The following is a 55,132-nucleotide window of genomic DNA, read 5'->3' as shown; positions in this document are numbered from 1 at the left end:
GGCGCGGGTGGGGGCGGCGAGCTTTTTGTCCGACGATGAGAAGCGGGAAGCGGTGGGATATTGAGGCCGCGAGCAAAGAGGCGTAGTTTGTAATACGGCGTATTACAAATGGAGGTTTTCATGGCCGACAAACCTGTCCTGTCCGATCCGATCACGTTGCGCGTGCCGATCGATATTCTCGAGGATATCGAAAAGATCGCCGAGGCAAGCGAACGCAGCCGCAGCTGGGTGATCGTGCGGGCGTTGAAGTATTACATGATCAACGAAGGAAGTGACATTCTTGATATCCGCAAGGGACTTGAAGATATCGAGGCAGGTCGTGTTCATGATGCCGAGGAGGTTTTTGCCGAGCTTGAGCGTCTCTCAAGAGACGACGCCGCGTGATGAAGATACAGCTTTCGGATCGCGCACTGGCATTTCTGAAGGCGGAACAGGCCTATCTGGCCAAGTTCGATAAGCGCACGGCACTAGCTGTGGTGCAGCAATTGCGCCGCTCCGTGAAACTGATTGGCGAGCACCCTCATATCGGTGCCGCCGTTGACGGTTTCGAGGGTGTACGACGGTTTGTGTCTGCGCCGTATCACGTGGATTATATCGAGAGCGACGGTATTCTTATAGTCGTCACCATTCGACATGGCCGGCAGGCGCCTCGGCAGGTCGATACAAATTATCCGCCCTTTGGCATTTGATTATTGGTGGTCAGACGGACCGCTGATGTCCTGGATGAAGATGTTCACTCAACCTCTCAGAGCGTGGACTCAATCTGCCAGAAGATCGTGCCAAGCGATTCTGATGACTCGCGAAAACGCCGGAAGTTAAAGTGGTTTCGAGGAGCGGAGCCGTGGATTCTGCAACCTTGATCGGGCGGATTTTCCGTCCCCGGTGCCGGTTCGGCGCCGTTATGGTCACACGTCTGCTGATCTTGCTTGACATGTGACAGGTCCTCACTCTCGCAGGGAATGGTTAACAATGACTGAACTCGGCACCGATCTGGGAGCCGGTATCGGAAACGATGCCGGCATGTGGGCCGCCAAGGTGGTGGGCGCGATTGCCGGTGCGGCGGTCTCGCTGATCTATCTCCTGCCCAAAAGCCGGCGCGAGGCATTAAGCCGTTTTGCGACCGGCGTCAGTTGCGGCCTGATCTTTGGCGGACCGGCGGGCATCTGGCTTTCCGAGCGGGCGGGGATTTCCGATGACGTTTCCACGACCGACCTGATGCTGGCAGGGTCTGCTGCGGCGAGCCTGTGCGCCTGGTGGGTGCTGGGGGCACTGTCGCGGCTGGCGGCGCGGTATGGCAGGAAATCGGGGTAGGCGTCAGCAGCTGCTGTCATTGCCCAAGGGGCCGGCATAGAACGCACCATTGGCATCGCCGCGCTTATCCGAGCGGCCGAGCGGTGCCGCGAGCCGTGGTTTTCGAAAAACGCCGGGTAGCCTGACGGCCGTATAGATGCAGCCGGCTAATATGGCCGAGCCGGATACGAAGCCGAGTGCGATCAGGAACAGCGTCTGCATGTCTTCCTCCCGCGCGGGGTTTGTCGGAGGAATTATAGCGTGGCTGTGGCCGCGGCTCAATTCGGGCTGGCTGGTCGCGCTCGTTTAGGGGGCCGTCATGACTTCCAGACTGCCGCCGTGGCCATGATAGGTTTCGGCGCTCAAAAGGTATTTTTGGCCGCATGCCGTACAGGCAAAGCGGTTCTCCACGATCTCGTGCCATGGGCCTTCGGCGTCGAGGGTGGAGAAGGCGGGCAGGGTGTAGGTGGCACTATAGGCCGGCAGGACGGTGAGCCGGCCTTGCGCCACGGCGGCCTGCAGCAGGAGGATTGCGCTTGTCAGATCCGCCGGTAGACGGATCGGGCGCGGCTGTGAAAAATCCTCGCAGGTGCTGCAGGTCATGAGGCGTTTCCCGATGCGATGGCACCTAGACATAACGGCTGAGATTGCCGGCACGCAAGGGATACATCTGTCCCGATCGGTGCGGTGAACAATCAGAAAATCGAGGAGAGTTTTCATGCACGCTTATCGCGGGCCGCGACCCCATGCGCGCAAATTCGCCAATCTGGAACTGGCGGGCATTACCGGCGACGGGGTGTTTTCCGGTTATGCCAGCGTGTTCGGTGAGGTCGATCTCGGCCGCGATACGATCGAGCGCGGGGCGTTTCGGCAGTCTTTGGTGGAGCGCGGGGCGGGGCAGGTGCGCATGCTTTACCAGCATGATCCTGCCGAGCCGATCGGCGCCTGGAAGACCATTCGCGAGGATGCGCGCGGGCTTTATGTCGAGGGTGTTTTGTCTCCCGGCGTGGCAAGGGCGCGCGAGGTGTTTTCGCTGATGAAAACGGGCGCTCTGGACGGTCTGTCGATCGGCTTTCGCAGTGTGAAGGCCCGCACTGATGCCAAAACCGGGGTGCGGCGCATTCTCGAAGCCGAGCTTTGGGAGATTTCCGTCGTGACCTTTCCGATGCTGCCTTCGGCTCGGGTATCCGATGTGAAACATGCGCGCTTCTTTCGGGACCGGGAAACCGAACTCGTCCGCCAGATGCGGCGGGCGGCGAAACTGATGTTTGCTTCAACTTTCAAGCCAACCTGAAAATCCAACCATTGGGGATGATCGAGATGACGGAACAGATGCGTGTGGCGCCTGAAGTGAAGGCCGTGCCGGATACGGTGACGGCGGCTTTCGAGGATTTCATGGAGGCGTTCGAAGCCTTCAAGGATGTGAACGACAAGCGGCTCGGCGAGATCGAGGAAAAGCTGTCCGCCGATGTGGTGACGCGGGACAAGATGGACCGCATCAACCGTGCCGTCGACGATAACAAGAAGTCGCTCGACCAGCTACTTTTGAAGAAGGCGCGGCCGGCACTTGGTTCTGGCCGTGATGTTGGACCTGAAGCGGCGGAGCACAAGGCGGCTTTCGATGCCTATATCCGCCGTGGCGACGAGCAGGGGCTGCGCGAGCTGGAAGCCAAGGCCTTTTCCGGTTCCGCCGGCGCGGATGGTGGCTATCTGGTGCCGCCGGAAACCGACAACGAGATCGGGCGGCGGGTTTCCGTTGTCTCGCCGATGCGTGCTCTTTCGACGGTGCGCATGGTTTCCGGGGCGGTGCTGAAAAAGCCGTTTGCGGCGGCGGGACTGGCGACCGGCTGGGTTTCAGAAACGGCGGCGCGGCCGCAGACCGACACGCCGCAGCTGTCCGAACTGACGTTTCCGACCATGGAACTTTACGCCATGCCGGCGGCAACGCAGGCGCTGCTGGATGACGCGGCGGTGGATATCGAGGCGTGGATTGCCGGCGAGGTGGATGTGGTGTTTGCAGAGCAGGAGGGAGACGCCTTTGTGCGCGGTGATGGCGTCAACAAACCGAAGGGCTTTCTGTCTTATCCGACCATCGCCGAGGAAGACTGGGCCTGGGGCAGTCTTGGCCATGTGGCGACCGGCGTGGCCGGAGCGTTCAAGGCGGCAAATCCCTCCGATACGCTGGTGGATGTGATCTATGCGCTGAAGGCGAAACACCGGCAGAATGCCACCTTCATGATGAATCGGCGCACGCAGGCCGAGGTTCGAAAGTTCAAGGATGCGGACGGCAATTACCTGTGGCGCCCGCCGGCATCTGCAGGCCAAGCGGCGTCGCTGATCGGTTTTCCCGTGGCGGAGGCGGAAGAGATGCCGGACATTGCCGCCAACGCGACGGCGATCGCGTTCGGGGATTTTCGTTCGGGTTATCTGGTGGTTGATCGGGCGGGGGTGCGGATCTTGCGCGATCCGTATTCGGCGAAACCGTATGTGCTGTTCTACACCACCAAACGCGTTGGCGGCGGCGTGCAGAACTTCGAGGCGATCAAGGTGGTGAAGTTCTCGGCCAATTGAGTTTGATAGGGCTCTCATTGTTCTCCGTCATCCCCGCCCTTGTGTCGGGGATCCTTCAGCGTCGTGTCCACGACGCTGAGGGACTTTTCAGACCTGCAAAGAGTCTCCCGCAGCGCAGACGCGCAGTGGCTGGGTTCCTGTGACAAGCACAGGAATGACGGGGCTTTTGCTTTTCCGACGAAAGCAAACCATGACCTATATTCTGACCACTCCGCCGACCGCGGAGCCGATCACGCTTGCCGAAACGAAAGCACATCTGCGTCTTGATGACGGCCATGAAGATGCGCTTCTGGCATCTCTCATCATCACCGCGCGTGAACATCTGGAGCGCGACACCGGCCTTTGCCTGATCGCGCAAACCTGGCGGCTGTGTCTCGATGCCTGGCCGCGCGACGGCATCTTGAAGATCGTCAAATATCCGGTGCAAGCCATTCAAAACGTGACCGTTTATGATCATGGCGGCGCGCCGGTTGAAGTGTCACTTGAAGAGCATCTGCTGGATGGCGAGGGACGGCCGGCGCGGCTTTGGCTGCGCGATCCGCCGACACCCGGGCAGGTGATGAACGGTATCGAGATCGTCTTTGTCGCCGGCTTCGGCGAGACTGCCGTCGAGGTGCCGGACGGGCTGAAAAGGGCGATGCTTCTGCATGTGGCGCACATGTTCGCCTTTCGGGGCGTGGTGGCACCGGAAGATCAGCCGGCCGGTATTCCGGACGGATATGAGCGGTTGATCGCTAGCTACCGGCTGCGGAGGCTCTGAAAAAATGCCGGTCACGTTTTTCGATCCCGGACAGATGACGGCGCGGCTGGATCTGGAAACGGCGGAGCCGCAGTCGGATGGGCAGGGTGGTGCGGTGCCGGTCTGGTCCGTTTTGTCGTCCATGTGGGCGCGGATCGAGCCGGTGTCATTCGTGGTTTCGGAGAAGGGCGCGGCGACGGAAACGGCTGTTGTGACGCACCGGATCTGGGTGCGTTTTCGCGACAGCATTCTGGGCGGACAGCGGTTTCGCAAGGGGGAGCGGCTGTTTGTCATCCGGGCGGTGCGCGACCCGGATGAGACGCGGCGTTACCTCGTCTGCCATTGCGAGGAGGAGGGGGCGTGATGGCGGCCAATGCTTTGGTGAAGGCGATGTTTGCGCGACTTTCGGGTGATGCCGGGCTGCAGGCGCTGGTGGGACCGGATGGTGTGCGGGATCGGATGGTGGCACGGGGAAAAATGCCGTGCATCGTGTTCGGCGAGATCGACAGCCGCGATGAGGACGGCGAGACGCTGCAGGTGCATCTGGTGACGCTGGAAGTGTGGTCACTGGCGGAAGGACGGCGTGAGGCGCAGGTGATTGCAGCGCGTGTGCGGGAACTTTTGCATGATGCGGCGCTGGCGTTGGAAGGTGCTGACCTGGTGAACCTCACGCATCGTGGCACGCACACAGGGCGTGAGACCAAGACAAAGTTTCAGCTGGCGGAGATGCGGTTCAGAGCCGTGACGGAGTGAGCGCGACTTTTGCCCGCACGCGCCGGACCAGCGAGATCAGCATGATGATGGCGGTGAGCGCGACGCCGGACAGTGCGATGGCGATGATGACCGCTGAGGTGATGCCGGTGCGGTCGATCAGTGCCGTAAAAATGACCGGTGCGAGCGCATTGGCGATGTTTTGCGGCATGGCGAGGCGGGTTGCCTGACGGCCGTATTCGCGCGGTGAAAACAGGGCGAGCGGCAGAAGCGCACGGGCGACCACGAGTATGCCGGAGCCAAAACCGTAAAGCGCGATGAAAAGCCAGAGCGTCGTGGTCGAGGCCGGTAGAAGGACGAGGCAGGCGAAGGCCGCAACCATGAGGCTGCAGCCGGTGACGGATGTGAGGAACGGATTACCGCGCTTGCCGAGCAGCATGTCGAAACCGCGTGCGGAAATGCCCAGCACGCCGCGTGCGGCGGCAAGTTGCAGGGCGAATTCGGGCGTGGCGCCGAACTGGTGCAGCACTTCCAGAAGCGACGGTGACATGCCGAATGTGACAAAGGAAGCGATGGATGCCGTGATCGCCATCAGCAGAAAGGCGTTTTTTCTGTCGTTTTCCGTCAGCGGAACCGGAGCGAGATCGGCGCTTTCGCCGGATTTTTCGAGAGCGACCGGTTTGGGCAGGCAGAACATATAAAGCGGCATGCAGACAAAGGCATGCAGGGCGGCTGCCATGAGGAGCGTGCTGCGCCAGCCGGCGAGATCCGACATGAGGCTGAGCAGGGGCCAGAAAATGGTGGCCGAGAGGCCGGTGAACAGCATGAGGATGGCAATGGTGCGCTTGCCGGCTGCCCCTTCGCGTTCAACGACGGCGGTAAAGGCTGGAGCGGACAGGACGAAGGCGCCGCCGAGGCCGAGAATGACCCAGGATGCGGCATAGGTGACCACATCGGCGGATGAGGCCAGCAGGCAGAGGCCAGCGGCGAAGAACAGCGAGCCGACTGCCATGACACGCGCGGCGCCGTGGCGATCGAGCAGTTTTCCGACGAGCGGGCTTGCAAGCGCGCTGACCATCATCATCACCGACAGGCCGGCATACACGACCTCGTTGGCAAGGCCGAGATCGGGCGCCAGCTTGCGGCCGAGCACACCGATGGATTCGAAGGTCGTGCCCCAGCCGATCAGCTGCGTGACGGCAAGGACGCCGATGGTCTGGGCCGAACGGGCGGAAAAGGGCATGGCGGGTGCGTGTCGGGTGAGGTGAAGGACGGGATTTTGACGCTACAGCATCACTTTGGAAATCGGAACCGGTTTTCGCAGAGCACGCTGCCGCGGATGCCCGGTATCAGCAGGCATTTCAATCGACGGGAAGCGCTCCGGTCGCGGCCAACAATTCGAACTCAAGAGCAAGGGAGTGCAGCATGGTGGCGCAGAAGGGCAAGGACCTGCTGTTGAAGCTGGAAGGCGGCAACGGGTTTCAGACTGTGGCGGGGCTGAGGAGCAAACGGCTGGCCTTCAATACCCAGACGGTCGATGTGACCGATGCGGAAAGTGCCGGGCGCTGGCGCGAACTGCTGGGCGGGGCAGGTGTGCAGCGCGCTTCGTTGACCGGTGCGGGGATTTTCAAGGATCAGGCGTCCGATGCGCTGGTGCGTTCGACGTATTTTGCCGGCGCCGTTGTGGCCTGGCAGGTTGTGATCCCGGATTTCGGCACGGTGAGCGGGCCGTTCCAGATCACTGCGCTGGAATATTCCGGCGAACATGATGGTGAGGTGCGGTTTGAACTGGCGCTGGAATCGGCCGGCAGCCTCGTTTTCGGGGCGCTGTGATGGAGACGCGGGTGATTGGGTATGCCAACCGGCGGCGAGGGGAAATAGAGGCGGTGCTGGATGGTCAGCGGCGCATTCTGTGCCTGACGCTGGGGGCGTTGGCCGAACTGGAAGCGGCGTTTTCCGTCGGTGACCTTTCCGGTCTGGCCGAACGATTTTCCTCGGGCCGGTTGAGGGCGGGCGACATGATCCGCCTGATCGGTGCCGGGCTGCGAGGTGGCGGCAACCTTCTGGCCGACGAGGACGTGGCGGCGATGAGCATCGACGGCGGCGTGGCTGGTTATGCGCGTATCGTTGGTGATCTGCTGGAGGCGACGTTTGGCGGGGTCGGTGCAGCGGAAACGGCAAATGGTGGTGAAAAGGCGGTGGCGGCAAACCCTTGAGGGCCGCAGCGGGCGGGCGCGTGCAGCCGTTTCCCTGGGAGGCGGTGATGCATGCCGGGCTTTGCCGGCTGCGGCTTGTGCCGGCAGTTTTCTGGGCGCTGACGCTGCGGGAGTTTTTCTGCGTTGCGGGTGGTTTTTCCGGCCGTGGTGCAAAGTTTTCAAGGGATCGGCTTGAAGGGATGATGGCGGCGTTTCCGGACGGGTGAGTGCGCCATCCCGAGCGCTGAGTTTGCAGCTTCGGCCCACCAAAACCAGCGGCATCGCATATGGAATGCAACGGGTGCCGCTTGCTCCAGATAATTTCGCCCTCAAGGGGGAGATTGTCTCAATTCCATATGTGACAGCGTTGCCATGGAAACGGCGAGAAGGGAGCAGGTCGCCTTCTCTTCAAGCCATCGCGCCGTTGCGGATTTTGACGTTGAGGGCAGAACTGAGGTTTCCATGGAAAACGGTGACGGCATAGTCGAGACGCTGAGCGGCGCGCAGGCGCTCTCCGATGTAATGGTCGATCTGGAGGGGCGCTCGCAGAGGTTTGGTGCTGCGCTGACCTCGGCGCTGCGATCCGCGACCGTCGGCGGGCGGGGGCTCGACGATGTCTTGAAGGGTTTGGGAAACCGGCTGACGGATATTGCGCTTTCGGCGGGTTTGAAGCCGCTGGAGGGCCTGTTGTCGGGAGCGATCGGCAATCTGATCGGTTCGGTGACTCCGTTTGCCGATGGTGGCGTGGTGCGTGCGCCAAGCTTTTTTCCGATGGGTGGCGGTGATCTGGGCCTGATGGGCGAGGCGGGGGCGGAGGCTATTCTGCCACTGAGGCGCGGGCCGGATGGATCGCTGGGCGTGGCGGCGGGTGGCGGCGGTCAGGCGGCGCAGATCGTGTTCAACGTAACGGCGACGGATGCTGCGAGCTTTCGCAAGAGCGAGGGCCAGATTTCGGCGATGCTGGCGCGCAGCGTGGCGCGCGGGCAGCGTGGCGTCTGAGACGGGCGTGGATTGGCCTCCTTGGCGGAACATTGGTCGATGCGGTGTGGCCGGTCTTCACAGGCGTGTCGGCATGGCTGTTCCGGCGTCCGTGACGGGCAATGCTGCGCGAAAATATCGGGGCTTTGGGAGTGATCTGTCATGAGCGGGTTTCATGAGGTGCGGTTTCCGTTGCGGCTGGCGCTGGGAGTGAGTGGTGGGCCGGTGCGCAAGACGGAGATCGTCAACCTGTCCAACGGGCGCGAGCAGCGTAATGGCCGCTGGCGCAATTCGCGGCGCAGCTATGATGCCGGATCGGGCGTGAAGTCGGTGGCCGATCTTTATGAGGTCCTGGCATTTTTCGAGGCGCGCGGCGGCCAGCTTTATGGTTTTCGGTTTCGTGACCCGGTGGATTTCAAATCCTGCGCACCGCTGGTGGCCGTGTCGGCGACCGATCAGGTGATTGGCTTGGGCGACGGGCTGCGCACGGTGTTTCAGCTGGTCAAAACCTATGCGGATGCCGGTGGTGGGTTCGAGCGGGTGATCGCCAAACCGGTGCCGGGATCGGTCGTGGTGGCCGTCGATGGTGCCCGGTTGGGCGAGGGCTGGCGCGTGGATGATGTCACCGGTGTTCTGACCTTTGCGGTGGCACCTGCGCCGGAAGCAGTCGTTGCGGCGGGGTATGAATTCGATGTGCCGGTGCGCTTCGATATCGACCGGATCGACGTCAGTCTCTCCGGTTTCGATGCCGGTCGCATTCCCACCATACCACTGACCGAGATACTGTCGTGAGAGGATGCCAGCATGAGAACGATACCGGCGGGACTGGCCGCTCATCTGAAGGGCGATGTCACCACCATCTGCCATTGCTGGCGGGTTTTTCGCCGTGATGGCGTGGTGCTGGGGTTCACCGACCATGACGGTGATCTGCTGGTGGATGGCGCGCATTTTCTGGCCTCGAGCGGGTTTTCTGCAAGCGAGGAAGAGGCCGAGGCTGGGCTTTCCGCCAGTGCCGGCATGGTGGCCGGCGGATTTTCGAGCGACGTGATTGCCGAGACTGATCTGGCGGCCGGCGTTTACGACGGAGCGCGGGTGGAATTGTTGGTCGTGAATTGGTGCGCGCCCGATCAGTTCATGCGGCTGAGCCTGCGCGAGATCGGCGAGGTGAGCCGGGCGGGAGGAGAGTTTACAGCCGAATTGCGCAGCCTGGCGCACCGGCTGGACCAGCCGCAGGGGCGGGTTTACGGGCGGCGTTGCGATGCCAGCCTGGGGGATGGTCGCTGCCGTGTGGATCTGGCCGCCTATCGGGGCCACGGCACGGTGCTTCTGGTGCGGGGCCGGTCGCGACTGGTGGTGGCCGGGCTGCAGGGTTTCGCGAGCGGCTTTTTCGCGCAAGGGGTGCTGCGCCTGGAGGCCGGTGGCGAGCTGGAAGCCGATGCGCATGTGCTGAACGCCGATGGCACGGCGGATCTGACGCTGTGGCTGCCGAGTGAACGCGACATTGCCGTCGGCCAGGTGTTCTCCGTGACGGCGGGCTGTGACAAGGCATTTGCCACCTGCAGGAAGAAATTCGGCAATCAGCTGAATTTTCAAGGGTTCCCGCATGTGCCGGGATCGGACTTCGCCTACTCCTTCGCAGACGGGGAGCGGCTGCATGACGGCAGCCCGATCTTTCCATGAGTGCGATTGGTGAGCGGGTTGTGCGACTGGCCGAGGCATGGATTGGCACGCCCTACCGCCATCAAGGCGCGACGCCGGGTGTCGGCTGCGATTGCATCGGGCTGATCCGCGGCGTTTGGCGGGGGCTTTATGGTGAGGAGCCGGAGGTGGTACCTCCCTATGCGGCCGACTGGGCCGAGCGCAGTGGCGACGATCGGCTGCTTGCTGCGGGGTTGCGATTGTTCGGACCGGCAGTGCCCTTGGCCGAGATGTCGCCGGGAGATGTGCTGCTGTTTCGCTGGCGGCCGGGTTGTGCGGCCAAGCACGCAGGCATCTTTTGCGGAGCGGATCGTTTTATCCATGCCTATGAGCAGGCGGCGGTGACGCGGTCGGTTCTGGTGCCCTCGTGGCGGCGGCGGATTGCGGCTGTGCACCGGTTTCGTGATGAGCGGAATGGTTGAGTTGGGTCGGCATTTCGTGTATGTGAAATGGAGTGGCGGGCGGTGTGTGACCACCGCCCGCCACAGACTTATCTTCGGATAATGACCCGGACGGTGGCTTGCCAGCTCGTCCGGGTCATCCGCAAGGTAAGCGTAACGCTAGTCGGCCAAAGCGTCATAGCACTACCTCCATGTTCGAGAGCAAGGCCCTTGCCTGGGCCGGTGTGGCCTGTCCTCACCGGCGCTCCGGCTGGCGCGGCGCATGCTGCTTCTGCCCCTGAACGGGGATAGGTTGTCACAATTTTTGCGTGTGTGAATTGAGCGCGCCACGGCTTGGTTGATCCCGCTTCGGCTGCTGCTGCGTGGTGGTGTCCTTGGTCTGAGGCTCACTGGCAAACCGTGTTGGCGGTGCTGCCGATACTCACGTTTTTCCGTCGAAATGTTTGAGGTTTTCTCTTGGCCACGATCCTGTTTCAGGCGGCGGGGGCCGCGCTTGGTGGTGTGTTCGGACCGATCGGGGCGATCATCGGGCGGGCTGCGGGTGCCTTGGCCGGAAGTGCGGTCGACCGGGCGCTGATCAATGGCAGCGGCAAGATTTCGGGTGCGCACCTGGCGACGGCGCGGATACCGGGGGCGGATGAAGGGACTGCGGTCAACCGGGTTTATGGCGCGGCAAGGGTGGGCGGCACTCTGATCTGGGCGACACGGTTCGAGGAAGAGGTGACGCGCGAGCGCACCGGCGGAAAGGCCGTGCGCGGGCCGACGGTGGAGACGTTTTCTTACTTTGGCAATCTGGCGGTGGGGATTTGCGAGGGGCCGATCGCCGGTGTGCGGCGGGTGTGGGCGGACGGCAAGGAACTGGATCTGACCGGCATAGAGATGCGGGTGCATGTCGGCTCCGAAGATCAACTGCCGGATCCGCTGATCGAGGCAAAGCAGGGCGAGGGCAAGGCGCCGGCCTATCGCGGACTGGCCTATGCGGTGTTCGAACATCTGCCGCTCGACATGTTTGGAAACCGGCTGCCGCTGCTGCAGTTCGAGGTGGTGCGGCCGGTGGGTGTGCTGGAGAGGCAAATTCGGGCGGTAACGATCATTCCCGGCGCGACCGAGCATGGGTATGCGACCGTTCAGGTGAAGGAAACCACAGGCGACGGCAGTGCGCGCATTCTCAACCGCAACACGCTGACGGCAACGACGGACTGGCAGGCTTCGATCGATGAGCTTGTTGCCGTGTGTCCGAACCTTGAGCGGGTAGCATTGGTTGTCTCGTGGTTCGGGACGGATCTGCGGGCGGGGGATTGCCGCATCCTGCCGGGGGTGGAGGTCAGGGCGCGCAGGGATGAGAGTTTGCGCTGGTCTGTTGCCGGTCTTTCGCGCGCGGATGCGCATCTGATCAGCCAAAATGGCGACGGACCGGCTTATGGCGGCACGCCGGGGGATGCCGATGTGCGCCAGGCGATCCTTGACCTCAGGGCGCGGGGCCTAAAAGTCTATCTCTATCCGTTCGTGATGATGGATGTGCCGCATGGCAACGGTTTGGCTGATCCGCATGGCGGCGCGGAACAGGCCGCTTATCCGTGGCGGGGGCGTATCACATGTCATCCGGCACCGGGGCAGCCGGGATCGCCGGACAGAAGTGTTTTGGCACGCGAGCACGTGGAGACATTCGCCAATGGTGCCGAGGGCTATCGGCGCATTCTTCTGCATTATGCCCATCTATGCGCCGATGCGGGTGGTGTCGACGGCTTGATCATCGGCTCGGAGCTGCGCGGCCTGACGCAGGTTCGCGATGAGGCGGGCGGCTTTCCTTTCGTGCGTGAACTTATGCGGTTGGCGGAGGATGTGCGGGCCGTGGTCGGGCCTGCGACGAAGCTGACCTATGGCGCCGACTGGAGCGAATATTTTGGCTACCATCCGCAGGACGGATCGGGGGATGTGTTCTTTCACCTCGATCCGCTGTGGGCGTCCGATGTCATCGACGCCATCGGCATCGACAATTACATGCCGCTGTCTGACTGGCGGGACGATGACCTTGGCGCGGACAATCCGGATGGGGCACGGCTGGCGGATGATGTGACGGCCCTGCGGGCGGCGATCACCGGCGGCGAAGGGTTTGACTGGTATTATGCAAGTGCGGCCGACCGGGCGGCGCGAAAGCGCTCGCCGATTGCCGATGGAATGGCGGGTAAACCGTGGACGTTCCGATACAAGGATCTGGCCGGTTGGTGGAGCAATCGGCATTTTAACCGGCTGGACGGGCGCGAAAGCGATGAGCCGACGGCGTGGGTGCCGGGCGCCAAGCCGATTTGGTTTACCGAGCTTGGCTGCGCGGCGATCGACAAGGGCGCCAATGAGCCCAACCTGTTTCTCGATCCAAAGTCCTCCGAAAGCAGGGCGCCGCATTATTCCAGCGGGGCGCGTTCCGACAGCATGCAGCGGCGATTCCTCGAAGCGCATCATGGCTGGTGGCAGGCGCCGGAGCGGGTGGCGGCCGGAATGATCGATCCCGGTCATGTTTTCGTCTGGAGTTGGGATGCGCGGCCGTTTCCGGCATTTCCGGGCGACCTGTCCGTCTGGAGCGATGGTGGCAACTGGCGCAGTGGTCATTGGCTGAATGGGCGGCTGGGGGCGACAACGCTGGCCGATACGATCGCGGCGATCCTGACCGAGCACGGTTTCGACGATTTCGACGTGTCGGAGGTGAGCGGAGACCTGACCGGTTATGTTCAGGGCGAACTGGCTTCGGCGCGGACGCTGATCGAACCCTTGCTGCTGGCATTTCGCGTCGATGTGGTCGAGGATAACGGACGTCTAAGATTTCGCTCAAGGGGGCGGATCAGTCTCCTGGCCACGCAGATCGATGTTTTGGCCGATCTCGATCAGCCGCTCTGGTCTGAAACGCGCGGGCATGACAGCGATTTTGCAGCGGAAGCGATCCTGACATCGTTCAACCCGGTGCTGGATTACGAACAGGCAAGCGCACGCTCGCGGCGGGTGACGGCGGAGAGCCAGCGGATCTTGCGCTGTGACCTGCCGGCGGTTCTGGCGGAAGAGACGGCGCAATCGGCGGCGGAAGATCTTTTACGGGATAACCGACTGGCACGGCGCAGCATTTCTTTCGCGCTTTCACCGGTGGAACTGGCTGTGGAAACCGGCGATGCCGTGCGTCTCGCCGGTGGGCCGGATGGCGTGTTTCTGGTCGAACGCATCGAGGATGGCGCGGTGCGGCGCATAGAGGCGCGGCGGTTCGCGTCGGCGGCTGCAACCGCCGTTTTGCCTCAGGAGGGCGGTGGGCGGCCTGTTGCCGGGCAGCCGTCGGCGTCCTTTGCGCCGGTGGTGCATTTTCTCGACCTGCCGCGTTTCGAGCCGGGCGAGGCGCGGAGTTTTGCGCGGGTGGCGGCATTCTGCCGACCCTGGAGGCGTATGGCCGTCTCGTCTTCCGCCTCCAGTGAAGGATTTCGGATACGCACCCTCGTTGAGCGGCCGGCGCGGATAGGTCGGTTGACGGCGATACTTGGCGCCGGTGTCAGCGGACGGTTCGATCGCGCCAATGTTCTGGAATGTGAACTGTTTTTCGATGGCGTGTCATCGGCGCAGGCGCTGGCGGTGCTGAACGGTGATAACCGGATTGCCGTGAAAGCCGTTTCGGGCAGTTGGGAAGTGATCGGCTTTGCCCGGGCGCAAGAGATTGCGTCGGGGCGCTGGCGGCTGGGCGATTTGTTGCGCGGATTGGGCGGCAGCGAGAATGCGATGCTGGCCGGAGCCGATGCAGGCGCTGCTGTCGTGATGCTGGATGCAGCGGTGATGCCGCTCGGCCTGTCATCGGAAGAGCGCGGTGTCGAAATGAACTGGCTGGTGGAGGCGGCGGGGTCGGCAGGTGGACGGGCGGGGCCGTTCGTGTTTGCCGGCGGTCTGCGTGCGGAAATGCCCCTTTCGCCCGTGCATCTGCGCGGCATGCGGCGCGCGGATGGCGCGATCGTGATGACGTGGGTGCGGCGCGGGCGCGTCGATGCCGACAGCTGGGAAGCGGCGGATGTTCCGCTGGACGAGCCGGATGAACGGTACCGGCTGGAGGTGTTGAACGGGGAAACCGTCTTGCGCGGCGTCGATGTGGCGACGCCTGCGCATGTCTACGGCGCGGCGGAACAGGTGGTGGATTTTGGCGCCTTGCCGACACGGATCGTGGTGCGGCTGCGTCAGCTTGGACGGGCGGTGCCGCTGGGCGTGCCGATAGTCGTGGATCTGAATTTCGAAGCGTGACGAAGGAGAACAGTCATGGATGGCATGAAGGCATGGTATCAATCGAAAACCGTTTGGGGCGCGCTGATCGCGGTCGGAGCGTCGCTGTTGCAGATCATGGGCGCGGAGGTGGATGCGGGAACGCAGGCGGAACTGGCTGACCTTGCAGTGACGACCGTTGGTGCCGTTGGCGGGCTGGTCGCGATCTATGGGCGGATTGCGGCGAGGAGCGAGATCGGCGGGTGACAGGCGCTGCCGACCGGGGCAGGGCTGTCACATGTTTGGTCGCGACGGCCGCTTGCTCCCGATGATCTTTACCCTTGAGGGGAAGATGTCACCGAAAGGTGACTGAGGCGTGAGCAATGGTGCGGCAGATTTTTGAAAGCTGCATTGGTGCTTGAAAACGCTTCCTCTGCTCTGCCTGCTGGCCAGGGTTGAGCCATGGGTCTCAACCCACTCTTCCATCCACCCTCAAGGGGGAATCGGCAGAAGCGCGCCTCATCAGTTCATGTGCGACAGGCTTCGTCATGTCGGCGAGAAGGGAGGCGGTGGCCGCGTCTATCCGCACCAAAAGCGTGCAAAACCGGGACTGCAGGAAAGCTGTAGTCCCCATTCATTTGCCATTCAGCCGCTGTTCGATACATAGTTCCTCAACGATTGGAACTCACTCTGTCCCTCTTGCGGGTGGAAATGGTGGCTATGAAGAAATCGATGATCGGTGCTGTTGTAACCTGCTTTCTGTTCGGCCTCGTGCCGATGCAGGCGACCGCGCGCGATTATTTGCTGCTGGTGGCAAGCGACTGTGGCGATGCCGCCAACAAGGTCATGCGCGATACCGGCGGGCAGCTTCTGTCGGCCCAACCTTCCAATGACGGTCGTACCTGCATCGTCACCGTACTGGTTCAGGGCAGCGGCGAGCGTCCACGCAAGGTTACCGTAAGGGTGCCGATGTAAGTTTCCTATCCGGCGGCATCCGCCACCGGGATATTCCGTTTGAAATGCTTTGAAGGACCGACATGCGCATTCTCGTGGTCGAGGACGACGTCAATCTCAACCGTCAGCTTGCCGACGCGCTGAAGGAAGCCGGTTATGTGGTCGATCAGGCCTTTGACGGCGAAGAAGGGCATTTTCTCGGCGATACCGAGCCGTATGATGCGGTGATCCTCGATATCGGTCTGCCGGAACTTGATGGCATTACGGTTGTCGAAAAATGGCGCAGCAACGGCAAGGTCATGCCGGTGATCATGCTGACGGCGCGTGACCGCTGGAGCGATAAGGTTGCGGGTATCGATGCCGGCGCCGATGATTATGTGGCCAAGCCCTTCCATGTCGAGGAAGTTTTGGCACGTGTGCGCGCCCTGATCCGTCGCGCGGCCGGGCATGCGTCGTCGGAGATTGCCTGCGGGCCGGTTCGGCTCGATACCAAGGCATCGAAGGCGACCGTCAATGGCATTGCTCTGAAGCTGACCTCGCACGAGTTCCGCCTTCTGTCCTATCTCATGCATCACATGGGTGAAGTCGTGTCGCGCACCGAGCTGATCGAGCACATGTACGACCAGGACTTTGACCGCGATTCAAACACGATCGAGGTTTTTGTCGGCCGTCTTCGCAAGAAGATCGGCGTCGACCTGATCGAAACCGTGCGTGGCCTCGGCTATCGCATGCAAGCGCCGACCGATGATCATTAGATCTGTCACCGCCCGCGTTCTTCTGCTGGCCACCGTGTGGTCTGCGGTGGCGCTTGTTGTGATCTCGATCGTCATCACCACGCTCTACCGGCAATCGGCTGAGCGCGCCTTTACCGATCTGTTGCGCGCGCAGCTTTACAACGTCATCAATTCCGTTTCGATCGGCGACGACAACAACATTGCCGGCAGCCCGCAACTGGGTGACCTCCGGTTCTCGCAGCCGGAAACCGGCTGGTACTGGATCATCGAGCCGCTCGGCACCTTTGCCTCGCAGCCGCTGTCGTCCTCCTCGCTCGGCGCTTCCAACATTGCCGTGCCGACGATCCTGAAAGTGCCGTTCAACAATCGTTATGAGCGTTTTTATCCGGCGACCGACGCTTATGAGAACAATGTGCTCGTGGCCGAAACCGAAGTCGTGCTTGACGGCGAGGGGCGCGCGGCGCGGTTTCGCGTGTCCGGCAACCTGAATGTGGTCGAGGAGGATACCGCCGCCTTCAACCGCAGCCTTTATATCGCGCTGGTGATTTTTGGCGTGTGCAGCCTTGTCGTCAATGGCGCGGCCATCCTGTTCGGCCTGCGGCCGCTGGATGAGGCACGCCGCGCGCTGGAAAAGGTGCGGCGCGGACAGGCGGAACGGCTGGAAGGCGAGTTTCCGCGCGAAATCCGGCCGCTGGCCGTCGAAACCAATGCACTGATTGAAAGCAACCGCCGTATCGTCGAGCGGGCGCGCATGCAGGTAGGCAATCTGGCGCATTCGCTGAAGACGCCGATCGCCGTGCTGCTGAACGAATCGCGACTGCTGGACAAGGGCCATTCCGAATTGGTGCGCGGCCAGGCGGAAGCCATGCAGGGGCAGGTGCAATCCTATCTCAACCGCGCCCGCATTGCCGCGCAGCGCGAGTCGTTGCTGGCGCGCACGGAAGTGGAGCCGGTGCTGGAACGGTTGGTGCGGGTGATGCGACGCCTCAATCCCGAAAAGGACTTCGAACTGATCGTGGCGCCGGGTGGGCTCGCGCTGGCCATGGAACAGCAGGACGTCGAGGAGACCATCGGCAATCTTCTGGAAAACGCCGCGCGCCATTCGGAACTGGCGGTGACGCTGACGGCTTCGACCGGCGAGGCTCCCGAAGGCGCGGAGCCGGGCAAGAAGAACTGGATCGAGATCATCGTGGAAGACGACGGGCCGGGACTGGAGCCGGACGAGATCAAGGAAGCGATGAAACGCGGCCGCCGGCTGGACGAAAGCAAGCCCGGCACGGGCCTGGGTCTTTCCATCGTGCGCGAAATTACCTCTGAATATCAGGGTCAGGTGGAGCTTTCGCGTGGCGTGCGGGGCGGCTTGCGGGCACGGCTGGTTCTGCCGGCCGTGGTCAAGGATGCGGCCTGACGGAAACCAAGGCTTTCATACTATGTGTTGCGCGATCCCCGCGCCTGTCGCGAAAGTGAGGTGGAAAGGGTAAATCTTCTGATTTTCCACCTCGACCGGCCGGGATAAAGCGCTAAATGATACACAACTGACAGGCGTTCCATAATGATGCACGATCCGAGAGGGGTCGGTATCTGGAAAGCCGTTTGATGATTGCCTAACCGGTTGGAGACGCATGCGCTTTCATTTTGCCCGAATTGCCGTTTCATCGCTTTTTTCGGCTGGTCTTCTGGCCGGCTGCTCGACCACAGGCAGCGGGGCACGCGTTTCTTCGGCATCCTATATCGCAGCCTTGCAGGGCGGTGTTGTCTCTCGCAGCGGCATCGAGGTGGATAACAGCGATAAGCAGCGGGCGCTGGAAGCCGAATACCGTGCGCTGGAAGGCTCTCCCGGCGGACAGCCGGTCGTCTGGGCCGGCAGCGGCATCAAGGGGCAGGTCGTGGCCAATGCGCCTTTCCAGGTCGGTGCGCAGAATTGCCGTCAGTACATGCATACGATCACGCCGGATGGCCGCGCCGAAGTGAAGACGCGTGGTACCGCCTGCCGCAACGCGGACGGCACCTGGACACCGTTGAACTGATCCGGCCTCCACGCCTTGCGTTCACCGCGACGAAGGCGTGGTCTATCCATTCAACTTTTCGTGCATAACCCGGAATTGGCGGCAATGATGTTTGTTGCCTGTCAATTTTGTTTGTCCCAGGTCAAAGGCGGGTATATTCGAACCATTCTATAAAGGCGCGGAGCCGGGACGCGAGGTCTCGAATTCGCGACACTGCGTGCCATGCTGTCTGATCGGCTGGCCGCTTGCGATAATGGGCGCATATGTTGCTTTGGATTATTTTTGCCTGTCTGACGGCGGCGGTGGCCGCCCTTCTGATTTTGCCTCTGGCGCGCGCCGGGGCGTCGGTTGACGATTCCGCGGAAGGGGAAGCGGCGGTCTATCGAGACCAGCTGCGTGAACTGGAACGCGACAAGGGGCTGGGGCTGATCGGCGAGGAAGAGGCCGAATATGCCCGCGCCGAAATCGGCCGCCGGCTGATCGCCACCGCCGACAAGGAGGCAAACGCCACTGCCTCTCCAGCGAAACGCCGTGCGTCTCTGGCCGTAGCCGGCGTGACGCTGGTCGTGCCCGCCATCGGGCTCTGTCTTTACTTGGCGCTGGGCAGCCCGTGGTTGCCGGCGCAGCCGCTGGCCGCACGGCTGGAAAATCCCGGCAACAATCTCGATCTGCTGGTTGCCAAGGCCGAGCGCCATCTGGCGCAGAACCCGCGTGACGGCGCGGGCTGGGATCTGCTGGCACCGATCTATTTTCGCACGCAACGCCTGGGTGACGCGGAGATGGCCTATCGCAATGCGATCCGTTTTCTGGGGGCAAGCCCCGAACGGCTGGCAGGGCTGGGCGAAACGCTGGTGGCGGCCAATGACGGTATCGTCATCGAGGATGCACGTTCCGCTTTCGAGGAAGCGATCAAGCTGAAACCCGACGACGCGCGGGTGCGCTTCTATCTGGCGCTGGCGCTGGAGCAGGCGGGCAAAAACGATGAGGCGCGGGTGGCCTTCGAAGCGCTTGCCAAGGATACGCCTCCCGGCGCGCCATGGCTTGCGCTGGTCAACGAACATATCGCCAAGACCGGTGGCACGGTGATCCCGGATCTCGACAACAATGACGAGGCGGTTGCGGCGATCCAGTCCATGGGCGCTGAAGACCAGCAGAGTGCTATCAAAGGCATGGTCGAGGCGCTGGCGACCCGTCTCGAGCAGGAGCCGAACAACATCGCCGGCTGGCTGCAACTGGTGCGCTCCTACGCCGTGCTCGGCGATCGCCTGAGGGCGCAGCAGGCACTGGACACGGGGTTGCAGACATTTGCGCCGACGACCGGCGAGGGCCGGCAACTGGTGGCCCTGGGCGTGGAAATGGGCCTTGAGCCGCAGCAGCCGATCGGCGGAGGAGCAAAACCATGACCCGCAAACAGAAACGCATGGCAGTGATTGCCGGTGGCGTCTCCTTCATCATGGTGGCGGTGCTGCTGGTGATGTTCGCCTTCAGCCAGTCGGTTGCCTATTTCTTCATGCCGGGTGACCTGAAGACCGCGCAGATTTCTCCGGGCACGCGTATCCGCCTCGGCGGGCTTGTCGAGGCCGGATCGGTGAAGCGCGGTACCGGTTCGACCGTATCCTTTACTGTGACGGATGGCACGAATACCGTGCCGGTGAGCTATACAGGCATCCTGCCCGATCTGTTTCGCGAGGGGCAGGGCGTGGTGACGGAAGGCTCGTTCGATGCCGCAAGCCATGCCTTCGTGGCAGATAGCGTTCTGGCCAAGCATGACGAGAACTACATGCCCAAAGAAGTCGCCGACCGCCTGAAGAAGGATGGTGTATGGGAAGATGGCACGGGCAAGGGCATGGCGCCGGCAAAAGAGCAGCCGGCAAAAGTAGAGACGACGGGAGCGACAAAGCCATGATCATCGAGATCGGTCATTTTGCTCTGGTGCTGGCGCTTGCCGTGGCGCTGATCCTGTCGGTCGTACCTGTGATCGGTGCCGCCCGTCGCGATGCGGCGATGATGGCGCTGGCGCCGGTCGCCTCGCTCGTCCTGTTCGGACTGGTGGCGTTTTCGTTCGGCGTTCTGACCTGGGCCTATGTGGCTTCCGATTTTTCGGTCAAAAACGTATGGGAGAATTCCCATTCGCTGATGCCGCTCCTCTATAAATATACCGGCGTATGGGGCAATCACGAAGGCTCGATGCTGTTGTGGCTGCTGATCGTCGTGCTGTTCAGCGCTCTGGTGGTGATGTTCGGCAAGAACCTGCCGGAAACGCTGAAAGCCAATGTTCTGGCCGTGCAGGCCTGGATCGCCTCGGCCTTCCTGTTCTTCATCCTGCTGACCTCCAATCCGTTCATCAGGCTCGATCCGGCTCCGGCGGAGGGGCAGGACCTCAACCCGATCCTGCAGGACTTTGGCCTCGCCATCCATCCGCCGCTTCTCTATCTCGGTTATGTAGGGTTTTCCGTCTGTTTCTCCTTTGCGGTCGCGGCGCTGATAGAGGGCCGCATCGATGCCGCCTGGGCGCGCTGGGTACGTCCGTGGACGCTGGCGGCCTGGACGTTTCTCACCGCCGGCATCGCCATGGGCTCCTACTGGGCCTATTACGAACTGGGCTGGGGCGGCTGGTGGTTCTGGGATCCGGTCGAAAACGCTTCTTTCATGCCTTGGCTGGCCGGCACCGCGCTTTTGCATTCGGCGCTTGTCATGGAGAAGCGCGAGGCGCTGAAAATCTGGACCGTGCTTCTGGCGATCATGACCTTTTCGCTGTCGCTGCTCGGCACTTTCCTCGTTCGTTCGGGCGTGCTGACCTCGGTTCATGCGTTTGCTACCGATCCGTCGCGCGGCATTTTTATCCTCGGTATTCTGACGCTGTTTATCGGCGGTGCTTTCACGCTGTTTGCATGGCGTGCGCCAAAACTGAAAAGCGGCGGCCTGTTTCAGCCGATCTCGCGTGAGGGCGCGCTGGTTCTCAACAACCTGATCCTGACGGTTTGCTGCGCCACGGTGCTGACCGGTACGCTGTATCCGCTGGTGCTGGAAACTATTACCGGCGAGAAGATTTCGGTCGGTGCGCCGTTCTTCAACCTGAGTTTTGGCCTGCTGATGATCCCGCTTTTGATCGCCGTGCCGTTCGGCCCGCTTCTGGCGTGGAAGCGTGCAGACCTGATGGGTGCGATGCAGCGGCTTTACGCGGTCATCGGCTTCGCCTTCGTGGCCGGGCTCGTTCTCTATTACATCGAAAACGGCGGGCCGGTGATGGCGGCCGCGGGTCTGGCCATGGCCTGTTACCTGATGCTCGGCGCACTGGCCGATCTCTGGTACCGCGCCAATTTCGGCAAGCTGGCGTTCAACGTTGCATGGCGGCGTCTGGCGGGCCTGCCGCGTTCGGCCTTCGGCACGGCGCTTGCGCATTTCGGACTTGGCGTGACGGTGCTCGGAATCATCATCGTCTCCACCTACGAGACGGAAACCGTGCTGGAGATGAAGCAGGGTGCAACGGCGGAGGCGGGGGGCTATAGCCTCGTTTTCGACGGTATGCGCCATGCGGTCGGGCCGAACTATACCGACGATCAGGGGCATTTCACCATCAGCAAGGATGGTGTCGTGGTTGCCGATACATGGTCGTCCAAGCGGCTTTATACCGCGCGTCGCATGCCGACCACCGAGGCCGGTATCGTCACTTTCTGGTTCAGCCAGCTTTACGTGTCGCTGGGCGATCCGATGGATGACGGTGGCATTGTCGTGCGCATCTGGTGGAAGCCGTTCATCCTGTGCATCTGGGGCGGCTGCCTGATCATGATGCTGGGTGGTTTCGTATCGCTTTCCGACCGTCGCCTGCGTGTGGGCGCGCCGAGCCGCAAGGCGAAGGTGGCAAAGCCGGTGACGCCGGTGATGGAGCCAGCCGAATGATGCGCCGTGTCCTGATTGCGATCATCATCCTTTTCAGTGCCTTGCCGGCGCTGGCCGTCAACCCGGACGAGGTGTTGAAAGACCCGGTTCTGGAACAGCGGGCGAGAGGTCTTTCGGCGCATCTGCGCTGCATGGTCTGCCAGAACCAGTCGATCGACGACAGCAATGCCGAGCTGGCCAAGGATCTGCGCGTGCTGGTGCGCGAACGCCTGACCGATGGCGACACCGATGAGCAGGTGTTGGATTACGTCGTGTCGCGTTATGGCGAGTTCGTGCTGCTGAAGCCGCGCCTGAGCGCCAAGACGGTGCTTTTGTGGGTGGCACCGATTGCGCTGCTTCTGATCGGCGCGCTGACGATGATCCTGTTCGTGCGCAGCCGTCCTCCGTTGAAGACGGTGACGCCGTTGTCCGATCAGGAGAGGGCGCGGATCGACGAGTTGTCTAAGGGGTGAGGCATTTTTACGATGCAGGCCGATCCAGTTATTGAAGAAGCATAAACTGCTGACATCATACAAATCCTACGGAGACGTGACGGCAATCAGCCGATAGTATCGGTAATGTTCTTTGGCTAAATTTGTAAGAAGCGAGAAATATTATGGAATATTATTTTGTTTCTGACAAAGATATTTTCTTCGCGGCCGAGATGGCCGATAAAAAATCTTCAAAAGGACAATGTGCTACATATTCCTGGGATCTGCAGTTCGATCCGGCCAAAGTCGATCTGCCAGAAAAACTCTTCATATTCCTGGATGCAGAATATCCGCTTGAGCCGTTCGACTTTGATGAACTACGCGGCGGGATTCTTTGTTCGCAAAAATTTGTGAACCTGCTCGATCGTTTTGCGGTAAAGTATAGAAAATCAGTGATTGAATATATCGATTGCGGTGGTGGCGGTATCGAGAATGCTCAGTCCACATTTTTCATCATTATTGACGATTTCATCAATTGTTTGGATCTGGAGCAATCCGAAATCGAATATTTTCCAGATCGTTCCGATTTCAATCGTGAAAATGTCAAATGCATAAACAAAATTGCTTTCAAGAACACCGGTCATGCTTTCTTCAAATCAGCCGACCTGCCAACCATGAATTGGATTGCCACTGAAAACTTCAAGCGTGCATGCGAACAAGCTGCTATCGTCAATATGAGTTTTTCGGCTCAAAATGACGTTGTAATCGCACGAGATAGCTTGGGATTACTGACGATGTCTTCCAGACCGGAAAGTCGTGAACAACTGGCAATGAAAGCTTTGGCGAAACGTCGAAAAGGCAGAAGCGGCAGTCCTGTGTGATCCGGTTCACGCAGCCAGCCGGTGTTAGTACTGCGAAGCCACTCTCCGCAGAGGAAAACGCGGATTTAAGAATTATCGAAGCGGTGATGGCACGGTCCGCATTACGGATGGAGCGCTTCCCAGATCACCTCCATCAGTGCCTTGCAGGCCTCTTCCGATTCCACCCAGATAACAAGGCTGGCTGCCTCGGTGTCATCCGTGTGAAGTCCGCCGGCATGGTCCGGTGCATGGTCTGCCATCGCCTCCACGATAAAATCCCGCCAGCCATAGGCATCGGGTGTCTTACCTGCGGCAGCGAGGCGCTTGTTTGCTTCCGAGAATTCCGGCCCACGCGGCGAAAATTCGATCTGCCAGGCCTGCGCGATTGGCCGGCCCTGATAGACCGTATCGCCCATCACCGTAAAAATGACCGGCTGCCAGTGGTCGCTTTCCCACATGCCTTCGTCTGCGATGATCGTGTCGAGGTTGTCGGGAATAGCCCAGTCCAGCATTTTGGGGTTCGATGGGGACATGTTCTGCCTGTTTTCTGAATGCGCTACCACTTGGACATGGTCAATTCGGTTGGCGTTGGCGGGCGAGAGAAGCATCCCGAATGCGCAAATCGCGATGATGCAGAACCGATGCTTCATATTTTCCCGGATTTCGCTTTGATGCCAACCTGAATATGGAGCGTACCGCGATCTGTCCAAGTCTGCGGGAAGATGATGAGCCACCTGAAATGCGACAGCACCGCGCGGTATTGTACCGGCGGTGCTGCAAATCGTTCAGGTCGGGATGGTGGTTCAGGCGGCCTTGATCATCGAGGCGGCAGCACCCGGCACTTCGGTGTGCGGCAGGTAGAGTGTCTGGCGACCAAAACCGCGCGAATCCGTGCCGCGAACGGCGGCGTCTGAGCCGGGTTCGCGCACCCATTTGCGGCGGTTGAGCTTGAAGCGCTTGACGAGCTGTTCGAGTTCGCTTGCGCCGTTGGCAAGGGTTCCGGCAATGGCGCTCATATTAGAGACCATGGCAGCGTTTTCCTGGGTCATCTTGTCGAGCGAGTTCACAGCCGAGTTGATTTCGAGAAGGCTGGTCGACTGTTCCGACGCGGCAACGGAAATCGCCTCGATATTGGTGTCGATCGACTGGACGTAACGTTCGATATCCTTCAAGGCATCGCCGGTGGCGCCGACAAGGCGCACGCCCTCCTGCACTTCGCGGGAGGAATTGAGGATGAGGCCCGAAATTTCCTTGGCGGCCGATGCGGAACGCTGCGCAAGTTCGCGCACTTCCTGGGCAACCACGGCAAAACCTTTGCCGGCTTCACCGGCGCGGGCGGCCTCGACGCCAGCATTGAGCGCCAGCAGGTTGGTCTGGAAGGCGATCTCGTCGATGACACCGATGATGTTGGAGATTTCCTTCGACGCTGCCTCGATACGGTCCATGGCGTTGACGGTGGAGGTGACCACTTCGACCGACTTGGTGGCGGCCGAGCGGGCATCGATGACGAGCTTGCGGGCTTCGGCGGTGCGTTCCGACGACTGGCCGACGGTGACGGTGATCTCTTCGAGTGCCGCGGATGCCTGCTCGAGTGCTGCTGCCTGCTGCTCGGAACGGTGAGCGATGCCGCTGGCGCTGTCGCTCATCTCGCCGCTCTTGGCAGACAGCATTGTCGTCTGGGCGAGAACCTGTTCCAGCGTCTGCTGGAACTTTGCCAGCGACTCATTGAAGTCATGGCGCAAGTGATCGAATTCCGGCACGAACGGATCGTCGATGGTGAAGCGAATATTGCATTCGGCGAGACGCTGCAGACCGGCGCCGATTTCCTGAAGCGCGCGCACGCGACCGGTCACGTCGGTCGCGAATTTGACGACCTTGAAGACCTTGCCGTCGTCATCGAGGATCGGGTTGTAGGTCGCCTGGATAAAGATGGCATTGCCCGACTTGTCGAAACGCTTGAATTCGTCGTTGAAGAATTCGCCGGCAGCCAGACGCGGCCAGAATTCCGCATATTGCTGGGTGGTGACATAGGCCGGTTCGCAGAACATGCTGTGGTGTTTGCCGACGATTTCGTCGAGTGTGTAGCCAAGCGCACCGAGGAAATTTTCGTTGGCATTGAGGATCTTGCCGTCGGGCGTGAACTCGATCATCGCCTGCGCGCGCTCGAGCGCCACCAGCTTGCCGTCGCTTTCAAGGCTGTGAACCTTCTCGGCGGTGATATCGCTGGCGATCTTGACGATCTTGACGACCTTGCTGCCGCGCACGACCGGATTGTAGGAAGCCTCGATCCAGATTTCCTGACCGGTTTTGGAAAAACGCTTGTACTGGCCGCGATCGAACTGGCCGGAGGAGAGCTTCTTCCAGAAGGCTGAATAAGCCGGCGACTGGGCCTCGCGCGGATCAACGAAGATTCGGTGATGCTTGCCGATGATTTCCTCGCGGGAATACCCGACGGCGGCACAGAAATTGTCGTTGGCATCGAGAATGGTGCCATCCGGCTTGAAAGAAATAATCGCCTGGGAGCGGTTGAAGGCGTCCAGAACATCCGACGCGTCACCGGCAATAAAGGACCTGAGGCTCACGAAAATCTCCGAGAAATAAAATTTTCTGAGAATATTGATAAAAGTAATTAATTCCGAGTTACGAATAGCACCGCCAAGCAACTATTTTATCTTTATATTTCTGTCACTTACATCGTTAAAACGTGTGGGTTGATCAGCTATTGCGGCTTTTAACGCGGCGCGTGCGCTGAATTCTTGCGGCGCAGTACTGTTCCTTAGGCAACCTGACGCTTGCCGCATCCATCCGGGCGTAGTTTGCCCGGTCCGGGGCTCCACTGCGACAAACGATCCCATTTTTGAAAAATCCGTGAAATCCTCTTGTCAAACAACGCGATATCAGTTTAGAATAATTCTAATATTATGAATGCGGGTCTCAAGTTTGAGCCCGATAACCAAGAGGAAAAGCGATATGTCGAACACTGCTGCTTGCAAGGCCTGCTCTTTTTATGAAGATCACATCGTAAACGCCGGCGCTTCTGCCGAGGACGCTGGTCTCTGTCGTTTCAACCCGCCGGTTTCGCAGCCGGATGCCAACGCCCGTGGCCTTTGGCCGGTCGTTGCTGCCAATGACTGGTGCGGTCAGTTCGACGAAGAAGGTGCTGCTGCCTGATCAGGCGCCGCCAGAAAAATTCCAGAATGGGCGGGTCATTGGCTCGCCCTTTTTGGTTCTGGGGCGAAAGATGCCCATGCGAACATTACCAAGAATTCATGCTGCGGACACGTGCAGTTAAGGTCGTGGCGCCTATATCTCTCTTCATCCACCGCAGCCGTCCCCTCCGGCGCACCCAAGAAGAGAAGAAGGTACCACACATGCTCAAGAGCACTTTCGGCCGTCCCTCGCTGAAGACCGTATTGAAGACGACGACTGTTGCCGGTCTCGCGGCGGTCATGCTTTCGACCGGTATCCCTGCCCAGGTCGTCAATTCCTTTGCAGCTCCGGTCACCGTTACCGCGCCGCAGGTTCCAAGCTTCGCCGATGTCGTATCGGCCGTTTCACCCGCAGTCGTTTCCGTCCGCGTCCAGTCCGACACCGAAACCGCTTCCAATGACGAGCGTGGCAGCGGCTTTTCCTTCGGTGGTCGCGGTTTTGAAAACCTCCCCGACGATCATCCGCTGAAGCGTTTTTTCCGTGAATTCGGTGGTCAAGAAGGACCTGGCGGTCCGCAGGCTGGTCCGCGTGGCCGTGATCGTGCCGAGCGCGGTGGCCCGCAGCGTCCGCATCACCTGCGTCCGACCGCACAGGGTTCCGGCTTCTTCATCTCCGAAGACGGTTACGTGGTCACCAACAATCACGTCGTTTCCGATGGTTCTGCCTATACGGTCGTGCTGAATGACGGCACCGAACTCGATGCCAAGCTGATCGGCAAGGACAGCCGCACCGATCTCGCCGTTCTCAAGGTCGACGCCGCAAGCCGCAAGTTCACCTATGTCAATTTTGCAGACGACAACAAGACGCGCGTCGGTGACTGGGTGGTTGCTGTCGGCAATCCGTTCGGTCTTGGCGGCACAGTAACCGCCGGTATCGTTTCGGCCCGTGGCCGTGACATCGGCTCCGGTCCTTATGACGACTTCATCCAGGTGGATGCCGCCGTCAACCGCGGCAACTCGGGTGGCCCGACCTTCAACCTCAACGGCGAAGTGGTCGGCATCAACACCGCGATCTTCTCGCCTTCGGGCGGCAATGTCGGCATCGCCTTCGCCATCCCGGCTTCCACTGCCAAGGATGTGGTTGCCGACCTGATGAAGGATGGCAAGGTGGAGCGCGGCTGGCTTGGCGTGCAAATCCAGCCTGTGAACAAGGATATCGCTGAAAGCCTCGGTCTCTCCGAGCCGAAGGGCGCGCTGGTTGTTGCTCCGCAGGAAGGGTCTCCGGGCCTGAAGGCCGGCATCAAGCAGGGTGACGTTATCACTGCCGTCAACGGCGATCCGATCAACGATGCCCGCGACCTCGCCAAGAAGGTTGCCGCTTTTGCGCCGAACACCAAGATCGACGTTTCGATCTGGCGCAATGGCAAGGCGCAGTCGATTGAAGTGACGCTGGGCAACATGGCGACCGACGAAACCACGACGACGGACAGCAGCGCCGGTGAGGAAGACAGCAAGCCTTCGACCGAGCAGGCGCTGGCCAGCCTCGGCATGAGCGTCCAGCCCTCCGAAGACGGTGCCGGCCTGACGATTACCGATGTCGATCCCGACTCCGAGGCCGCCGCCCGTGGCATCAAGGAAGGCGAGACGATTACCTCGGTGAACAACCAGGAAGTCTCTTCCGCTTCCGCGCTGAACAAGGTGATCGAGCAGGCCAAGAAGGACGGCCGCACCCGCGCGCTGTTCCAGGTCGAAGCCAATGGATCGAGCCGGTTCGTGGCGCTGCCGATCAACGAAGGCTGATTTTCTCTCAGTCCTGATGTGAAACGGGGGCGTCCGAGCTGAACAGGTTCGGGCGCCTTTCGCTTAATGGAGCTAAAGAGATGGACATCAAGCACGATCAGGGTGTGGGGACAGAGAAATCCGGTTTTACCGAAGCATCGGGCGAGGCTATTGTCCCGCACATGAAGATTCTGGTGATTGAAGACGATCTTGAAGCCGCCGCCTACATGACCAAGGCCTTTCGCGAGGCCGGTATCGTGGCGGACCATGCCAGCGATGGCGACAGCGGCCTGTTCATGGGCACGGAAAATGCCTATGACGTGCTGGTCATCGACCGCATGTTGCCGCGCCGCGACGGGCTGTCGGTGATTTCCGAACTGAGGAAGCGCGGCATCAACACGCCGGTGCTGATCCTTTCAGCGCTGGGCCAGGTGGACGACCGCGTAACGGGCCTGCGTGCCGGTGGTGATGATTACCTTCCCAAGCCTTATGCGTTTTCCGAACTGCTTGCCCGTGTCGAGGTTCTCGGTCGCCGCAAGGGCGCGCCGGAGCAGGACATGGTCTACCGGGTCGGCGATCTGGAGCTTGATCGCCTGAGCCACGAGGTGAAACGTGCCGGCAAGGAAATTCTGCTGCAGCCGCGCGAATTCCGCCTGCTCGAATATCTGATGAAGAATGCCGGTCAGGTCGTGACGCGCACCATGCTGCTCGAAAACGTCTGGGACTACCATTTCGACCCGCAGACGAACGTGATCGACGTACACGTCTCGCGGCTGCGCTCAAAAATCGAGAAGGATTTTGACAAGCCCTTGCTCAAGACCATCCGCGGCGCCGGCTACATGATCAAGGACGAGGCGTGAACCGCTTTTTGACGAGGCTTCGGCTGATGTTCCGTTCGACGGCGGTGCGGCTGTCTGGCCTCTACATCATCCTGTTCGCGCTCTGCGCCGCCTTTCTGGTTTTCTATGTGACGGCGATGTCGGAACGTCTGCTCGTGCAGCAGACCCAGCAGACCGTGCAGGAGGAAATTGCCGACATTCAACGCGCCTATAATCGGGGCGGCGTGAACCTGTTGTTGCGCATCATGGAACGGCGTGCCCGTCAGCCGGGGGCGAACCTTTATGTGATCGCCGGACCGAATGGCGAAATGCTGGCTGGCAATGTCCAGTCTGTGCAGCCCGGCGTGCTGGAAACGACCGGCTGGACCGACATGCCGTTCACCTACGAGCCCTATTCGGAATCGCCGCGGCCGGGCCGGCATATGGCCATCGCCAATGTGCAGCAGCTGGACAATGGTCTGCGCATGATGGTGGGGCGTGATCTCGGCGATCCCAGCCGTTTTCGATACATCGTGCGACAGGCGCTGATGGTGGCTTTGACCATCATGGGTGTCGGCGCTCTCATCATCTGGTTCGGCATCGGGCGCAATGCCCTGAAACGTATCGATCGCATGTCGGCGGCGAGCCAGAAGATAATGGCCGGTGATCTTTCGCAGCGCCTGCCGGTGGGCCGGTCCGGCGACGAGTTCGACCGGCTGTCGGATTCGCTGAATGCCATGCTGGGGCGGATCGAGAAGCTGAACGAGGGGCTGCGGCAGGTTTCCGATAACATTGCCCATGACCTGAAGACGCCTTTGACACGGCTGCGCAACAAGGCGGCTGATGCGCTGGGCGAAGAGGATGAAGTGGTGCGCCGCAATGCGCTGGAAGGCATTATCGGCGAGTCCGACCAACTGATCCGCACCTTCAATGCGCTGCTGATGATTTCGCGCGTCGAGGCAGGGTCGATTGCAGCTGAAATGACGCCGGTCGAGTTATCCGCCATTTCCGCCGACTGCGCCGAGCTTTATGAGCCTGTGGCCGACGAGGCAGGGCTGACGCTGACGACGGAGATCGAGCCGGGGCTGACCGTCAACGGCAATCGCGAGCTGATCGGACAGGCGATCTTCAATCTGATCGACAATGCCATCAAATATGCGGCCGAAGCCGATGGCGACAAGAAGATCGTTGTGAAGCTGGCAAAGGCTGCCGATGGCGTGCGGCTATCCGTTTGCGACAACGGGCCGGGCATTCCGGCGAACAAGCGCGACGAGGTGAAGAAACGCTTCGTGCGTCTGGACGAAAGCCGCACCAAGCCGGGCACCGGTCTCGGCCTTTCGCTGGTTGAGGCGGTGATGGAGCTGCATGGCGGTACACTGGAGCTTTCCGCCACCAATGGCGACGATGCCGCTGTTCCTGGCTTGACGGTGACGATGGTGTTTCCGCCGGTGAAGTGAGGTTTGTCGTACCCCTCACCAAGCGCGTCCAGCGTTCGGCTGCGCCTCACAAGGACTTGCTATCCTCTCCCGCAAGGGGAGAGGAAGGATTCTCACACCAGCGGCGGTGCGAGGTTCATCAGCAGAACCATGACCAGACCCACCACCGAGACGATCGACTGGATGACCGAGATGGTGGCGGTTGCCTCGCCCATTGACATGCCGAAGGATTCCTTCACCAGCCAGAAGCCGGCATGGTTGGCATAGTTGAAGAACAGCGAACCGCAGCCGATCGACAGGGCCAGAAGCGAGGCGTTGAGCGCGGTATCGGTGCCGGCAAGCGGCGCGAGCAGGCCGGAGGCGCCGACAATGCCGACCGTGGCGGAGCCGGTTGAAACTGAGAGCAGCATTGCGATGGACCAGCCGAGTATCAAAGGTGACAGTGAGAACTGCTGGCTCATGTGCATGATCGCATCGCCGACCTTGGCATCGGTCAGCACATGCTGGAAAGCGCCGCCACCGGCGATGATCAGCAGCACGTTGGCGATCGGCTTGACGCTGGCCGACATGGAATTGCGCAGCTTTTCGGTATCACCGCCGCGCGCATAGATCAGCACGCAGGCGGCAAACAACACGCCGATCAGCATGGCGATGGCCGGATCACCGAGAAAATCGGTGATGTTAAGGATCGTGGAGCCCTTGGCAAAGACCAGTTCGGCGATGGCATGGAACAGCATCAACACGGCGGGCAGAAGAGCCGTCAGCAGGCTGATGCCGAGGCCCGGCGGGGTTTGCGCTGGTGTCGTGTCTGTTGCCGCCGCGCTGGCGCTATCGACGGAAAACTGGTCGATCAGCGCCTGATCCGGTTTGACCTTGAGGCGTGGCGTGACGATCGCGCCATAAAGCGGGCCGCCGATGATGATGGCCGGAATGGCCGCAACGAAGCCGTACAGCATGGTGGCACCGATATTGGCATTGAGCGAGGCGATCGCCGTCAGCGGGCCGGGATGCGGCGGCACCATGCCGTGCATAGAGGCGAGCGCTGCGATGACCGGCACGCCGACATAGACATAGGCCGAACCATTGATGGCTTTCTGGGCCTCGAGCTTACGCGCGACGCTGAAAATCAGGGGCAGAAGAACGACGAGGCCAACCTCGAAGAACATCGGGATGCCGATGATAAAGGCGGCACCGGCCATCGCCCAGGGCAACATGCGCGTCGGGGTTTTTGCGATGATCAGGTTTGAAATGCCTTCGGTGACGCCACCTTCGGCGAGAATTTTGCCGAGCATTGCACCAAGTGCCACCACGAGGCCGACGGCGCCAAGTGTGTGACCGGCGCCGGCCTCGATGGACTTGATCAGCTTGTCGCCCGGCATGCCGGTGATGAGGCCGACGGCGATCGAGGTGATGATCAGCGCCAGAAGCGGATGAAACCTGACTTTCGAAACGATCAGCAGGACAAGAAAGGCAACACCGCCGATGGCGGTTGCCAGAAGCATATAGTCTGAAGAACTCATAATCTCTCCCGAAGGTATGGGACCGCGGAGGCTCCGAAATTCCAGATGTCTCCGTTCATCTGGAGGGAGGCGGGCGCGGTTGATGGAGCCGGGCGGCTCCATGGAAGTGGGGCCCTGATTAAATCTGCCGAAAGTGTGTTTCGTCAATAGTTGGCAAGTCATCTATTTAGATGTGCTTCCTCAAATCTGCGTGTCGGGTTAGAGCTTGCAGGCAAGACAGGTGAGGAGGAGTGACCATGACGAACGAAAAGCGGCTTGATGCCGTCAACGCGGATGTCATAAGGCCGTTCAACAAGACCGAGGCCAAGGCGGCCATGACGGCGCTGAAGGAGATGGCGGCGGCTGAGCCGGCCATCGCGACGCTGATGGCGGAGGAGACGCCGCTCAGGGATTTCGTGGTTTCGGTCTTCAGCCTGTCGCCTTATCTGCGCGAGACGGCGGTGATAACCCCCTCCATTCTCTCCGACGCCACCAGCGAACCGCTGGAGCCGCTTTTGGATAGCATTGTCGCGCGTGCTCGCAATTGCTGGCGTCCGGGTAAGGGGGGCACCGTTCCTTCCGAAGCCGAGGTGATGGTCGCATTGCGACGCGCCAAGCGCGAGGCGGCTTTTGTCATCGCAATCGCCGATCTGGCGCGGCTGTTCTCCGCCTTTGACACGACACGCTGGCTGACGGCACTGGCCGATGCGGCGGTGGCGGCGGCGATCGATCATCTTCTCCTGAATGCGCATGGCAGCGGCAAGCTGAAACTGGCCGATCCGAACGAACCGAGCGGTGGCAGCGGTCTTGCCGTGATCGGCATGGGCAAGCACGGTGCCGGCGAACTCAATTATTCCTCCGATATCGATGTCGTCGTGTTTTTCGACGTGGATAGCGGTACGCTGCCCGATCCGCTGGATGCGTCGGAAACCTATGGGCGGATGATGCGCCGGCTGGTGCGGATCCTGCAGGAGCGCACCGGCGAGGGATACGTCTTTCGCACCGACCTGCGGCTGCGGCCCGATCCAGGTTCGACGCCGTTGGCCGTCTCCATGGATGCGGCGATGATCTATTACGAGGGCCGGGGCCAGAACTGGGAACGTGCCGCCTATATCAAGGCGCGGCCGGTGGCCGGCGATATCGCGGCCGGTACGCTTTTTCTCAAACAGCTGCAGCCTTTTGTATTCCGCAAATATCTCGACTATGCGGCCATCGCCGACATTCACGGCATCAAGCGGCAGATCCATGCGCACAAGGGATATGGCGACATTGCCGTGAAGGGCCATGACGTAAAGCTCGGGCGTGGCGGCATTCGCGAGATCGAGTTTTTCGTGCAGACGCAGCAGTTGATCGCCGGTGGGCGGATGACGGATCTGCGCTCACGCCGCACCGACGAGACGCTTTCGGCACTGGCGCAGGCGCGCTGGATCACGCCGGTGGTAGAGCGCGAACTGACGGCAGCCTACTGGTTCCTGCGCGATGTGGAGCACCGTATCCAGATGGTGCGCGACGAACAGAGCCACAAACTGCCGACCACGGAAGCCGAGCTGAAGCGCATTGCGCTGATGATGGGGTTTGCCGACACGGCCGCGTTTTCCGCCCGCATGGACACGGTGCTGCGCACGGTCGAACGTTGTTATGCCCGCCTGTTCGAGAAGGAACCGGAAGGTGGCGAGGGCAAGGTTTCGCTGGTGTTTGCCGCCGGACAGGACGACGCGAAGACGCTGGACTATCTGGACAAACTCGGTTTCGAGCGACCATCCGTCATGTCCGGCGTGATCCGCGGCTGGTACGCCGGACGATATCGCGCCATGCAGTCGGCAGAGGCACGCGAACGGCTGACGGCGCTGATGCCCGACCTTTTGCAGGCCTTTGCTGCCGGCAAGAGACCGGATGATGTTCTCTTGCGCTTCGACAGCTTTCTGAGCGGCCTGCCTGCCGGCATCCAGCTGTTTTCGCTTCTGGGAAGCAATCCCGCCATTCTGTCGCTGCTCGTCACCATCCTGTCTTCCGCGCCGCGTCTGGCCGATATCATTGCCGCGCGCCCGCATGTGTTTGACGGCCTGCTCGATCCGCGGCTGATGACGGAAATGCCGACCAAGGCGGACATGAAGGGGCGTCTTGGAAACTTTCTGAGCAGTTCCAGCCATCATGAGGATGTGCTGGACCGGTTGCGCATCTTTGCAGCCGAACAGCGTTTTCTGATCGGCGTGCGGCTGTTGACCGGGGCGATTTCGGCGGAGGTGGCGGCGCGTGGTTTTTCCGAGCTGGCCGATCTTCTGATCGAACAGGCGCTGGCGGCGGTGATCCGTGAAATGGAGACGGCGCACGGACAATATCCGGGCGGTCGGGTGATCGTGCTCGGCATGGGCAAGCTCGGCAGCTTTGAACTGACTGCGGGCTCCGATGTCGATATCATTTTGCTCTATGATTACGACGACAGCGCCGAGGAATCGTCCGGACCGAAACCGCTCGATTCCATGCGCTATTTCTCGCGACTGACGCAGCGGTTGATCGCGGCCCTTTCGGCGCCGACAGCGGAAGGCATCGTCTTCGAAGTGGATTTGCGCCTGCGCCCCTCCGGGAACAAGGGGCCGGTGGCGACACGCATCAACGCATTCGGCAAATACCAGCGTGAGGAGGCCTGGACTTGGGAACATCTGGCTCTGACACGGGCGCGGGTGATCTGCGGCGACGACAGTTTGCGTGCCCAGGCGGATGTGGTCATGGACGAAGTGCTGGGGCAGAAACGCGATGTTGGCAAGGTGACATCGGAGGTGGCCGAGATGCGGGCGCTGATCACCCAGGAAAAACCGCCGAAGGATATCTGGGATTTCAAGCTGATTGCCGGCGGGCTCGTCGATATTGAGTTCATTGCGCAATATCTGCAGCTGATCGCGCTGGCGCGCGGTGTCGAGGTGGATACTGGTGGCATGAGCACGGCGCAGGCGCTGAAGGCGCTGGGCGATAAAATGATGGCGCCGGGCGATCTCGATACGGCACTGGAGGCGCTCATCCTGTTTACGGCTTTGTCGCAGACTGTGCGCCTGTGCATCGACGGCGATTTCAATCCGCGCGAGGCACCGCAGGGGTTGATTGAGCAGTTGTGCCGGGCGGGAGATTGCCCGGATCTGAAGACACTGGAGGGCGAGGTGAAGCGGTTGTCAAAGGCTGGGCGGGAGATTTTCGGGAGAGTGGTATCGGCCTGATCGGCTCATCCAGCCCGTTTCTGCATCGGCAATGCCGGCAGTTTCCGGTGCGGGATGAACAGGGATACGACCGTGCCCTTGGCCATGCGTGAGCGGATGCGCATGCGGCCGCCATGCAGGGCCACCAGCGAGCGGGAGATGGCAAGCCCGAGGCCCGAGCCGCCCTTGCTCTTCGCATACTGGCTCTGAACCTGTTCGAAGGGCTGGCCGATCTTGTTCATCGCCGCCTTGGGAATACCGATGCCGGTATCGGCGATCGTCAGCATCAGGCCCTTGTCGGTGCGATGCGCGCGCAGCTCCACATGGCCGCCCTTGTCGGTAAATTTCACCGCATTGGACAAAAGGTTGAGCAGGATCTGTTTCATGGCGCGGCGGTCGCCCACCATGGAGAGGCCGTCGGCGAGGCGGTGGTTGAAGCTGACGCCTTTTTCCTGGGCGAGAATGGCGGTCAGACGCAAGCTTTCCTCGATCAGCGGCGTCAGATCCATGCGCTCGGCCTGCACCATCATGTGACCCGCCTCGATCTTCGACATGTCGAGAATGTCGTTGATGACGTTCAGGAGGTGTTTGCCGCTGTCGTGGATGTCTCGGGCGTATTCGCTGTATTTCGGTGAACCGACAGGACCGAACATGCCGTTTACCAGAACCTCGGAGAAGCCGAGAATGGCGTTGAGCGGCGTGCGCAACTCGTGGCTCATATTGGCCAGGAATTCGGATTTCGCCTTGTTGGCGGCCTCGGCGCGGTCCTTTTCGGCCTGATAATTGCTGTTGGCCATGGAAAGCTCTGCTTTCTGGCGCTCCAGCTTCTTCTGCGAGGAGGAGAGGTCGCCGATCGTTGCCATCAGGCGGCGTTCGCTTTCGCGCAGGCGTTCCTGGTTGCGCTTGAGAAGCGAGATGTCGGTGCCGACCGAAACCATGCCGCCATCGCGGGTGCGGCGCTCGTTGATCTGTAGCCAGCGGCCATCTGCAAGCTGCACTTCGGTGGTGCGCGAAAAGCCGCTGATATCGGGATCGGCGACGCGACGCTCCACCACCGGGCGGGCGGCGGCAAGCATCAGCTTGCTGCGCTCGGTACCGGGCACGAGGACGTTGTCGGGAAGGCCGTAAGCCTGTTGGTAATGCTCGTTGCACATGACGAGACGGTCGTTCTTGTCCCACAAGACAAACGCTTCCGAAGTGCATTCGATCGCATCGGCCAGACGCTGGTCGGCCTCGGCATAACGCTGGGCAAGGCGATGCTGTTCGGTAACATCCATGGCGATGCCGATGACATGGGTTTTGCCCTGTCCGGTTTCCATGACCTGTGCACGTGCGCGCATCCAGACATAGTGCCCGGCGGCATGGCGCATGCGAAAAACCTGATCGATCTGCTTGGCATTGCCGCGGCCGACGGCGCGGGCGAGCGCAAACAGGTTGCCGTCTGCGGGATGCATCATGCGGGCGGCATCCGAGAAGGACAGCATGTTATCGCCGGGTGGCAGCCCGAGCATTTCATACATGGACCGCGACCAGTAGAGCCGACGATTGGGCAGGTCGAAATCCCACAGACCGCAGCGACCGCGGGACAGAGCGGTCTCGACGCGCAGGTTGGATTCGAGAAAGATATCGTCGGCATCGCGGGCGCGCTTGACCTGCATGTAATAGGCATACAGCACGATCAGCAGAATGGCGGAAATGCCGGCAAACAAAGTGACGTTGAGCGACACCTGCTGGCGCCACAGCGCATTGGCCTCGACCAGCGACTGGGCCGAGATGATCAGGCTCCCATCGGTGCCGACCGGGCGGATGGCGGCGTAAAGCGGCATGTCGTCGAAGACGGTCTCGATGATGCCGTCCTGATCGTCGAAACGGCGCACGGTCGCGGTTTCCGGCAGGAGCGTATCGAGACGACGACCGATATAGTGTGTCGCGCCTGCCGAGCCGCCGAAGATCGTGCCCGATGCATTGACGAACATGATAGAGGCGCCCGGCTCGAACCGATCCTTTGGCAGGAAGGCAAACAGCCGGGCTTCGGCAGCGGCGCGATCGCTGGCCGTAAAACTCTGGGCATTGCCGGCAAAGGCGGCGCTGGCGGTGGCCGCGACGAGTCGCGTGGTTTCGCGCGACGCACCCTGCAGACGGTCGTGTTCCGACACCAGGGCCAGCAGGCGCGAGGCGGCGATGACCATCAGGAAGGCCATGATCAAAAGCGGGATGGAGCGCTTCAGAAACAGCTCCGCGCGGGGAATACGACTGGAAAGAATGGGGCGCAGGGAAAGGCCACCGCCCGAAAGGGCGCTGCGGAGAGCCGCGAAAACAGGAAATTTGAGACGCAGCCGCTCATCGGCTGCGGTTGCCCGCTGCACGTTCGCCATAGTGACCGTTGGTTATCCCTCGTGGTGATTCGCAATGCCGCTTGCGAATGACGAGCAGTGAATCATTAGTGATTCTTCATGTCCAGAGGGTTGGTAACAAATTTTTAACGAATTGATTCCGTTGCGGTTTTGCGAGAATCAATCAGTTGCCGCGGCCGCGTCTTCAAGACGTGCCCGATGGGACGTGCAGATCGCCACAGGCGGCGGTCAGCGAGATCATCGCGAGAGCGAGGATCGCCGCGCCGTAGACATAAGCGGTCATCGGCAGGCCAAAAACCGGTGCCGCGAGGCCGGCGAGGATGGCTGGAATGGAAAAGGCGAGATAACTTTCCACCAGAAACGCGGCGAACAGACCGGCACGCTGATGTGCTTCGGCCAGCGGCATGACGATTTTCAGCACGTTGGAAAAGATCGATCCGAAGCCGAGACCGGCAATGGCGGTGCCGAGGAAGAGCAGCGGCACGGTCTGCTGTTCTATGCCGATAAGCGAGACGACGACACCGGCCATAAGACCGCTTGTTGCGATCAACAAAGCTCGTCGGGGTGCCAGCGCCCGAAACAGGAAGACCGAGGCGGTGGCGCTCAGCATCAGCGTCGATACGACCGCGGCGCCGACGAAAGGCGAGCGGATACCGGTGGTGACGGCGACCGGAGACGGCATCAGCGAAAGATAAAGCCCCCCGAGTGACCAGCAGGCAATATTGACCGGGCTGACCTTGAGGAGGGCGGTACGCGCCTGATGCGGGACATGCACATTGGGTGCCAGGGCAGCCACAGCGCCGGGCCGGCGTTGCGTGGTTTCCGGCATCAGGGCAAGGCCTGCCATGCCTGCAAGCGTCATCACCAGAAGCAGGAGATAGATGGCCTGCATGGGATGCGGCACATAGGTAACCATTGCCCCGCCGACGAGTGTGCCGAGGAAAAGCCCGATGAAGGCGGTGATGCTGTTGATAAGCGGCCCGTGCCGCGAGCCGCCATCCAGGATGGTGGCGCCGAAGGTCGGCAAGGCGATACCGGTGGCAAGACCCTGCACGATGCGTGCCGCAATCAACATGCCGGCATTGTCCGCCATGGCGAACAGGGCAAGAGCGGCAGCATTGAGCAGCAGCGACAGCAGGATCAGCGGGCGACGGCCGAGATGGTCGGAAAGGCTACCGAACACAAGCAGGGCGGCGAGAAGCGAAAAGGCGTAGACGCCGAAAATCAGTGTCACCGTGCCCGGCGAAAGCTGGAAAACCTGCTGATAGAGATGATAAAGCGGTGTCGGCGCGCTGCTGGTGGCGGAAATCACCACGGCGAAAACGAAGCTGTAGGCCGTCATGCGGGTCGAGGCGGGAAGCGGATCAGACATGGGATCACCTTAACGCTAATAATTTGCGTTAAGGTGACGTAGTGGAATTGTGGTCTTAATGCAATATATTTGCGTTAAGGTGAGATGCTGTCATGTGCAGCGGAGAATGTGATGGCCAAGGAAATGATCCGGCAGGGTGGACGCAGTGCCCGTATCCAGGGGGAGGTGCATCGCGCCGTGCAAGATCTGCTGACGGGCATGGACCGTGCCGACATCACCGTGCCGATGATTGCCGAAAAAGCGGGCGTAACGCCCTCGACCATCTATCGTCGTTGGGGTGATCTTGCCGATCTTCTGGCGGATGTGGCGGTGGCGCATATGAGACCGATATCGGATCCGGACGACACCGGCGCGATGAAAAGCGATCTCGAAGCTTTCATCCTGCAATATGCCGAGGAAATGTCGTCCAAAGTGGGCCGGGACATGCTGACCGATGTGCTGTCGGGCGGCAACACGGCGGCGATCAAGTGCTGCGGCTTCACCACCCAGCATCTGGAAACCCTGCGGGCGAGGGCCGCCGCACGTGGAGAGGCCGATCTCGATGTCGAGCTGGCGATCGACCTGATCATCGCGCCGATCGTCTACCATATCCTGTTCGGCGACCGTGAGCCGTCGGCGGACTATTGCCGCGGCCTGATCGCACGTTTCCTCAAGGCGTAGCGACAAATGAAAAACGCCGGGGACATGCCCCGGCGTCGATTTCATTCCGATCTGCTGGCCGATCAGGCCTTCAGCATGCGCTCGACGATGTCGCGGACATCGGTGGAGAGCTGCGGTGCGCGCTCGATTTCCATCAGGGCATCGCGGGCATGGTCGGCGCGGGCCGATTCCAGCGAGCGCCAGGAGCGCATCGAGGTGAGGATACGCGCCGCCAGCTGCGGGTTTTTCGGGTCGATCGCGAGGATCTGAGTGGCGAGGAAGCCATAACCCTCGCCATCGGCGCGATTGAAGCCGGTGGCGTTGGAGAAGGCGAATGCGCCGACCAGCGACCGCACGCGGTTCGGGTTGCTGGCGTTGAACCTCTCGTTCTCCATCAGTGCCTTGACGCGGGCAAGTGCGTCTTCGCCCGGGATGGTCGCCTGGATCAGGAACCATTTGTCGATGACAAGCGGATTGTCGGCAAAACGCTTGGCAAAGGTGTCGAGCGCGTCCTTGGCCTCGGTGGAATCCGGGAAGCGGTGAGCAAGCAGCGTCAACGCCTGGGCGAGGTCCGTCATGTTGTCGGCCTTGGCAAAGGCTTCGGCTGCACGGGCAGGAGTGTTTTCGGCGAGCGCAAGATAACCCAGCGCCGAATTGCGCAATGCACGCTTGCCGGCACTTGCCGCATCCGGCGTGAACGCGCCTTCGATGCGCATCTCTTCCGTCAGTGACAGGAAGGTGTCACGGCCGGCCTCGGCGATCAGAGCCAGCACGGCCTGACGACCGTCATGGATGGCGTCGGGATTGTTGTTGCAGCCGAGTTCGCGAGCGATATCGGATTCGCTTGGCAGCGCCAGCGCCTGAGCACGGAAGGCCGGCTCCAGCTTGGTGTCTGCGGTGGCTTCGAGAAGCGCTGCGATGAACGCCTGATCGCAGGTGACCGGCTTGCCGTCACGGGCGTCGCTGGTTGCCTTGATCAGGTTCGGCAGAGCGAGGTCGGTCAGTGCCTGCCAGCGCGAGAAGAGGTCGCTGTCGTGGCGGGCGATATGCACCAGATCTTCGGTCGTCTGATCGAAGGACAGGTTGATCGGCGCCGAGAAAGAGCGGTTGAGCGACAGGACCGGGCGCGAGGAAATGCCGGTAAAGACAAAAGTCTGGCTGCGTTCGGTGAGGTGCAGCACGTCGCCGGTCACTTCGCCGCCCGAAACCGATGCCGGTTCGGCAATCGAACCGTTGTCGAGGATCAGCGCAAACGAGAGCGGGATATGCATCGGCTCCTTGGTCGTCTGGCCGGGTGTGGCCGGGACCGTCTGTTCGAGCGTCAGCGTGAACTTGTCCGCTTCATAGGCGGTGGAAACGGACACGAGCGGTGTGCCGGCCTGATGGTACCAGCGCGAGAACTGCGACAGATCGCGACCGTTGGCATCCTCGAAGCATTTTACAAAATTTTCAACCGTGGCGGCATCGCCGTCATGACGTTCAAAATAGAGGTCCATGCCCGCCTTGAAGCCATCGGCGCCCAAGAGCGTTGCGATCATGCGGGTGACTTCCGATCCCTTTTCGTAGACGGTCGTCGTGTAGAAATTGTTGATCTCGCGATAGACCGTCGGGCGCACCGGATGGGCAAGCGGTCCTGCATCTTCCGGGAACTGTTCCGATTTCAGGTGGCGCACTTCGGCAATACGCTTGACTGGACGCGAACGCATGTCTGCGGAAAACTCGTGGTCGCGATAGACCGTGAGACCTTCCTTCAGGCACAGCTGGAACCAGTCGCGGCAGGTGATGCGGTTGCCGGTCCAGTTGTGAAAATATTCGTGGGCGATGATCGCCTCGATATTTGCGTAATCCTGGTCAGTGGCGGTTGCCGGATCGGCCAGAACGTATTTGTCGTTGAAGACGTTGAGGCCCTTGTTCTCCATGGCGCCCATGTTGAAGTCGGAGACGGCGACGATCTGAAAGATGTCGAGATCGTATTCGCGGCCAAAGCGTTCCTCGTCCCACTTCATGGAGCGCTTGAGCGCATCCATGGCATAAGACGCGCGGTCTTCCTTGCCGTGTTCGACATAGATCTTCAGCGTGACTTCACGCTCCGACATGGTGACGAACTTGTCTTCGATGACACCGAGATCACCGGCAACCAGCGCGAAGAGATAGCTCGGCTTCGGATGCGGATCGAACCATGCGGCAAAGGCGCGGCCTTCGTCGTAACCGGCGCCACCCAGAAAGTTGCCGTTGGACAGCATGACCGGGTTGGCCGCCTTGTCGCCGATGATGGTGATCGTATAGGGCGCCAGAACGTCCGGACGGTCCGGGAAATAGGTGATGCGACGAAAACCCTCGGCCTCGCACTGGGTGCAATAGATGCCGTTGGTGCGGTAAAGACCCATCAGCTGCGTATTGGCTTCCGGGTTGATATAGGTGGTGACGGTGATCTCGAACGGCGCTTCGGCCGGCAGGTCACGGATCGTCAGGAGTTCCGGGGTGGCATCATACTGGCTGGCCGGCACTTCGCGCTGGTCGAACAGCAGGCCCGACAGCTTCAGCTCGTCGCCATCGAGAACCAGCGGCGCCTTGAGATCGACGCCTTCGCGACGATGGAAGATCAGGCGCGCATCGACCTTGGTATTGGTCGGATCCAGTTCAAAGGTCAGATCGACGCGTTCAAGAACAAAGTCAGTGGGGCGGTAGTCTGCCAGATTGACGATCTGACCCGTGTCTGTGCGCATGATCTTTCCTGGAAATAGCAAATATTAAAAGGCGGGTTTCTTGGATTTAGCCAAGAGTTGCCGGGATAATGGCAGCCAAAGCTGAACGATTGCTAAAGTTCTGGAACATCGCGTCAAAATGTTACATGTCGCGTGTATTGCTACGCACTTGCTAATCTATGATGGCGCCCGGCTCCCGCTGCTGCGAGCCAAGGCTATATCTTGATGATCTGGCCGTTGTTCAACACCAATTCCGGTGTGTTGTAATGGGTCAATATCTCCGTCGCCCCATCCGGCCAATCATAGTCCGACGCCTCAAACAGCACGCGCTCACCAAAATCTTTTTTGATTTTTGTCATTAAAGCCCGGTGTGCCTGCGGATTTGCTTCGATCACCACGATCAGTGCCGGTTCGAGGGCATTCGAGAACAGCGGGATGGTTTTAACAATAACGCCATCCTTCCGTCCTTTGCAGTATAACTCAAGAACGGGACTCATGTTGACACTTATTCTTGTTTCCGAAGTCTGAATGCCGATGGCGTCGAACACCTCTGCGGACAGGCGAAGCCAATGATCGTATTTCCCGAAGGGGATCACCGCGTTCAGGTCAGCGTCCGGCTTCACAAATGATATTTCCCAAATATTGACTGCCGTTAGCTAGATCACGTTCTCGTAAGAAGATGTGAACTCTTTTTGGCCACATTGATTGGCATACCAACTGATATTTCAATTTCATGCAGGCGGTTTCTCCGGCTGCCTTCAAAACGAGTGCGAAATGGCGCCCGAAGCGGTCAATCCCCTCAAGGGGATCGCGTTGAAACTCTTTTCCGTTGTCGCCTTTCTCGGCATGCAGACGTGCATCAAGGCCGCTGGTCCCGACGTCGAGGCGGGGCAGGTGACGTTTTTCCGCTCCGCCTTCGCGCTGGTGCCGATCATGGCTTACCTTGCCATCAGCAGCGATCTGCGCGCCTCCTTCCACACCAACAATCTGTTCGGCCATTTCAAGCGCGGTTTTCTCGGTATCGCGTCAATGGGCTTCGGTTTCTACGGCCTTGTGTTGTTGCCGCTGCCGGATGCGATTGCCATCGGTTATGCCTCGCCGCTGATGGGCGTCATCTGCGCCGCCATTTTCCTGAAAGAGAAGGTGCGTGTCTATCGCTGGTCGGCGGTGGCCATCGGCATTTTCGGGGTGATGATCATTTCCTGGCCGAAACTGACAATGTTCGACGATGGCGGCTTCGGCAACGCGCAGGCGGTCGGGGCTGCTTCGGTTCTGATGTCGTCTTTCCTCGCCGGTTTCGCGATGATCCAGACGCGGCAGCTGGTCAGCACCGAAAAGACCTCCACCATCGTCCTTTATTTCTCGCTGTCGGGGGCGATTTTTTCGCTGGTGACCATTCCGTTCGGCTGGTCGGATTTGACGTTCTGGCCGGCGGTGTTTCTGATCGGCTCCGGCTTCTGTGGCGGGGTAGGCCAGTTGCTGCTGACCGAGGCCTATCGCAATGCCGATGTCTCCACCGTGGCGCCGTTCGACTACACGTCGATCCTGCTCGGCATCGTCATCGCCTTCATCCTGTTCGGCGATATTCCGACCATCACCATGCTGATCGGCACGGCGATCACGGTGTCGGCCGGCATTTTCATCATCTACCGCGAACACCAGTTGGGGCTGGAACGCAAGGCTGCCCGCAAGGCAACGCCGCCGTCGTGACAATCAGCGCGCCGGTATCCGCGGCAGTTCACCGGCGCCTTCCTGAAGCAGGGCGCGATGACGCATCTGGCTACCATGCAGGTGCCGGCGCATCGCCTCTTCGGCGGCTTGAGGGTCGCGCTGGGAGATCGCAAGAATGACCGCGTTGTGTTCGGTCGCAAGCAGCTCAAGATATTTGCGCTGCGCTTCGCCATTGTTCTCGGGTACGATTTTTACTCTCGGAATGGTCGCCTGGCCGAATTCCCGCAGGAAGCGGACAAATTGCGGATTGCCGGCGGCCTGCGCGATGGCAAGGTGCAGATGGTAATCCGCCTCGCGCGCAGGCGTGCCGTCGCGCATGCATGTGAGAAATTCCGCGTGCAGCTCGAATAGCTGTTCTTCCTGCGCTGGTGATCTACGCGCTGCTGCCAGCCCGGCCGCGGCAATTTCGACCGGCGTGCGGATCTCGAGGATTTCAAGCGACGAGGCCAGATGCAGGTGTTCGATGGCGGGCTTCGATGCGGCCGGCGGCGTATGCGCCACGACAAACACGCCGGCGCCCTGACGTGCTTCGACCAGCCCGGCCCGCCGAAGCGCCGCAAGCGCCTGACGCACGACTGTCCGGCTTGCGCAGAACGCCTCGGTCAGCTGCGCTTCGCTCGGCAGCTTGTCGCCAACCTGAAAGGTGCCGCCGGCAATCGCGCCGCGCAATTGGCTTTCGATACGCTCGGCCAATGTATCTCGTGGTCGCAGATCGAAATGGTCCATGTCATGTGCCTCAGGATGCGAACCGGACAAGCGTATAAGCAAACCGGCCGAAATTCGAGCGTTTCCACAACGGCATGATCGTGACTGCGGATGTTCTGCAACGGAAATCTGCAACCGATGGAGGATGACCTGCGCGCGCAGATGTGAAGCCGTGCCCGCCCAGTCCAGCTTGACAGCTTATCACAAGCATGTTGGTATTTCAGCAACAAGAAGATGACAAGTTTGACGCTTGTGTGGCTGCGGAGGAGGTGGTCAGCGCCGGTTGCGTTCTTATTGTTGAAAAATGACTGGGAGGGTCGTGAATGCGCAGATTTTCAATGGGTTTGCTTGCCGCCGTGATGGGCATGGCGCCGTTTTCCGCCGTGGCGCAGGAAAAGGTGACCTTGAACTGGGCGCTCTGGGATTGGTCCAGCGTCGCCTATTACAAGCCGTTGATCGAGGCCTATGAAAAGAAGAACCCGAACATCACGATAGAGCATACCGATCTCGGTTCTGCGGATTATGGCCAGATGGTCATGACCCAGCTTTCGGGTGGCGCCACCAATCTCGACATCATCCAGATTAAGGACGTGCCGAACTATATCCAGCTGGTGCGCGCCAACACGCTCGAAAATCTGACGACGGCGCTGAAGGAGCCTGTCGATACGCCGGACACAAAAGCGCTGACAGTGGATGGAAGTTTCTACGGATTGCCGTTCAGAACCGACCGGTGGCTGCTTTATTATAACAAGGACCTGTTCGACGCGGCCGGTGTCGACTATCCGACCAATGACATGACTTGGGACGCCTATTACAAAAAGGCCGAGGAACTGACGCAAGGGTTCGGCGTCAAGAAGGTGTATGGCGCGCATACCCATACCTGGGCGACACTTGTGCAGGTATTTGGAACGCTTGACGGAAAGAACTCGCTGGTCAGCGGCGACTTCAATTTTCTGGCGCCATGGTACGAGCAGGCACTGAAGATGCAGGAGGACGGTACCGTCCAGACCTATGCGGCATTAAAGACGTCGGCAACGCATTATTCCGGTCCGTTTTTCAACGGACAGGCAGCGATGATGCCGATGGGCTCCTGGTTCATCGCAACTCTGATCGAAAAGGTGAAGAACGGCGAGGCGCGCAGCAAAAGCTGGGCGATCGCATCTTTGCCGCATGCCGAGGGCGTCGAACCCGGAACTACCGCGTCGCAGATTACATCGCTTGGCATCAACCGGAATTCCCGCCACAAGCGGGAGGCACTGGATTTCGTCGAATGGGTGGCTGGGCCGGAAGGTGCCAGGATCATCGCTTCGACCGGCACCCTGCCGTCAGCGCTGGACAAGGCCATGGCCGAGCAGATCGCGGGCCTTGATGGTTTCCCGAAGGATGAAACCAGCCGTGGCGCGCTGCAATCGCCCAAGACCTATCTGCAGCTCCCAGTGGTGATGAACGCGCCGCAACTGAACCTGATCCTCGACCGCACGCATGATATGATCATGACGGAAAATGTCAGCATCGAGGACGGCCTGAAAGACATGCACGACGCTGCAGCCCGATTGAGCCAATAAGGCCCGCAACATCTGCTCGTATCGGAAACAGGGTGGCCACGATGGCCGCCCTGTTTCAGGAGGACGCTATCTGTGGCAGCCCGCCGTTGCCGGGCTTAGAAATGAATGCCGGCGTCGGATTGCGGGGCTCTTTTGCTGCGGGTCGAGCGCGTGTATTGGCGCGAGGCGTTGATGGCAGTGCCGATATCGCGCAGGCTTTCGCGCAGCGAACGCAGGGGATGAATGCTCATTTTCATCGTCATGACTCCCTAAAACGCGCCGGCGTCCAAAGGGGCGCAGGATGAACGCGCTGATATTCTAAATGTGCCGCACCGTTCCGCAGGGGAGAAGCTCGACCCTTGAAGCGGTAAGGCAGGGTATGCGTTCGCAACTATGACGCGTTGTTGAGAACGCGATATGCGCCAGATCAAAAGGACCTGACGCCATGACTGCGAACCAGAATTGATCGGCGGTCTGACCGCCACAAAAAATCAACGCTCGCGGAAATCCGCAAAAACGGCGGTCGGACGGGTCAGCATGCCACGGCGGGCAAAGCCGGCGGCCGTCAGCTGCTCGTTGGTAGCCGAGCCGAAATGATGGTAGCCCTCTGTCGTGCGAGCCGATAGGCCGGCAAACTGGAGGCTTTCAAAACCCGAATGGATCGGGCGGGTGTTCGTGGTCATTGCCTTGGTTCCTTAAACCAGATTTCCTCCCAAGACATGATCAATATATCGCAGTGCAGCGCGATTTTCGCAATGCACGCAAAAGCCGTGCAGCCATGCGACTTCTGCATGGCTTTTGTCATATTTCTTTAATCGATTGTATTTTTGACTAGATATCGGTCAGCCGTGCCTTGAAAACGAGCAGGTCTTGCCATGCAAGTGCCTTGTTTGCAGGGGCAGCCATGAGATCCTGCGGGTGCAGGCTGGTGAGCGCTGGGACGGTCGTGCCGCCGATGGTGACATCGCGCCACGAACCGCGCATGGAAAAGATCGACGCATCGCCACCGATCAGGCATTTAGCGGTAAAGTTGCCGAGTAAAAGCATCAGCTTAGGTTCGGCAAGGGCGATCTGGCGCTCGATGAAGGGGCGGCAGATTTCCATTTCGGCGGGCGAGGGTGTGCGGTTGCCCGGCGGCCGCCACGGAACGGCATTGGCCAAGAGCACAGTCTCGCGCGTGAGGCCGATGGCGGCCAGCATGCGATCGAGCATCTGCCCCTGGCGGCCCGAAAACGGCATGCCGTCGCGATCGTCGTCGGCATTCGGCATCGGACCGATGACCATGATGCCGGAGGAGGGGTTGCCGCTGGCAAAAACGGTCGAACGGGCGCCGTGTTTGAGATTGCAGCTGCCAAATGCTTCCATCGCCACCTTCAACTCATCGAGTGAACGGGCGCTGTCGGCGGCAAAACGGGCGGCGGCAATCGCCTGATCGTCGGGAATGGCGACCGGCGTGCTAGACGGACGCGGTGGCGGCGGCGCACGGCCGGGCAGGACCTTGCCCTGCGGAGAAGCCTGCTGAGGGGCGGCGATGCCGTCACCCTGTTGCTGTGGCTGTTGCGCTACGGCCGGTGCCTGTTGCGGCTGACGATTGGCGCGTGCCGCCTGCTGCTGCGCGAACTCGGCAATGCGATCGACCGGCTCGTCTTCCAGCATCCACTCGACGCCCGCATCCGCATAAAAATGCAGAAGGGCGGCAAGCTCTGCGGGATCGAGATGGCTGGCGCTGGCGTTCATGGCGTTACCCTATAGCATGATCGCCGCAGGTGGGAACCGCCCTGCCGGGGCTATACCCGGAATGTCCGGCTTTTACGCCGACCATTCTCCGACATCACCGCTTTCACCGATCAGTGCCAGGCCGTGGGCGATCGACAGGAGTTCGCCGCCGCTTTCGATCTTGGAAGCATCAAAACGCTGCGTGAAGATCTTGCGCACGGCCGGGACGAAGGATGTGCCGCCGGTCAGAAACACCTTGTCGACCTGATCGGCGGAGGTGTTGGTCTTGGTCAGCACGTCATCGAGCGCGCCTTCGATCTTGGAAAGGTCGTCGGCGATCCAGCTTTCGAAATCGCTGCGCTTGACCGTCTTGTGGCCGGCCTTGCCGAGTGGTGAGAAGTGGAACTCGGCTTCCTCTGCGGCGGACAGCGCCATCTTGGTGGCCGAGATCGCCTGATAGAGCGGATACCCTTCATCGTGCTCAACGAGGTCGATGAACAGTTCCAGCTTGTCCGGGTCGGTGGCCGAGCGCACCAGCGATTTCAGGTCGGTGAATTCGCGGGTGGTCTTGAAGATCGACAGCTGGTTCCAGCGCGAGAAATTGGCGTAATAACCGGCCGGCACGTCCAGCAGCTTGTCGAAACTCTTGAAATGCGTGCCCTTGCCGATTTCCGGGGCCACCAGCTGGTCGACCATCTTTGCGTCAAAATGGTCGCCGGCGATACCGACGCCGGAATGGCCGATCGGGGTGGCTTTCAGCTTGCCGGCGATGCGTTCGAACCGGATCAGTGAATAGTCGGTGGTGCCGCCGCCGAAGTCGGCGACCAGAACATTGGCATCGCTCTTCAGCGTCTGGGCAAAGTAATAAGCGGCCGCGACCGGTTCGTAGACGTAATGGATTTCCGGGAAACCCAGGCGAGTGAGTGCCGCGTTATAGCGCTCTGTCGCAAGCGCCGGATCCGGGTTGGCACCGGCGAAATGTACCGGACGGCCGGCGACGAGGCGGGAAATATCCGAGGGCCACTGACCGTCCGCATAAAACTTCAGACGGTTCAAAAACACTTCCATCAGGTCTTCGAAAGAATGACGGCGGGCAAAAACCAGCGTGCCCTGAAAGAGCGGGCTTGCGGCAAAGGTCTTGATCGACTGCAGGAAACGCGCGTCACCCGGGTTGTCGATGAACTGGCGGATGGCCGCCTGTCCGGCCTCTACCTTCAGCGCCTGCGCGCCAAGCTGCGCATCCTTCATGAAGGAGAGCGCGGTGCGCATCGAATCCGTCGTGCCGGCACTGCTGGTGAACGACATGGAATTGGTGGTGGCACCGTCCTCAGACAATGCGAGAACAGTATTGGTCGTGCCGAAATCAAGCCCGAGCGCCCGTGACATGGTCGTGCTCCTAAAAACCGTCAGAAATGAATGGAACGGGGATTTCCCCGAACGAAAAGGCCACGCCTTGGCGGCGGCCGAAAATCGAGAGCGCGCCTGATGCCACAGGGGCGGACGGATGGCAAGTCGCGACGGCAAGTTTGACGGTTGTCAGTTGGTCGCAGCGACGTGTTGCAGAAGCCATGTGCGAAACGCCTGCATGGCGGGCGTCACCATCCGGGATTTCAGCCGCGTCAGCCAGTATCTTCCACGCGATACGGTGATGTCGAAAGGCTGTACGAGATTGCCGGCGGTGATCTGGCGGGAAAACATCAGTGGCGGCGCCAAGGCCACGCCAAACCCCTGCATGGCGGCATCCACCATCAGGATCGAACTGTCGAAAACCGGGCCGCGGATCGGTGGAGCGGTGATGCCCGCTTGTGCAAACCAGCCTGGCCATTCGTCGGCGCGATAGGAACGCAAGAGCCGCTGCTGGATGATGTCTTCCGGGCCCTTCAGGTCCCGCGCGATGGAGGGAAGGCAGAGCGCCGAAAGCGGCGTTTCGAACAGCGGTTCGGCATCGATGTCATGCCACGCTCCATTGCCGAAGCGGATCGAATAATCCAGTCCTTCCGCGGCGATATCGACGCGGTTATTGTTGGTGGAAAGCCGGATGTCGATGAAGGGGTGGTGTTCGGCAAAATCATCGAGCCGGGCTAAAAGCCAGCCGACGGTGAAAGTGCCGACGGCGCCGACAGTCAGCACCTCGCGCAGATGGCCGCCTTCGAAACGGTCGAGCATGCCGGCCATCCGATCGAACGATTCCTGCAGGATCGGCAGCATGGCCAGCCCTTCCTCGGTGATCATCAATCCGCGCGGCAGGCGGCGGAAAAGCGTCACGCCGATACGTTCTTCCAGCAGCTTCACCTGATGGCTGACGGCGGCCTGCGTGACACACAGTTCAATGGCAGCGCGAGTAAAACTGAGGTGGCGGGCAGCGGCCTCGAAGGCACGCAGGGCGTTAAGCGGCAGATGCGGGCGAACCATGAGCAAGGCCTAGAAAAATTGATGGCTCGCAGCAGATATCATCGTTTGATTGGGGCTCGCAACGGATCGTAGAAATGCCACGAACAAAACGGAGACAGTTTTGATGACGATTTTCAGACGATCATGCCTTGTGGCCGCATCCCTCGGCCTCGCCGCTGCTTTGACCAGTTTTTCCAGTGCATCTGCCGCCGAAAAGGTGGAATGCACTCTTATCATCGATGCCAAGAGCGGCGAGACGATCCTGCGCAAGGGCACCTGCGACCAGCAATTTTATCCGCAATCGACCTTCAAGTTGCCTTTGGCCATGATGGGATATGACGCGGCTATCCTGAAGAATGCGAATGCCCCGCTATGGCAATATAAAGCCGAATACAATCGGTCCAAGCGTGAGCAGAAGGACACGATGCCAAGCATCTGGCTGTCGGATTCGATCGTCTGGTATTCGCAGGAGATTACCCGCAAGCTTGGCCGGGACGCTTTCGGCAAATACGTGCGCGATTTCGGTTATGGCAACATGGATGTGTCCGGCGGACCGGGCGGCACGGACGGCCTGACGGAATCCTGGCTGATGTCGTCTTTAAAAATTTCGCCTGACGAGCAGGTGGCGTTTCTGAAGCGTTTTCTCGACGGTCAATTGCCGATTTCGGCAGAGGCGGTTGAAAAGACGAAAAACGCCGCACCGACCTTCAAGGGCAATGCCGACTGGCATATCGTCGGCAAAACCGGCTCCGGCAGCATGCGCAACAGTACCGGAAAGTCGGATCCGAACCGCCCGATCGGCTGGTTCGTCGGCTGGGCGCATGGCCAGCAGCGATCGGTCATCTTCGCGCGCCTGCTGGTGGATACGAAACGTCACACCGATAAGCCGATCAGCTTTACCGTGCGCGACAGCATGATCCGCGATCTGCCGAAGATCGTCGACAAGCGCTAAGCCGCATCTCAGTTTCTGTTGGCGAGCTCGCGGTCGATTTCGGCCGCGATCTCGACGTTGCGCTTTCGCGTCATGCCGGGAATGAGAAAGAGATCAAGAATCACCCACAGGGTGGCGACCCACCAGGTCAGGGTCACGCTGTGTATGCCGATCATCGGTAGCAGAATGGCGCCGGCCGTGAGGCCCATCATCATCAGCGCTGTGCAATGATAACCGAGATAGAAACGGTGCAGGCCGAAGCCACCGGCGCCACCACACAGGGCAAGAAGATAGGCGGTCCACATCGACTTGTAGGCCCGTTCGTAGATTGGACCTTGCGGTGGCTGCGGCCGCTCTCCGGGTCTGGCGGCGTCTCGGCATTTTCGTCGTTCATCATGCCATCGTTTCCCGACGCTGAAAAACTGATGCCGTCCGGATTAAAATCGGCGACGTCAAAAATTGTCTGTCAGCGCAGCAGGCGCCGAGCCGCCCATACTATCGCGGCGCCGATGACCGCGACAATGGCGCCGCGCAGGATCCATGGCGATTGATTGATCATGAAGCTGGAAGCGGGGTAAGGGAAGATGCCCGTGCCCTGGCCGATCCAGATCAGGCCCATCAAAACCGCAAGCGCTCCGATGATTGTCAGCAACAGTCTGGCAAGGCGCATGGTCTTCTCCTTTATCAACAGGGCCGCATCGTATAATGCGGCCCTGTTTTCGTCATGCCTGAAATGAAGCGGGTCAGCGACCGGCCTCGGCATAATACTTGGTGATCAACGAGACCTGATCGGTCTCGGTATCTTCATCCAGCGGCGCGCGAGCTGCTTGGGCATCAGAGGCCGACAGATTGTCGATCAGGCTGGTGAGAACGCGGTTTTGCGCCAGTTCCATCGCACGTGTACGGGCTTCCCCGTTTTCATCTGCTGTGGGTTCCGACAGCAGCTTTTCATAAGTGGCAATCAGATCGGTGATGCGCGTGACGGGATCGGCCCTGGTCGCGGCCGGTGCTGCGGCGATGTCGTCAACGACCGCTTCCGGCTGAACGGGTGCAACGGTTTCGCTGTTGGAAGGCGCCGGCTGCGCAGGTGTCGTCGCAACCGGCGAGGGCGACACGCTGTCGTTCTCGTCATCCGTTTCCTCACCTTCGTCGGCGTTGACCGGTTCCGAGGCGACCGGCTCGTCGGCCGGCACTTCGCTCTCCACCTCTTCCGGGGTGTTTTCGTCGGTTACAGGAGCCGGAGAATAAGTGCCGTCATCATGATCGACCACCATGTCGTCTTCCGCCGTTTCGTCATCGACCGGTTCGGTCGTGCCCGATGTCGGTTCTGATGCAGTTGGTGGCGACGACGGCTGCGTTGTCGGCTGGGTATTGTTATTGTTGCTGGGCGGAGGAGAGGACTTTCCTCCTCCGAAGAGTTCTTCAAGCATAATCGTCTCCGATCGAATAATCGGAAAGCCATTAGATTATGCGGATTTAGCCATCATCAATTGACGAAGTGCAATTAAAGTAAAACTTGAAGTGTGCTTGTTTTGTATGGCGCCGAGCATGTTTTTTGTTCGGCGCCACAGTATTTCTCGGGGCGTTTCGATGTTTTTACGATAATCTATCGTAATTTACCTTCAGATAGATTTGGCCGCGCCGCCATCCACCCGTAGTGTCGTGCCGGTGATATAGCTTGCCGGTTCCGAGCACAGGAAGGCGCCGGCGGCTGCAAATTCCTCGACCTTGCCGAGGCGACCAGACGGGATCGTCCTCAGCGAAGCGGCGCGGATTTCCTCCACCGACTTGCCCTGACGTTTGGCATTGGCGCCGTCCAGCTCATCGATGCGATCGGTATGGATGCGGCCCGGCAGCAGCATGTTGGCGGTGACGCCGGTATTGGCGACTTCCGTGGACAGTGTCTTGTTCCAGCCAACCAGTGCCGAGCGCAGCGTGTTGGAAAGCGCGAGGTTCGGGATCGGCTCGAACACGCCGGATGAGGCGACGGTGAGGATGCGACCCCAGCCCTGTTCCTGCATTTGCGGCAGCAGTGCATTGGTGAGGGTAATTACCTTCAGGACCATGGTCTCGAAGAAGGTGGACAGCTTGTCGATGGTCATCTCGGTGGCGACGCCCGGCGTCGGGCCGCCGGTATTGTTGACGAGAATATCGATGCCACCGAGTTTTTCCCTGACGGCGGTGATCATGGCTTCTACGAAATTTTCATCCGACAGATCACCCCACACCCAGTCGGCCTTGCCCTTGCCCTCGGCGTTGATGGCCTTGCAGTTTTCCGCGAGCTTGTCACCCGAACGGCCGACCAGAAGAACATTCGCGCCTTCGCGCGCCAGAGCCGTTGCGATGCCCAGCCCAAGGCCGCGCGAGGAGGCGAGCACAAGGGCGCGCTTGCCGGAAATTCCGAGATCCATTTCGCTGTTCCTTTCGGTTCGCCTTCAAAGAGCGTGCTGCAGTTATAGGCAGGGGATCGGATCAGGCAAAGGGAACTTGGTCGCAGTCTCTTGAGTTTTGTATTACGTGAACGTAAACGTAATATGGTGTGATGCCGCATGCCGGAAAACGCACGGCCTGCGTCGCTTTCCTGGGTCGACAAGGCTTGCGGCTTTTGTCAAAGAAAACGACCACATACCATGTGGCGAATGAGAAAAAAGGGAACGAGACATGACCGATGCGACCGAGCTTCCCGAACGGGAGATGATGGAATTCGACGTTGTCATCGTCGGTGCCGGTCCGTCTGGCCTGTCGGCTGCGATCCGCCTGAAGCAGATCAACCCGGATCTGTCGGTTGTCGTTCTCGAAAAGGGCGCCGAGGTCGGCGCGCATATCCTGTCGGGTGCCGTGGTCGATCCTTCCGGCATCGATGCGCTTCTGCCCGGTTGGCGCGAGGAGGAGGGGCACCCCTTCAAGACCGAGGTCACCGCCGACCATTTCATGCTGCTCGGCCCCGCCGGTTCGATCCGCCTTCCCAACATGCTGATGCCGCCTTTGATGAATCGTGGTCGATCCTTCCGGCATCGATGCGCTTCTGCCCGGTTGGCGCGAGGAGGAGGGGCACCCCTTCAAGACCGAGGTGACCGCCGACCATTTCATGCTGCTCGGCCCCGCCGGTTCGATCCGCCTTCCCAACATGCTGATGCCGCCTTTGATGAACAATCACGGCAACTATATCGTTTCGCTCGGAAACGTCTGTCGCTGGTTGGCTGAAAAGGCGGAAAGCCTTGGCGTCGAGATCTATCCCGGTTTTGCCGCAGCCGAAGTTCTCTACGATGAAAACGGCGCGGTGCGTGGTGTTGCCACCGGCGACATGGGCATCGAGAAGGACGGCACGCCGGGGCCCAATTTTACCCGCGGCATGGAGCTTTTGGGCAAATACACGCTGATCGGCGAGGGTGTGCGGGGATCGCTCGCCAAACAGCTGATCGAAAAGTTTGACCTCTCCAGGGATCGCGATGTCCAGAAATTCGGCATCGGCATCAAGGAACTCTGGCAGGTCAAGCCGGAGAACCACAA

The 55,132-nt window shown here is 60.5% G+C and carries 56 protein-coding genes and 2 pseudogenes (1 of these 58 cut by a window edge); 38 read left to right on the top strand and 20 right to left on the bottom strand.

Features of this window, described 5'->3' with window-relative positions:
• The 4 genes from GAO09_RS15615 to GAO09_RS15600 form a co-directional block, all read left to right on the top strand.
• On the top strand, positions 1 to 64 hold the final stretch of the coding sequence (locus tag GAO09_RS15615) for a phage portal protein (protein ID WP_153354945.1). Its footprint begins 1,142 nt before the window's first position; the window shows 64 of its 1,206 coding nt (coding positions 1,143-1,206); the start codon falls outside the window, past its left edge; the stop codon is at positions 62 to 64.
• 56 nt (positions 65 to 120) lie between these two features.
• The gene (locus GAO09_RS15610; protein WP_153354944.1) at positions 121 to 384 is read left to right on the top strand and encodes a CopG family ribbon-helix-helix protein; all 264 of its coding nucleotides are present in this window, start codon (positions 121 to 123) and stop codon (positions 382 to 384) included.
• Entirely contained in the window at positions 384 to 689 is a 306-nt protein-coding gene (locus GAO09_RS15605; protein WP_235938235.1) for a type II toxin-antitoxin system RelE/ParE family toxin, read from the top strand. Before GAO09_RS15610 ends, GAO09_RS15605 begins: the two co-directional genes overlap by 1 nt.
• A gap of 280 nt (positions 690 to 969) precedes the next feature.
• On the top strand, positions 970 to 1,311 hold the full coding sequence (locus tag GAO09_RS15600; RefSeq protein WP_153354942.1) for a DUF6107 family protein: 342 nt from the start codon (positions 970 to 972) through the stop codon (positions 1,309 to 1,311).
• 3 nt (positions 1,312 to 1,314) lie between these two features.
• On the opposite strand, the gene GAO09_RS15595 is transcribed toward GAO09_RS15600, so the two are convergent.
• Both GAO09_RS15595 and GAO09_RS15590 read right to left on the bottom strand, forming a co-directional pair.
• Positions 1,315 to 1,512, bottom strand: a complete 198-nt coding sequence (locus tag GAO09_RS15595) for a hypothetical protein (protein WP_153354941.1) — start codon at positions 1,510 to 1,512, stop codon at positions 1,315 to 1,317.
• Positions 1,513 to 1,596: 84 nt separating this feature from the next.
• Positions 1,597 to 1,893, bottom strand: coding sequence for a hypothetical protein (locus GAO09_RS15590; protein WP_153354940.1), 297 nt, complete (start codon positions 1,891 to 1,893; stop codon positions 1,597 to 1,599).
• A 115-nt stretch (positions 1,894 to 2,008) separates the two neighbouring features.
• Between GAO09_RS15590 and GAO09_RS15585 the strand changes: the two genes are divergently transcribed.
• From GAO09_RS15585 to GAO09_RS15565, 5 genes are all read left to right on the top strand, one after another.
• Positions 2,009 to 2,584, top strand: a complete 576-nt coding sequence (locus GAO09_RS15585) for an HK97 family phage prohead protease (RefSeq protein WP_153354939.1) — start codon at positions 2,009 to 2,011, stop codon at positions 2,582 to 2,584.
• A gap of 26 nt (positions 2,585 to 2,610) precedes the next feature.
• Positions 2,611 to 3,861 (top strand): phage major capsid protein, encoded by a 1,251-nt coding sequence (locus tag GAO09_RS15580; protein WP_153354938.1) that lies wholly within the window; start codon positions 2,611 to 2,613, stop codon positions 3,859 to 3,861.
• Between the two features lie 190 nt (positions 3,862 to 4,051).
• Entirely contained in the window at positions 4,052 to 4,621 is a 570-nt protein-coding gene (locus GAO09_RS15575; protein ID WP_153354937.1) for a head-tail connector protein, read from the top strand.
• A gap of 4 nt (positions 4,622 to 4,625) precedes the next feature.
• Positions 4,626 to 4,964 carry a phage head closure protein gene (locus tag GAO09_RS15570; protein WP_153354936.1) on the top strand — a complete coding sequence of 113 codons (339 nt, stop codon included), beginning with the start codon at positions 4,626 to 4,628 and terminating at the stop codon, positions 4,962 to 4,964.
• A complete protein-coding gene (locus GAO09_RS15565) occupies positions 4,964 to 5,353 on the top strand; it encodes a DUF3168 domain-containing protein (RefSeq protein ID WP_153354935.1) in 390 nt (129 codons plus the stop codon). Before GAO09_RS15570 ends, GAO09_RS15565 begins: the two co-directional genes overlap by 1 nt.
• Here GAO09_RS15565 and GAO09_RS15560 read toward each other — a convergent pair.
• Complete coding sequence (locus GAO09_RS15560; RefSeq protein ID WP_153354934.1) at positions 5,334 to 6,554, bottom strand: MFS transporter; 1,221 nt, start codon at positions 6,552 to 6,554, stop codon at positions 5,334 to 5,336. The genes GAO09_RS15565 and GAO09_RS15560 overlap by 20 nt on opposite strands.
• A gap of 182 nt (positions 6,555 to 6,736) precedes the next feature.
• On the opposite strand from GAO09_RS15560, the gene GAO09_RS15555 reads away from it, so the two are divergent.
• The 18 genes from GAO09_RS15555 (at position 6,737) to GAO09_RS15470 (ending at position 23,686) form a co-directional block, all read left to right on the top strand.
• The gene (locus tag GAO09_RS15555; protein WP_153354933.1) at positions 6,737 to 7,144 is read left to right on the top strand and encodes a phage major tail protein, TP901-1 family; all 408 of its coding nucleotides are present in this window, start codon (positions 6,737 to 6,739) and stop codon (positions 7,142 to 7,144) included.
• 11 nt (positions 7,145 to 7,155) lie between these two features.
• Positions 7,156 to 7,527: a gene transfer agent family protein gene (locus tag GAO09_RS15550; RefSeq protein ID WP_324185442.1), complete on the top strand. Its 372-nt coding sequence runs from the start codon at positions 7,156 to 7,158 to the stop codon at positions 7,525 to 7,527.
• Complete coding sequence (locus tag GAO09_RS15545) at positions 7,524 to 7,733, top strand: rcc01693 family protein (RefSeq protein WP_153354931.1); 210 nt, start codon at positions 7,524 to 7,526, stop codon at positions 7,731 to 7,733. The genes GAO09_RS15550 and GAO09_RS15545 overlap by 4 nt, the downstream gene beginning before the upstream one ends.
• 235 nt (positions 7,734 to 7,968) lie before the next feature.
• A complete protein-coding gene (locus tag GAO09_RS15540; protein ID WP_153354930.1) occupies positions 7,969 to 8,505 on the top strand; it encodes a phage tail tape measure protein in 537 nt (178 codons plus the stop codon).
• A 141-nt stretch (positions 8,506 to 8,646) separates the two neighbouring features.
• A complete protein-coding gene (locus GAO09_RS15535) occupies positions 8,647 to 9,276 on the top strand; it encodes a DUF2460 domain-containing protein (protein ID WP_153354929.1) in 630 nt (209 codons plus the stop codon).
• A gap of 12 nt (positions 9,277 to 9,288) precedes the next feature.
• Positions 9,289 to 10,164: a DUF2163 domain-containing protein gene (locus tag GAO09_RS15530; protein ID WP_153354928.1), complete on the top strand. Its 876-nt coding sequence runs from the start codon at positions 9,289 to 9,291 to the stop codon at positions 10,162 to 10,164.
• Entirely contained in the window at positions 10,161 to 10,604 is a 444-nt protein-coding gene (locus GAO09_RS15525; protein WP_153354927.1) for an NlpC/P60 family protein, read from the top strand. Before GAO09_RS15530 ends, GAO09_RS15525 begins: the two co-directional genes overlap by 4 nt.
• Positions 10,605 to 11,039: 435 nt before the next feature.
• Complete coding sequence (locus tag GAO09_RS15520; RefSeq protein WP_153354926.1) at positions 11,040 to 14,843, top strand: baseplate multidomain protein megatron; 3,804 nt, start codon at positions 11,040 to 11,042, stop codon at positions 14,841 to 14,843.
• Between the two features lie 15 nt (positions 14,844 to 14,858).
• On the top strand, positions 14,859 to 15,068 hold the full coding sequence (locus GAO09_RS15515; RefSeq protein ID WP_153354925.1) for a hypothetical protein: 210 nt from the start codon (positions 14,859 to 14,861) through the stop codon (positions 15,066 to 15,068).
• 510 nt (positions 15,069 to 15,578) lie between these two features.
• On the top strand, positions 15,579 to 15,776 hold the full coding sequence (locus tag GAO09_RS15510) for a hypothetical protein (protein ID WP_235938231.1): 198 nt from the start codon (positions 15,579 to 15,581) through the stop codon (positions 15,774 to 15,776).
• 62 nt (positions 15,777 to 15,838) lie between these two features.
• Positions 15,839 to 16,510, top strand: coding sequence for a response regulator transcription factor (locus GAO09_RS15505; RefSeq protein ID WP_153354923.1), 672 nt, complete (start codon positions 15,839 to 15,841; stop codon positions 16,508 to 16,510).
• Positions 16,500 to 17,897 carry a sensor histidine kinase gene (locus GAO09_RS15500; RefSeq protein WP_153354922.1) on the top strand — a complete coding sequence of 466 codons (1,398 nt, stop codon included), beginning with the start codon at positions 16,500 to 16,502 and terminating at the stop codon, positions 17,895 to 17,897. The genes GAO09_RS15505 and GAO09_RS15500 overlap by 11 nt, the downstream gene beginning before the upstream one ends.
• A 214-nt stretch (positions 17,898 to 18,111) precedes the next feature.
• On the top strand, positions 18,112 to 18,516 hold the full coding sequence (locus tag GAO09_RS15495) for a hypothetical protein (protein WP_153354921.1): 405 nt from the start codon (positions 18,112 to 18,114) through the stop codon (positions 18,514 to 18,516).
• Between the two features lie 242 nt (positions 18,517 to 18,758).
• Complete coding sequence (gene ccmI, locus GAO09_RS15490) at positions 18,759 to 19,898, top strand: c-type cytochrome biogenesis protein CcmI (protein ID WP_153354920.1); 1,140 nt, start codon at positions 18,759 to 18,761, stop codon at positions 19,896 to 19,898.
• Positions 19,895 to 20,401, top strand: a complete 507-nt coding sequence (ccmE, locus tag GAO09_RS15485; RefSeq protein ID WP_153354919.1) for a cytochrome c maturation protein CcmE — start codon at positions 19,895 to 19,897, stop codon at positions 20,399 to 20,401. Before ccmI ends, ccmE begins: the two co-directional genes overlap by 4 nt.
• The gene (locus tag GAO09_RS15480; protein ID WP_153354918.1) at positions 20,398 to 22,395 is read left to right on the top strand and encodes a heme lyase CcmF/NrfE family subunit; all 1,998 of its coding nucleotides are present in this window, start codon (positions 20,398 to 20,400) and stop codon (positions 22,393 to 22,395) included. Before ccmE ends, GAO09_RS15480 begins: the two co-directional genes overlap by 4 nt.
• The gene (locus GAO09_RS15475; RefSeq protein ID WP_153354917.1) at positions 22,392 to 22,847 is read left to right on the top strand and encodes a cytochrome c-type biogenesis protein; all 456 of its coding nucleotides are present in this window, start codon (positions 22,392 to 22,394) and stop codon (positions 22,845 to 22,847) included. Before GAO09_RS15480 ends, GAO09_RS15475 begins: the two co-directional genes overlap by 4 nt.
• A gap of 143 nt (positions 22,848 to 22,990) precedes the next feature.
• A complete protein-coding gene (locus tag GAO09_RS15470) occupies positions 22,991 to 23,686 on the top strand; it encodes a hypothetical protein (protein ID WP_153354916.1) in 696 nt (231 codons plus the stop codon).
• Between the two features lie 101 nt (positions 23,687 to 23,787).
• On the opposite strand, the gene GAO09_RS15465 is transcribed toward GAO09_RS15470, so the two are convergent.
• Complete coding sequence (locus GAO09_RS15465) at positions 23,788 to 24,198, bottom strand: hypothetical protein (protein ID WP_153354915.1); 411 nt, start codon at positions 24,196 to 24,198, stop codon at positions 23,788 to 23,790.
• Positions 24,199 to 24,468: 270 nt separating this feature from the next.
• Positions 24,469 to 26,247 carry a methyl-accepting chemotaxis protein gene (locus GAO09_RS15460; RefSeq protein WP_324185444.1) on the bottom strand — a complete coding sequence of 593 codons (1,779 nt, stop codon included), beginning with the start codon at positions 26,245 to 26,247 and terminating at the stop codon, positions 24,469 to 24,471.
• 388 nt (positions 26,248 to 26,635) lie between these two features.
• Here GAO09_RS15460 and GAO09_RS15455 point away from each other — a divergent pair, with 388 nt between their 5' ends.
• The 4 genes from GAO09_RS15455 (at position 26,636) to GAO09_RS15440 (ending at position 30,868) form a co-directional block, all read left to right on the top strand.
• On the top strand, positions 26,636 to 26,836 hold the full coding sequence (locus GAO09_RS15455) for a hypothetical protein (RefSeq protein ID WP_153354913.1): 201 nt from the start codon (positions 26,636 to 26,638) through the stop codon (positions 26,834 to 26,836).
• Positions 26,837 to 27,036: 200 nt separating this feature from the next.
• Positions 27,037 to 28,614, top strand: coding sequence for a Do family serine endopeptidase (locus GAO09_RS15450; RefSeq protein WP_153354912.1), 1,578 nt, complete (start codon positions 27,037 to 27,039; stop codon positions 28,612 to 28,614).
• 80 nt (positions 28,615 to 28,694) lie between these two features.
• Complete coding sequence (locus GAO09_RS15445; RefSeq protein WP_274379765.1) at positions 28,695 to 29,453, top strand: response regulator transcription factor; 759 nt, start codon at positions 28,695 to 28,697, stop codon at positions 29,451 to 29,453.
• Between the two features lie 26 nt (positions 29,454 to 29,479).
• Positions 29,480 to 30,868 (top strand): sensor histidine kinase, encoded by a 1,389-nt coding sequence (locus tag GAO09_RS15440; RefSeq protein WP_209018726.1) that lies wholly within the window; start codon positions 29,480 to 29,482, stop codon positions 30,866 to 30,868.
• A 92-nt stretch (positions 30,869 to 30,960) separates the two neighbouring features.
• Here the strand turns inward: GAO09_RS15440 and GAO09_RS15435 are convergent, their stop codons facing one another.
• The gene (locus GAO09_RS15435) at positions 30,961 to 32,367 is read right to left on the bottom strand and encodes a GntT/GntP/DsdX family permease (RefSeq protein WP_153354911.1); all 1,407 of its coding nucleotides are present in this window, start codon (positions 32,365 to 32,367) and stop codon (positions 30,961 to 30,963) included.
• 236 nt (positions 32,368 to 32,603) lie between these two features.
• On the opposite strand from GAO09_RS15435, the gene GAO09_RS15430 reads away from it, so the two are divergent.
• Positions 32,604 to 35,555, top strand: a complete 2,952-nt coding sequence (locus GAO09_RS15430) for a bifunctional [glutamine synthetase] adenylyltransferase/[glutamine synthetase]-adenylyl-L-tyrosine phosphorylase (RefSeq protein WP_153354910.1) — start codon at positions 32,604 to 32,606, stop codon at positions 35,553 to 35,555.
• A 5-nt stretch (positions 35,556 to 35,560) separates the two neighbouring features.
• On the opposite strand, the gene GAO09_RS15425 is transcribed toward GAO09_RS15430, so the two are convergent.
• Together GAO09_RS15425 and GAO09_RS15420 are read right to left on the bottom strand one after the other, a co-directional pair.
• Entirely contained in the window at positions 35,561 to 37,909 is a 2,349-nt protein-coding gene (locus GAO09_RS15425; RefSeq protein WP_153354909.1) for a PAS domain-containing sensor histidine kinase, read from the bottom strand.
• A gap of 163 nt (positions 37,910 to 38,072) precedes the next feature.
• Complete coding sequence (locus GAO09_RS15420; protein ID WP_153354908.1) at positions 38,073 to 39,260, bottom strand: MFS transporter; 1,188 nt, start codon at positions 39,258 to 39,260, stop codon at positions 38,073 to 38,075.
• A 108-nt stretch (positions 39,261 to 39,368) separates the two neighbouring features.
• Between GAO09_RS15420 and GAO09_RS15415 the strand changes: the two genes are divergently transcribed.
• Positions 39,369 to 39,920 carry a TetR/AcrR family transcriptional regulator gene (locus tag GAO09_RS15415; RefSeq protein WP_324185446.1) on the top strand — a complete coding sequence of 184 codons (552 nt, stop codon included), beginning with the start codon at positions 39,369 to 39,371 and terminating at the stop codon, positions 39,918 to 39,920.
• A 62-nt stretch (positions 39,921 to 39,982) separates the two neighbouring features.
• On the opposite strand, the gene pepN is transcribed toward GAO09_RS15415, so the two are convergent.
• Together pepN and GAO09_RS15405 are read right to left on the bottom strand one after the other, a co-directional pair.
• Positions 39,983 to 42,625 (bottom strand): aminopeptidase N, encoded by a 2,643-nt coding sequence (gene pepN, locus GAO09_RS15410; RefSeq protein WP_153354906.1) that lies wholly within the window; start codon positions 42,623 to 42,625, stop codon positions 39,983 to 39,985.
• A 194-nt stretch (positions 42,626 to 42,819) separates the two neighbouring features.
• On the bottom strand, positions 42,820 to 43,227 hold the full coding sequence (locus tag GAO09_RS15405; protein WP_153354905.1) for a hypothetical protein: 408 nt from the start codon (positions 43,225 to 43,227) through the stop codon (positions 42,820 to 42,822).
• Positions 43,228 to 43,378: 151 nt separating this feature from the next.
• Between GAO09_RS15405 and GAO09_RS15400 the strand changes: the two genes are divergently transcribed.
• Complete coding sequence (locus GAO09_RS15400; protein WP_153354904.1) at positions 43,379 to 44,314, top strand: DMT family transporter; 936 nt, start codon at positions 43,379 to 43,381, stop codon at positions 44,312 to 44,314.
• A gap of 3 nt (positions 44,315 to 44,317) precedes the next feature.
• On the opposite strand, the gene GAO09_RS15395 is transcribed toward GAO09_RS15400, so the two are convergent.
• Complete coding sequence (locus tag GAO09_RS15395) at positions 44,318 to 45,061, bottom strand: FadR/GntR family transcriptional regulator (RefSeq protein WP_153354903.1); 744 nt, start codon at positions 45,059 to 45,061, stop codon at positions 44,318 to 44,320.
• Positions 45,062 to 45,363: 302 nt separating this feature from the next.
• On the opposite strand from GAO09_RS15395, the gene GAO09_RS15390 reads away from it, so the two are divergent.
• On the top strand, positions 45,364 to 46,605 hold the full coding sequence (locus GAO09_RS15390) for an ABC transporter substrate-binding protein (protein WP_153354902.1): 1,242 nt from the start codon (positions 45,364 to 45,366) through the stop codon (positions 46,603 to 46,605).
• Between the two features lie 95 nt (positions 46,606 to 46,700).
• On the opposite strand, the gene GAO09_RS15385 is transcribed toward GAO09_RS15390, so the two are convergent.
• The 5 genes from GAO09_RS15385 to GAO09_RS15365 all read right to left on the bottom strand — a co-directional run bounded on the left by GAO09_RS15385 (position 46,701) and on the right by GAO09_RS15365 (position 50,712).
• The gene (locus tag GAO09_RS15385) at positions 46,701 to 46,841 is read right to left on the bottom strand and encodes a hypothetical protein (protein ID WP_153354901.1); all 141 of its coding nucleotides are present in this window, start codon (positions 46,839 to 46,841) and stop codon (positions 46,701 to 46,703) included.
• A gap of 234 nt (positions 46,842 to 47,075) precedes the next feature.
• The gene (locus tag GAO09_RS15380; RefSeq protein ID WP_153354900.1) at positions 47,076 to 47,267 is read right to left on the bottom strand and encodes a hypothetical protein; all 192 of its coding nucleotides are present in this window, start codon (positions 47,265 to 47,267) and stop codon (positions 47,076 to 47,078) included.
• A 148-nt stretch (positions 47,268 to 47,415) separates the two neighbouring features.
• Positions 47,416 to 48,321 (bottom strand): uracil-DNA glycosylase, encoded by a 906-nt coding sequence (locus GAO09_RS15375; RefSeq protein ID WP_153354899.1) that lies wholly within the window; start codon positions 48,319 to 48,321, stop codon positions 47,416 to 47,418.
• Between the two features lie 72 nt (positions 48,322 to 48,393).
• Entirely contained in the window at positions 48,394 to 49,686 is a 1,293-nt protein-coding gene (locus tag GAO09_RS15370) for an Hsp70 family protein (RefSeq protein WP_153354898.1), read from the bottom strand.
• Between the two features lie 150 nt (positions 49,687 to 49,836).
• Positions 49,837 to 50,712 carry a LysR family transcriptional regulator gene (locus tag GAO09_RS15365; protein ID WP_153354897.1) on the bottom strand — a complete coding sequence of 292 codons (876 nt, stop codon included), beginning with the start codon at positions 50,710 to 50,712 and terminating at the stop codon, positions 49,837 to 49,839.
• A 103-nt stretch (positions 50,713 to 50,815) separates the two neighbouring features.
• Here GAO09_RS15365 and blaOXA point away from each other — a divergent pair, with 103 nt between their 5' ends.
• The gene (gene blaOXA, locus GAO09_RS15360; RefSeq protein WP_153354896.1) at positions 50,816 to 51,643 is read left to right on the top strand and encodes a class D beta-lactamase; all 828 of its coding nucleotides are present in this window, start codon (positions 50,816 to 50,818) and stop codon (positions 51,641 to 51,643) included.
• 8 nt (positions 51,644 to 51,651) lie between these two features.
• Here the strand turns inward: blaOXA and GAO09_RS15355 are convergent, their stop codons facing one another.
• The 4 genes from GAO09_RS15355 to GAO09_RS15340 all read right to left on the bottom strand — a co-directional run bounded on the left by GAO09_RS15355 (position 51,652) and on the right by GAO09_RS15340 (position 54,033).
• Positions 51,652 to 51,927: an NINE protein gene (locus GAO09_RS15355; protein WP_153354895.1), complete on the bottom strand. Its 276-nt coding sequence runs from the start codon at positions 51,925 to 51,927 to the stop codon at positions 51,652 to 51,654.
• A gap of 161 nt (positions 51,928 to 52,088) precedes the next feature.
• The gene (locus GAO09_RS15350; RefSeq protein WP_153354894.1) at positions 52,089 to 52,292 is read right to left on the bottom strand and encodes a hypothetical protein; all 204 of its coding nucleotides are present in this window, start codon (positions 52,290 to 52,292) and stop codon (positions 52,089 to 52,091) included.
• Positions 52,293 to 52,365: 73 nt separating this feature from the next.
• Positions 52,366 to 53,052 (bottom strand): hypothetical protein, encoded by a 687-nt coding sequence (locus GAO09_RS15345; RefSeq protein WP_153354893.1) that lies wholly within the window; start codon positions 53,050 to 53,052, stop codon positions 52,366 to 52,368.
• Between the two features lie 192 nt (positions 53,053 to 53,244).
• Positions 53,245 to 54,033, bottom strand: coding sequence for an SDR family oxidoreductase (locus tag GAO09_RS15340; RefSeq protein WP_153354892.1), 789 nt, complete (start codon positions 54,031 to 54,033; stop codon positions 53,245 to 53,247).
• Between the two features lie 250 nt (positions 54,034 to 54,283).
• Between GAO09_RS15340 and GAO09_RS30555 the strand changes: the two are divergent.
• Positions 54,284 to 54,472 (top strand): annotated as a pseudogene (locus tag GAO09_RS30555) (FAD-dependent oxidoreductase); the annotation flags it as partial.
• A 160-nt stretch (positions 54,473 to 54,632) separates the two neighbouring features.
• Positions 54,633 to 55,132 (top strand): annotated as a pseudogene (locus GAO09_RS15330) (NAD(P)/FAD-dependent oxidoreductase); the annotation flags it as partial.

This window comes from Endobacterium cereale (assembly GCF_009617585.1).
Classification (GTDB): domain Bacteria; phylum Pseudomonadota; class Alphaproteobacteria; order Rhizobiales; family Rhizobiaceae; genus Neorhizobium; species Neorhizobium cereale.
The sequence above is the reverse complement of the archived record's forward strand: the minus strand, read 5'-3'. Positions and strand labels throughout refer to the sequence as shown.

Bases quoted from the DNA above. Each gene is read 5' to 3' on its own strand.
- GAO09_RS15610 (WP_153354944.1), top strand. From the start codon at position 121: ATGGCCGACAAACCTGTCCTGTCCGATCCGATCACGTTGCGCGTGCCG.
- GAO09_RS15605 (WP_235938235.1), top strand. From the start codon at position 384: ATGAAGATACAGCTTTCGGATCGCGCACTGGCATTTCTGAAGGCGGAA.
- GAO09_RS15600 (WP_153354942.1), top strand. From the start codon at position 970: ATGACTGAACTCGGCACCGATCTGGGAGCCGGTATCGGAAACGATGCC.
- GAO09_RS15595 (WP_153354941.1), bottom strand. From the start codon at position 1,512: ATGCAGACGCTGTTCCTGATCGCACTCGGCTTCGTATCCGGCTCGGCC.
- GAO09_RS15590 (WP_153354940.1), bottom strand. From the start codon at position 1,893: ATGACCTGCAGCACCTGCGAGGATTTTTCACAGCCGCGCCCGATCCGT.
- GAO09_RS15585 (WP_153354939.1), top strand. From the start codon at position 2,009: ATGCACGCTTATCGCGGGCCGCGACCCCATGCGCGCAAATTCGCCAAT.
- GAO09_RS15580 (WP_153354938.1), top strand. From the start codon at position 2,611: ATGACGGAACAGATGCGTGTGGCGCCTGAAGTGAAGGCCGTGCCGGAT.
- GAO09_RS15575 (WP_153354937.1), top strand. From the start codon at position 4,052: ATGACCTATATTCTGACCACTCCGCCGACCGCGGAGCCGATCACGCTT.
- GAO09_RS15570 (WP_153354936.1), top strand. From the start codon at position 4,626: ATGCCGGTCACGTTTTTCGATCCCGGACAGATGACGGCGCGGCTGGAT.
- GAO09_RS15565 (WP_153354935.1), top strand. From the start codon at position 4,964: ATGGCGGCCAATGCTTTGGTGAAGGCGATGTTTGCGCGACTTTCGGGT.
- GAO09_RS15560 (WP_153354934.1), bottom strand. From the start codon at position 6,554: ATGCCCTTTTCCGCCCGTTCGGCCCAGACCATCGGCGTCCTTGCCGTC.
- GAO09_RS15555 (WP_153354933.1), top strand. From the start codon at position 6,737: ATGGTGGCGCAGAAGGGCAAGGACCTGCTGTTGAAGCTGGAAGGCGGC.
- GAO09_RS15540 (WP_153354930.1), top strand. From the start codon at position 7,969: ATGGAAAACGGTGACGGCATAGTCGAGACGCTGAGCGGCGCGCAGGCG.
- GAO09_RS15535 (WP_153354929.1), top strand. From the start codon at position 8,647: ATGAGCGGGTTTCATGAGGTGCGGTTTCCGTTGCGGCTGGCGCTGGGA.
- GAO09_RS15530 (WP_153354928.1), top strand. From the start codon at position 9,289: ATGAGAACGATACCGGCGGGACTGGCCGCTCATCTGAAGGGCGATGTC.
- GAO09_RS15525 (WP_153354927.1), top strand. From the start codon at position 10,161: ATGAGTGCGATTGGTGAGCGGGTTGTGCGACTGGCCGAGGCATGGATT.
- GAO09_RS15515 (WP_153354925.1), top strand. From the start codon at position 14,859: ATGGATGGCATGAAGGCATGGTATCAATCGAAAACCGTTTGGGGCGCG.
- GAO09_RS15510 (WP_235938231.1), top strand. From the start codon at position 15,579: ATGCAGGCGACCGCGCGCGATTATTTGCTGCTGGTGGCAAGCGACTGT.
- GAO09_RS15505 (WP_153354923.1), top strand. From the start codon at position 15,839: ATGCGCATTCTCGTGGTCGAGGACGACGTCAATCTCAACCGTCAGCTT.
- GAO09_RS15500 (WP_153354922.1), top strand. From the start codon at position 16,500: ATGATCATTAGATCTGTCACCGCCCGCGTTCTTCTGCTGGCCACCGTG.
- GAO09_RS15495 (WP_153354921.1), top strand. From the start codon at position 18,112: ATGCGCTTTCATTTTGCCCGAATTGCCGTTTCATCGCTTTTTTCGGCT.
- ccmI (WP_153354920.1), top strand. From the start codon at position 18,759: ATGTTGCTTTGGATTATTTTTGCCTGTCTGACGGCGGCGGTGGCCGCC.
- ccmE (WP_153354919.1), top strand. From the start codon at position 19,895: ATGACCCGCAAACAGAAACGCATGGCAGTGATTGCCGGTGGCGTCTCC.
- GAO09_RS15480 (WP_153354918.1), top strand. From the start codon at position 20,398: ATGATCATCGAGATCGGTCATTTTGCTCTGGTGCTGGCGCTTGCCGTG.
- GAO09_RS15475 (WP_153354917.1), top strand. From the start codon at position 22,392: ATGATGCGCCGTGTCCTGATTGCGATCATCATCCTTTTCAGTGCCTTG.
- GAO09_RS15470 (WP_153354916.1), top strand. From the start codon at position 22,991: ATGGAATATTATTTTGTTTCTGACAAAGATATTTTCTTCGCGGCCGAG.
- GAO09_RS15465 (WP_153354915.1), bottom strand. From the start codon at position 24,198: ATGTCCCCATCGAACCCCAAAATGCTGGACTGGGCTATTCCCGACAAC.
- GAO09_RS15455 (WP_153354913.1), top strand. From the start codon at position 26,636: ATGTCGAACACTGCTGCTTGCAAGGCCTGCTCTTTTTATGAAGATCAC.
- GAO09_RS15450 (WP_153354912.1), top strand. From the start codon at position 27,037: ATGCTCAAGAGCACTTTCGGCCGTCCCTCGCTGAAGACCGTATTGAAG.
- GAO09_RS15445 (WP_274379765.1), top strand. From the start codon at position 28,695: ATGGACATCAAGCACGATCAGGGTGTGGGGACAGAGAAATCCGGTTTT.
- GAO09_RS15440 (WP_209018726.1), top strand. From the start codon at position 29,480: ATGTTCCGTTCGACGGCGGTGCGGCTGTCTGGCCTCTACATCATCCTG.
- GAO09_RS15435 (WP_153354911.1), bottom strand. From the start codon at position 32,367: ATGAGTTCTTCAGACTATATGCTTCTGGCAACCGCCATCGGCGGTGTT.
- GAO09_RS15430 (WP_153354910.1), top strand. From the start codon at position 32,604: ATGACGAACGAAAAGCGGCTTGATGCCGTCAACGCGGATGTCATAAGG.
- GAO09_RS15425 (WP_153354909.1), bottom strand. From the start codon at position 37,909: ATGGCGAACGTGCAGCGGGCAACCGCAGCCGATGAGCGGCTGCGTCTC.
- GAO09_RS15420 (WP_153354908.1), bottom strand. From the start codon at position 39,260: ATGTCTGATCCGCTTCCCGCCTCGACCCGCATGACGGCCTACAGCTTC.
- pepN (WP_153354906.1), bottom strand. From the start codon at position 42,625: ATGCGCACAGACACGGGTCAGATCGTCAATCTGGCAGACTACCGCCCC.
- GAO09_RS15400 (WP_153354904.1), top strand. From the start codon at position 43,379: ATGGCGCCCGAAGCGGTCAATCCCCTCAAGGGGATCGCGTTGAAACTC.
- GAO09_RS15395 (WP_153354903.1), bottom strand. From the start codon at position 45,061: ATGGACCATTTCGATCTGCGACCACGAGATACATTGGCCGAGCGTATC.
- GAO09_RS15390 (WP_153354902.1), top strand. From the start codon at position 45,364: ATGCGCAGATTTTCAATGGGTTTGCTTGCCGCCGTGATGGGCATGGCG.
- GAO09_RS15385 (WP_153354901.1), bottom strand. From the start codon at position 46,841: ATGAAAATGAGCATTCATCCCCTGCGTTCGCTGCGCGAAAGCCTGCGC.
- GAO09_RS15380 (WP_153354900.1), bottom strand. From the start codon at position 47,267: ATGACCACGAACACCCGCCCGATCCATTCGGGTTTTGAAAGCCTCCAG.
- GAO09_RS15375 (WP_153354899.1), bottom strand. From the start codon at position 48,321: ATGAACGCCAGCGCCAGCCATCTCGATCCCGCAGAGCTTGCCGCCCTT.
- GAO09_RS15370 (WP_153354898.1), bottom strand. From the start codon at position 49,686: ATGTCACGGGCGCTCGGGCTTGATTTCGGCACGACCAATACTGTTCTC.
- GAO09_RS15365 (WP_153354897.1), bottom strand. From the start codon at position 50,712: ATGGTTCGCCCGCATCTGCCGCTTAACGCCCTGCGTGCCTTCGAGGCC.
- blaOXA (WP_153354896.1), top strand. From the start codon at position 50,816: ATGACGATTTTCAGACGATCATGCCTTGTGGCCGCATCCCTCGGCCTC.
- GAO09_RS15355 (WP_153354895.1), bottom strand. From the start codon at position 51,927: ATGTGGACCGCCTATCTTCTTGCCCTGTGTGGTGGCGCCGGTGGCTTC.
- GAO09_RS15350 (WP_153354894.1), bottom strand. From the start codon at position 52,292: ATGCGCCTTGCCAGACTGTTGCTGACAATCATCGGAGCGCTTGCGGTT.
- GAO09_RS15345 (WP_153354893.1), bottom strand. From the start codon at position 53,052: ATGCTTGAAGAACTCTTCGGAGGAGGAAAGTCCTCTCCTCCGCCCAGC.
- GAO09_RS15340 (WP_153354892.1), bottom strand. From the start codon at position 54,033: ATGGATCTCGGAATTTCCGGCAAGCGCGCCCTTGTGCTCGCCTCCTCG.